This is a genomic window from Fluoribacter gormanii, from assembly GCF_900156395.1.
Taxonomy (GTDB): domain Bacteria; phylum Pseudomonadota; class Gammaproteobacteria; order Legionellales; family Legionellaceae; genus Legionella; species Legionella gormanii.
On sequence record NZ_FTNL01000015.1, the window covers coordinates 1 to 57,671 of the forward strand.

Sequence of the window (57,671 nt, forward strand, 5' to 3'; positions counted from 1 at the left end):
GGAGATCCCTCACCCTCGCTGCGCTCGGGTTCGGGATGACGTGGGGAGTTACCTTTATTTTAAAAACTGTAATGATTGATATCGATTACCTCAAGCTAGGCTAATGTGAAAAATATTTTCATCTCACATTCAGGCTATAAAGAACAAGTTTAATCTAAATTCTAGATGGAATTGCATACATAGTTAAATCTTATTGAAATTCTATAGCGCTATCCACTGTAAAATAGACGTTGTCTTAATGTATAAAATTCAAACAACCCATTTATGGTCTATAATTAATCAAGCGTCACTTTTGATAAAGAAAAATACAAGGAGGTTATCATGTTACGTTGGGCCCTCATATTTTTCATTATTGCAATCATTGCAGCAGCTTTCGGATTTGGCGGCATTGCAGTAGCGGCAGCAGGAATTGCGAAAATATTATTCTTTTTATTTCTGGTTGTCTTTGTCGTATTTCTAGTGATGGGGTTACTTGCTCGACGACCACCTCCCCCATTATAAAATCATTTAGCCCGGGGCGAAACGAACTGGAACCCGGGAATTCTCAATGTGAATAAAACGGATTAATCTGGATTACTTATTCATTCAATTAATCAAAAAGTTTAATTTGAATTTCTCGCGATGAACTTTTCCAAGCTCTTTTCATGATTTCCGTATTAAAAGAAATGCCAAAATCACCCATTTGATTAAGAGCAATGATACCCATTTCTCCATTTAACTTTTTATTGCGTTCATGAATTACATAATCACAAGCCTCTTGTAGCGGCATATCAAACTCCATCATCATGGATATAGTATGGCCAACCACCCCTCTGATTAAATATTCACCTTCACCAGTTCCAGATACTGCGCAGGTAGCATTATTAGCATAACATCCCGCACCAATCACACAACTGTCACCGATTCGCCCAGGAAGACAATTGCTGATTCCACCTGTTGATGTTCCCGCAGCAAGATTTCCTTGTAAATCTAAAGCCACTGCACCTACTGTTCCTTTCATTTTCTTTTTCTGAATTTCTTCCATCGTTTCTATTTTATTAAGCTTTTGATATACCTCATACTGATACGGAGTTATAAAATAAGATTCAGCTTCAATTTCCATACCATATTTCTTTGCTAACTCTAAAGCACCATATCCAGAAAGAAAGACATGTCGTGTTTTCTCCATAACTAATCGAGCAAGACGAATTGGATTTTTTACCGTACGAACCATAGACACTGCACCAGCTTGCAGATCCTTACCATCCATAAGCGAAGCATCCATTTCCACTTCACCTCGAGAATTTAAAGCCGATCCTCTTCCCGCGTTAAATAAAGGATTATCTTCAAGAATTCCAACCGCTTCTTCTACTGCATCTAAAGCAGAACCACCTTTATCAAGCACTTCATAACCCATTTCCGTAGCTTTAGCTAAACCCAGCGCAAATTCTTGTTGATGTTCTCGCAAAAAAGAATAATTTTCACTAGCACCACCATGTACTGCAATTGCAATTTTATTCATAAGGTTTATTCCATCACTTAGATTGTTTGCTTACAGGGATTGCAGGATTTGCCAGAGTACGATCTGCAATTGAAAATTGACACCCCTTTACCAAAAGATGGACGATCAAATTTTCAACAAATACGGGCTCCCCTTCTTCAACTTCAGTAATGTTCGTTTGATCAATAGTTCTTCCATCAATGATAACCACCATACCTGAGCCATAACATTCTGCATCCGATCCATTTCGAATCACCAAAGCAGTATCTTCCCCTAAACCAATACCCAATTGTTCCGGGTTCATAATAATTGCATGCGCAAGACGACTAAATCGCCCTCGTTTGATGAAATGTGTATCAATAATACAGGACTGTAAGATTCCTAAACCTGAAGAAGTTAATAAATTTCGATATCTTAAGGCCTCTGATAAACCTCCACCAGTAATCATAACCGTGCCCATAACCATAGCCCCGGCGCTGGTTCCAGCTATAATAAACTCACTATCTTCCTGATATCTTTCTTTAATAATATCAACAATAGGAGTGCCACCTAGTATGGTTGATAAGCGAAACTGATCCCCTCCGGTAAAAAAAATAGCTCCAGCATCTTCTGCTCTTTTTAAATATTCGTCCTGACGTGCCTCACTTCTATTTTTTATGGGAAGAAATCCTATATTGGAATAACCCATGTTTTGAAAAACTCTTTGATATATTTTTTTTACTTCATCCTGAATTTCAGAACCGGTAGTAATAATTTCTATTTTCTTATTTGATGGAGGCAATAATTCATTGAGAATCTCATAACGTGTAAATTCCTTTTTTTGATCCAAAATATCCAGAGGTTCATTATCGCCCTTATCTTCAGCACCTCCAATAATCAATAACTTAGCTTTGGGTGTCATTGTAAACCTCATTCACCAGCATCAATTGTTTTTCCTTTTTCTTGAGAAAATTAGTTGTTTCAAATACATCTTCAACGGCGCAAAAGATAAAAGTATTTGGATCGGCTATTTCCATCATATGTTCAATAGCCTCAAGCTCATCTGAAATGATATTTAAAGACGGTTTAAAATCAGAGCGAAGTATTCCTGCAACAAAAAGACGATTTATTTCATGATGTGTGCGCCCTCTTCGGTCTTTATCATGACGAATGACGATCTCATCAAACATAGAAGCAACGTGATAGCCTAATTTTTCGATATCCTCATCACGCCGATCGCCAACTACTCCAATAATTCCTATTTTTTTAGCACAATGAATCGAATCAAGATAATTTTTTAATTCACAAAATGCACCTTCGTTATGTGCATAATCGATCATAACTTGGCAATGAGGGAATTTAAACAGATTCATTCTACCTGGAAGATTCTCAACAGTAGGCAGGAAGATTTCGAGGGCTTCTTTTATTTTCTCCATAGAAAAATGACTGATCACGCCCGCTAATGTGGCCGCCAGGATATTCATAATCATAGCAGTAGCAGCGCCCTGAAAACTTAGCGGTATTGATTTTATATCTGCCAAAACCGTTCGTTCCGAGCCTCTTTGGATTACGATACTGCCTTGAGCAATATACGCGGCCAACCCACCTAAACTGCAATGTCGCCTAATCCTGAGACTTTCAAACATACTAAATAAAGCAATATTACACGTTAAATCATTTCTTAAATCATAGGTTAAATCGTCATCAGCATTTAAAATAGCATAGCCTGTTTCTTTCGTACTCCGCGCCACAACGGATTTAACCTGCGCTAATTCTTCAAGAGTATGAATATCATTTAATCCCAAGTGATCTCCTGTAATATTAGTAATTACACTAATATCCGATTCATCAAAACCTAATCCCGAGCGTAAAATTCCGCCCCGAGCACATTCTAGGACCGCATAATCGACTTCAGGATCATACAAAACTACTTGAGCACTGGCAGGACCACTGCAATCTCCGCTATAGATCAATTTGTTATTTATATAAATTCCTTCGGTTGTGGTATAGCCTGTGTAATGATTTGCAAAACGTGCTAGATGAGCAATTAAGCGGACAACCGATGTTTTGCCGTTAGTGCCTGTAACTGCAACTACCGGAATCCTTGATGTTAAATTAGAGGGATAAAGCATATTTAAAATAGGCTCTGCTACATTCCGTGGCGTACCTTCATTGGGGGATAAATGCATTCTTAATCCTGGTCCTGCATTTACCTCAATAATGGCGCCATTATTTTCATTGAGAGGAGAAGCGATATCTTTTGCAATTACATCAATTCCACAAATATCCAAATTCACAAGTCGTGCTGCACGCTCTGCAAGAAAAATATTAAATGGATGAACCGCTTCGGTAACATCTTTGGCTGTACCACCTGAGCTCAAATTTGCAGTTTCTTTTAAATATAAAATGTGATCTTTTGGCAAAATACTTTCCAGAGTAAGGTTATTTTGTCTTAAAATCGACAAAGTTGACTCATCAATCTTGATTGTTGTCAGCATATTCTCATGAGAATCACCCCGATTTGGATCCGCATTCGCATGCTCAATTAATTGACTAATTGTAAGTCTTCCATCACCTCTAACTTGAGCGGGGGTACGCTTTGCTACAGCAACTACTTTATAATTTATCACTAAAAATCGATAATCATCTCCGACAATAAAACGCTCAATTATCAATTCATTAGAATTTTTTTTCGCCAACTCATAACCAAAAATTGCTTTATTGATATCCGTAATATTAGTCGTCACCCCTTTTCCATGATTTCCATTGTGTGGCTTTATTACCAAAGGAAATCCTAATTGCTGTATTGCATCCTTTAATTCTTCTTCGGATGTAATAACAAACCCTTGTGGTGTTGGAATAAGATTGGCGTTTAGAATCTGTTTGGTAAGTTCTTTATCAGAAGCAATATCCACACCAACAGAACTCGTTTTCGAGGATACGGATGCCCAAATCTTTTTTTGATTTCGACCGTATCCAAATGTAATTAAAGAAGTATTTTCATAACGTTTCCAAGGTATTTTTCTTTTTTTCGCTTCATCAACAAGTGCCTGTGTACTTGGTCCCAACCCCTGTTGTTTAAAAATTGCTTTTAAGTGATTGATTGCCTCATCAAGAGGATATTCTTTACCCTCTGCTATGGATTTGATGAAATTGACTGCGACCTGTCCGGCATACAAGCCAGCTTCCTCAATTTGGTATGCATATATCACTTGATAAACGCCATACTCATTAGTTCCATAAGTTCTGCCAAAACCACACTCCATTCCTGCAAGACACTGCAACTCCAAAGCAACGTGTTCGATCACATGTCCCAGCCAGGTTCCCTCTTCTATTCTTTTTAAAAATCCACCTTCAATCCCCAAAGAACAACGATGCTTGTCTAAACTAGGTAGATTTTTGATCAATCGCTCCTTAAACCCAACCAACAGATTCGTGGGAAACTCCTCATATATCCCTAAATCAAGTTTGATAACAATGAGTTCTCTTCTGTAGTTCGACCAATAATTCGGGCCTTTCAAGACTTGGGTTTTTAAAATGTTCATTAGCATTCCTTTGGCTTATAATGAATTACTGAAAACTCTTTTTAGCATAGGAAGAATTATTTAATTCTTCAAATCCATTTAAAAAATAATTGATTTGTGGATCAAGGTGAACTAAGGAAAATACTTAATTCTTTGAAAGAAAATAATTTTTATGAAAATTTACCTGCATTCCCAATAAAGAAATGCAGGTAAAATAGATTTTTTTAAATATTGCACGTGATCTGAGTACAGTCTCGACGGTGCTTTTCTGCAAAAGCAAATGATGTGTCAGCAGAGATTGCATGTTCTGACATGTAATTATGTGATTACCAAGGATATGCGATATGATTTTTAGGGTTTACATGACAAGTTCCATTACGGTAACAGGATGTCCTTTGAAACTATCCGTATCTATAATGTTCCATCCTAATGATTGGTAATAATTCGGAATTGTTCGATCAAAAGCAAAAAGATAAAGCACTTTATATCCCATTTTTTTGGCTTGCTCTTTAGTTACCTCAATAAGACGTTGACCAAGTCCTTGTCTTTGATATTCAGGTTTTACCGATAAAGAGCCCAGCCATGGCATTAAATCAGGGCGGATACCATCATTTTCACGTAAACTACACATGCCTACTGGTTTTTCTTCATCGAATGCCACAAAGGTCATTGGCAGCTTTTCATTATTCGCATGGTCAAGAAAACGCTGTTCAACATCGGCAAGCGGTACATCAGGTAGCCAAATTTTTCCAAGTCCTTCTCGCCAAATCAGAGCAAGCTCAGGAATCGCATCAAGATTATTTTGCAGAAGTTCAATTCTTATCATTTTTAATACCCATTAATTTTTTACATTACCTAGTTAATCAAACTGATCAGGATACATCGTGTATTTCTCTTTTACCACTGGTACTCCCAACAGTTAATATGAAGCAGATATACAGTTAAATTGGTGATTTGCCATATCTATTTAAAGTATAAAGTCCCATGTTTCTTGCTATTTCACCCTCCGCAAAAAACACTTTTCCCTTTATTTCTTTTTGTAGTAATGTAGCTTCTTCTTCATTATGGGTACGGATCACAACTTCTATATCTGGATTAAGTTGGGTTGCATATTGAATCATCTTTCTTACATGAACCGTATCTGATATTACAAGAATAAGCATACTGGCATGAGCAATATGACTTTGAATAAGCACCGATGGCTTAGATGCATCTCCATAAACTGCTGGGATACCAGAAATTCGTAAATCTTCTATTAGCTCTCGATTATCATCTACCACAACATAAGGAACTGCATTTTCAGAAAGTAGCTGAGCAACGCGCTTTCCCACTCGCCCATATCCTACCAAAACAACTTGCCCTGCAAGGTACTCCTCTGTAGTTGTCATTGGTAATTCAGTTAATGGATCTTTTGAACGCTCAAATATCTCAATTAGTTTAGGGTGAGATTTTGCCCAGGAATGTATGGGATTTATTAATCTAAATATAAGCGGATTAATTGCTATTGAGATCAATGCACCAGCCAAAATAAAACTTTGCCCTTCTACTGGAAGAAGACCTAGGCGAGTCCCAATCTCAGCAAGAATAAAAGAAAACTCACCAATTTGTGCCAAACTTGCTGATACGATTAATGCTGATTGTAACGGATAGCGAAAAGCAAGAACTATTATAAACGCTGCAATCGATTTTCCAATAACAATGATACCTACAACAGTCAGAACCTGCAGTGGTTGTTTCACCAAGACAGCAGGATTAAATAACATACCTACAGAAACAAAAAACAACACTGCAAATGCATCTCGCAATGGCAAAGATTCTTCGGCAGCACGATGACTAAAAGCGGACTCCCTCATAATCATCCCAGCAAAAAAAGCGCCTAAAGCAAAAGACACTCCAAACAATTGAGCCGCCACATAGGCAATACTAATTGCGGCAGTAACAACACATAAAGTAAATAATTCATGTGACCCTGTACGGGCAACATGCCAAAGCAATTTTGGAAAAAACCGACGCCCAACCAGAAACATCAATGCAATAAAAGTTGAAACCTTTATCAATGTAAGACCAAGTACAAACCATAATGGTTTATGAATACTTTCTGATGCATTAGTACCTAACCATTGAGATAATGGCGGAAGCAATACAAGCACAACAACCATGGCTAGATCTTCTACCAAGAGCCAGCCCACTGCGATATGACCATTAATTGTTTCTAAGGTTCCCCTCTCCTCAAGTGCTCTTAATAAAACAATTGTACTTGCAACCGATAATGAAAGCCCAAAAATTAATGCATAACCATAATTCCAACCCCACATGAGGGCAGTACAACCGCCCAATAGTGTTGCTACAATCATTTGCACAAGCGCGCCAGGAATTGCGACCTTGCGAACGTGCATCAAATCGGATAATGAGAAATGCAAACCCACGCCAAACATAAGTAGCATAACGCCAATTTCTGCAAGTTCTTGAGCAATTTCAACATTGGCCATTAGCCCGGGAGTAAATGGTCCTATAGCAACACCGGCTAATAAATAGCCTACCAAAGCTGGAATTTTGAATCGTACCGCAATGAACCCCATGATCAATGCCAAAGCAAATCCCATTGCAACGGTAGTAATCAATGGAAGTGCGTGATTCATCCTAAACTATCCTTATCTAATCTATTCTTTAGAAATCGTTATTCACATGCGTATCTATTAATTAAATTGAATTTTACTTCACTATGAAATGACCTATCTGAGATAAAAATAATTCACTCGGTCCCTATTCATTTAATATAGTAAGTTTCCCTTAGATATCAACCACATAATAATAAGCCTGTATACATAAATAATATTCTGTAGTCGATGAACTGTTTGTATCGTTCAATCAATTGCTACTGAAGCTCTAAATATAACGATCAAAAATGAAATTTTGATTAAATTGGCTTTGCGAATAAATTGTATTTTTTAACCAATTATATAAAGATTATTATTTTATATATTGTTAAAATATTTTCTTTCAGAACAATTAGTTAGCTCTGCGGCAGTACTCATTTTTTTGAACTCATAATAATAAAATCGGGGACTTATAATTATGATAAGATGGTTAAATAGTTTTCTCATCCCTCGTCCACGATTGAATCAGTATCAATTAGCGGGATGGACCCCTAATCGTATCGCTGATTCTGGACTTGGTTGCAAACTGCTCGCCGATGTAATGATTCCCATGCAAGATGGAGTTCATCTGTCAGCAGATGTCTATACCCCAGCAAAATCTGGAAAATATCCTGTTATTTTACAGTTTTCTGCCTATAATCGTGACTTGCATACCACAGGTCTCCCCAGTGGAAATAATGAAATAGGTTCCCCTCCGGTAATTACTGATAGAGGGTACGTGCAAGTTATTGTCACTGCGAGATCCATCGGACGTTCTGAAGGTACTTTTCAACCCTGGCAAAATGAACAAGAAACCCAAGATCATGCTCATTGTATTGAATGGGCAGCACAACAACCTTGGTCAAATGGTGACGTCTGTTTATTTGGAACATCTTATTATGGCATGAATCAAGCCAGCGTTGCTGCACTTAACCCTCCATCTTTGCGCGCTTTTTTCGCTAATGAAATTTGTACTGACTTCTACCGACATCTTTTCCACTACGGCGGTGTATTTAATGCTGATTTTTTAAATTTATGGGTAGGAGCTAACTTTAATCCGGCAACAGTACATCGCTATATAGCCCCTTGGAAAAGAGCATTACTCAGCCATCTTATCAGTTATCCTTGGTTATGGAATAAATTGATTAAGCCAAACTTAACTAAAATTATTGCAAGATTCAAAAAAAATCATGTAATTCCTGAAGCACTTCGCTGGTACATCCATCTTATGGTGGATAGCAACTCAAGAGAAGAAACTCAAATTACACAAGGGCCATTTCAAAAATTAAATCAGATCCATGTTCCTTTTGTTACCGTTCAAAATTTAGGTAATATTGCATTACATCAATTTGGATGTTACGACCTATTTGAACACGCAAGCACCCCACAAGATAAAAAATGGATGATTCTGGGTCCTGCTGAATACGAGTTACCGGTATATTCCTGGCAATTGGAAGCTCTTGCTTTTTTTGATCATATTGTTAAGGGAGTTGATAACGGATACTCTGGCCTGCCGCCGGTACGTTATTGGGTAGAAGGAAAAAAACAATTTGAGTCTGCTGCAAACTTCCCCATTCCAGAAATGCAGTCCCATACGCTTTACCTTCAAAGAACATCAATTAATCTGGAACGTCGAACATTGCAGCATCAAATACCCGATGAAGACCAAGATTCCTGGATTTCTATTCCTCCAGGCGCAGAAGTCTTACCTGGGATAGAGCAATTCGAAACACAAAAGTTGGCGTATGAATTACTTTTTGAGCAAGAAACAACAATAGCAGGACCTATCACGTTACAACTTAAATACAGCTGTAATGAAATTGATTCCTATGTAATTGCTCGATTAGGAAAAATAGATTGTGAAGGGAATTATCGTCTTTTATCTATGGGGCATCTGCGTCCGGCGACACGAACCCTCGATTCCAGTAGTACCCGTTGCGAATTGGCCATTAATACATCGATGCTAACCCCTCTTCAACCTAATATACCTGTTTTATTGCGTTTTAGTATGACACCAATTGCCTCGTTCTTTAAAAAAAGTGAACGTTTGCTTTTAGAAATTGCCAGTCGCTGTGACCAACTATATGTCAGTATGAATGAAGGATTTATTGTTCCTTATACAACTGTTCCACCATATTATTGTCGTAACAAAATCTACTATGGAAGTGAATCTTATATAGAACTTCCCTTTAAACAGGAAGCTCATTAACAGACATCATTTGGAGGTAATGCAAGATATAACCTAATGACTTTGGACCAGGCCAAAGGTGCCTCACCAAAGTTACAACTGCTGAATCCTAATCTATACTAAAAATAGTTTGTGGCATAGAGCAAAGGAATAATAATGAATACTCATTCTGGTAGTGGCCGCGGCGACATTCATACTCTGTACCGAGGTCAATCTGTAGATAATCTTATCATTGAATATATGGAAGAAAATAACATTCCTGGAATGTCTTTGGCAATTGTGCAGGCGCCTTATATTACACGGGTAGTTGGTTATGGATTCGCAGATACAGAAAAAAAACGTCTAGTCTCTACTCGCACCCTTTTTCATGTGGGACAATTAACGCATGCATTTACTGCGGTAGCTATAATGCAACTAATCGAAGAAGGAAAACTACAATTAGATGACTCGATTTCCGCCTCCTTATCGTACTTACCTCAAGCATGGCAAGATGTTACCATTAGACAATTATTAACTCACAGTTCAGGAATACCCGATTATTCAGAGTGCGAAGGTTTTTATTTTCATAAAGATTATAAACCCGAGGAGATTTTTAGTTTAATCCAAGATCCCAATTTATTATTTACTTCAGGCACCAAAATGCAACCCAGTGCCTCAAATTATTACTTACTTGGAATTATTATTGAAAACATCAGCGGCATGAGTTATGAAGCTTATGTTACCAAAAATCAAATTGAACGCGTAGGGTTGAAACGTACCTTCTTTATCAAAAATACCTCCTCCATTGATAATGAAGTGCATAATGGCACTAACCCTTTCAAGCACAGTGAGTTTTTACATAATCCCTCTTATATCGACCCAGTAGAGGTCGCTGTTGGTTATAAAACGGATAATAAAGCGGCTCCAGAGCTTACTTGGACAACCACTTTTGCCCACATTGGCATAGTTGCCTCCGCAGAAGATATTAGCCTATGGGATATCAGTCTGGCGGGAACTATTTTAGTCAGAGAAACCGAAAATAGAGATTTTCTATATCATTGCATTACTTTAAATAATAAAACAGTCATCCCTGGAAATGCCGGCTGGCTATTCCCTGGCCATCCTGGCTTAATGGAGATAAAAGGTAACATTCCTGGTTTTTCAGCTTTTTTAAGCCGTTTTACCGCACCTAATGAGCTTTTATGTGTCACTCTTTTAGCCAATAAAGAGAATTTATTTGATTTGGATATTTTAGGCCGTAAAATTGCAGCCGCATTTGATATTAAGCTGGCGGCTCCAGCAGGACCAGGCTCACAAACACTACAAAGTCCATATTCCGTCTCCCAAACAATAGAACGAATCACCAACATGATTGCCCAAAAGGGAGGGAAAATATTTGCTCATATTGATCACAGTAGTGAAGCCAAAAAGGTGAATCAATCACTGCTACCTACAGAGGTACTTATCATAGGCAACCCTGAAAAAGGAACACCATTAATGCAAGAGAATGCGGCGGTTGCACTTGATTTACCCTTACGGATAATGGCTACGGAAGATCAAAGTGGGCAGGTATGGTTAAGTTTCACCGATCCAATTGAATTAGGTAAAGAATACCATTTACATGATAATCAATTAAAACAAATCGCTACTGCATTACGCATACTTTGTGAAAAAGCCGTCTCAGCACAAAGTATCATTTGAGATAACTTATCGCCTGGGTGAGGAGCAAGCCCTAACCCAGGAAAAGCTAGCCAGGAAAAAACTTGCGGTCGCTACACAGGAGATATCGTCCCCATCTAGAAACAACTTGCCCCTTAATGACTCGAAAAATGGTACAAAAAAGATGACCATACCTCAAGTTCACTACACCCAAGGTAACCCTGCATTCATATTTTTTCTTCTATTTCATAGTTTTGGATGAGCGCGGGATTTTCTGGGGATAATGTGAAGCTGACTTTAAGATTTGCTTTTTCTCCGCGAATAATAAAATACCCTCGTAATTGATTTTCTGGAATCACAGCACCCACATTAAGAATTTTACCTGCCTTGGCAAAAAGACTCTGGGTTTTCTTTTGCAATGAAGCAATTGATGAATCCAGGAAGAAATTCACTGCGAACAGTCCGCTTGTTTTTGCACTCTTCCATTCAGGTAATAATTTTATCAATGCTTTTTGCCTTTCATTCAAAAGGTGTGAAGGAGGTAACTGTCGAGGTTCTAGCTGAGTTTTTTTAATAAGTTCATTGACCACTTTAACATTAATTTCATCAGCAGCCGCATAGGTTACATTAGTGAGTAAAACAACACCTATCCCATATTCAGGCAATATGAACCAATTACTACCGAAACCGGGTAACCCACCGCTATGTCCTACTGATACTTTGTCGTTACAATCTTTAGCCCATCTTAATCCATAACCATATGCATTAATTGTTGGACATTCTTTACCATTTACTTTACTTGTTGAATTCACCGCATAAAGTCGCCAAGGTTGATGCATTTCACGAATGGAACTTCTTTTAATTATCCCGGTTTCTGCATCATCTCGAGGCGGCCACGCAAATTGATGTAATGCAGCATAATGACTAAATGATTCAATCGAGGTAATCATGCCACCCATGGAAGCATAACTACCATCGTGCAATAAGGCTTCCTCGATCCAGTGTCCATTCTCCCATCGATAACCATGAGCTAATTGATTTGCCGGAACTTGAGCATATTCCCATGCCGCATGTTTCATTTCTAAAGGTTGCCAAATATGTGCCGCAATATATTTCTGATAGGAAATTCCTGATACTTTTTTAACAATCAAACCTAGGAGAGCAAACCCCAGATTGCTGTACTCAAATGATATTCCGGAGGCATTAGATAAAGAGATCCCTTGTTTTACCAATGCAACCAATTCTTCATCGGTCTTATTCAGATTTCTATCTCCCCATGGATTATCTTCAGGAAAGCCAGCGCTGTGAGTTAATAAATCACGAATGGTAATCTCAGGTGCATCTTGAGTTAATTTCTGATTTTTCAGTTCAGGAATATAAAGAGATGCGGGGTCATCCAATCTTAGTTTACCCTCATCTCTGAGTTTTAAAATAGCCATGGCCGTAAAACTTTTGGTCATCGATGCAATGCGAAACATGGATTGAGGCGTAGCAGGAATTTTTTTCGCAATATCAATATAACCACCACTCCCGGTATGTATTAGTTTCCCATCTAAAATAATCCCATAAGCATAACCAGGAACATGATTTTTTTCTGCATATTGCTGATACATTTTATCAATAGCCGGGTATTCCAGCTGAACTTTTACAAGCCGATTATTTTCAGTGAAGACGGGCGGAAGATAGGAAGCATTATTTTGACCATTGGCGACGAGAGGAACTAATGCAGTAAGCACACATATTTTTTTTATGAAAAAACGCCCCATAAAATGAACCTTTGATAAATCGATTTATGAAGGCGAAGTATATAATATTTATTGACTGAAATTGACTTAAAATGAAGAATAGAGATTCTGTAAACAGTTACTAATTTTACTGGAATAATCGAATGAAATTTTCGACACTATTAAGAATGATGCGATTTTGGCCACCTTTTTGGGGTGCTGGAATCAGTGTAAAAAGTTTTCATTCTGATGGTACTCAGATTGTCGTCCAGATGAAGATGCGTTTTTGGAATAAAAATTATGTCGGAACGCATTATGGTGGCTCCATGTACTCGATGACTGATCCGTTTTATATGTTGATGTTAATGAATTTATTAGGAAAGGGATATGTTGTCTGGGATAAATCAGCTTCCATTCGTTATAAAATACCCGCTAAAGGTACCCTTTATGCACAATTTAAATTATCGCCAGAACAGGTTGAAAACATTAGACTTAAAGTCAATGAGGCAAAAAAAATTGACTCAGAATTTATTGTGCCTATAACTGATGAGGAAGGAAAAGTGGTTGCCGAAGTGAAAAAGATTCTTTCTATTATCAAAAAATAATAGAGCAACAAGTTTGAACATCACACTCATCTATTTAACAAAGGGGTATACTAAGAGCAGCCTCCCATCTTGAGTCGCTATAACAAGACTCAAACTCAAGAATCAAATTTCATGGCTATTATGTAAGTACAATTCGGGCTGGCCATTCTTACAAGTAAGCCTGATTTGGCTTAATGAGACACTGGATTCAGTAAAAATATCAACTTCCAAAAGTAAAAGTATATAGTTTAACTCCAGGCTCAAGTGTAATAATTTGTAAATATCCATTGGTGAATTTTTTTTGTGAAATCAACTCATAAATGGCATATTTATCGACTACGATCGTACGTTCTTGTAATTTTTCTCCCGATTGTTGGTCAGATAGGATTACCTTAACCGTGATAGGGGTTGCTGTATTATTTCCCATAACAGCATAAACTTTGCGTGCATTAAAGTGAATTTTTAGAGCAGCATTTGCTTCTGCGGATACAATGTTCTCTGCGTTGACCTGCCATAATCCATCCAAACTCCATGCATTTGACGATAATTTATCGGAACAATGATATTGGGTGGTTTTATCTTTGATAAGCTCCGGACTGTAATCAGAGTCAGCTTTTGCATAGCCCAAATAAGTTTCTGGCGTTTGGGTGAGATTGAATGAAATACCTTTTAAAGGTTTTAAAGTGCTTAAATCATTGACCCCTAATAAATAGCGAATGTTATTTTCCATAACATCATATTCGCCTTCACCAAAATGTCTGTAAACCACAAAGCCCTTTTTGTTAATTAAATAATGTGCAGGCCAATAATGATTTTGATAATTTCTCCAGGTTACAAATTGATTATCGAGGGCTACAGGATAAGCAATTCCATATTGCTTCACTGCCGTTTTGACATTATCTAAGTTTTTTTCAAAATCAAACTCTGGTGTGTGGATACCAATAATCACCAAACCTTTATCATGATAACGTCGATACCAATCTTTGATGTAAGGGATGGTACGCAAACAATTGATGCATGAATATGTCCAGAAATCGATTAAAACTACTTTTCCATGCAAATCAACTAAACGTAAAGGAGGCGAATTAATCCATGCCTCGATACCTTGTATTGGTGGGGCTGGATAAGTAAACCATAAGCCATTGATGAGTGAATTTGAGGTTTTAATTCCTGTTTGAGGGGTCACTGAAGATGAGACTACCTCTCCTTCAAAGTAAATCATGTACACCACACTCGCAATAATTATCCCTCCTAAAAATTTACGAAAGAGAGTGGCTCTTGTTTTAAAAAAAGTGAACGTATTAATTATTTTTTTCCCATATAGGGAAATAATAAACATAGGAATTGCAGCGCCAAGAGCAAATGCAAGCAACGTCAAGAAAGTAATTATTGTTGTTTCCTGTAATGCTGTTTGCACAATAATTGCAGCCAGAATTGGACCTGCACAAGGCGTCCAAATAAGTGCAATGATCCCTCCTAAAAAAAGTCCATTCCAAAAACCTCCTTCTGGTTTATGGGCAGTTGAAAAAAAACCACCTATTCGGGTAAATCCTTGTGTTATTTTGCCAAATTGTTCTGTTAAATAATTTGAGATCATGATGAGGCCTAAAAGAAGCAAAATGGCATAACCGAATTCTCGAATCAAATTAAAATCAACATTTAAATAACGCACTAATTGATGAGAAAAAAACACAAATAAGGAAAAAAACAAAGTAAAACCAACAATAATCCCCATTGGTCGTTTTTTGGATCCTGAGAGTGAACCGGCCAAAAAAATAGGTAGAATAGGTAAAATACAAGGAGAAATAATTAAACAAAATCCTTCTATAAACCCCAAAATAATATTAATAAAATTCGCTTCCATTTTATTTCCGGAAATCGCAATTCATTTTCAGTCAATATATTGTGCAGTCATTATTTGATTTTTATTGTGATTGCAGATATCCATTGCTGCAAATGCAAAAAATAAATTGGCGCGAAAAAAATCAAATACAAATTATGACTCGTTACAAACGCACATGAGCCCCACTTTCTTGTAGTCGCTTGGCAACAACTAACTGAATATTGTCTCGTGCTCGCGCAGGAAAATATTGATAAACTGCCAAAAAATCCCTTGCGGTAATCGTAAGAAACTGACACGCAGTTATGGTGCTAATACGCGCCGTCCTACGAATATTACGTAATATGGCAATTTCCCCGAACACATCGCCTGGACCCAAAGTATTAATCCGCTTCCACCCCATAGATTGGGTTTTTATAGAAACTTGAACAGTACCTCGAATAATAATATATAGTTTATCCCCTATTTCACCTTGCTCTATGACAATCTCTTCAGGTCTGTAGTTCGCAATAACACATTTATCAGCAAGCATTTTTTGCTCAATCAGTCCAATACCTGTAAAAATGGTCGCTCGAGAAAGGATGGGTATAATTTCCGCTTGAGATAAACTATTACTAGGTTCCATATACTTTCTCCCTATTCAAAATGATATCCTGGCAACGAGGCACCTACTAATCATAGTATAGTTGTATTTTTTAAAAATTTTTAAAATCAGAATAGTCACGTAATTGGTCACAAAACAATTGTCCCAATAATAATAAAACACTGATTAAATCTGCTACTCCCCCTGGACTAATTCCTATCTCAGAAAAGTGCTCATGTAATTCCAATGCTTTTTGTTGGCGAGTTTGCACACAGCGAATTGCTAATAGTTCGGCAGCTTTACATTTTGCATAATCTAAACCTGACTTACCCTTCCTATGAAGAATATTGGTATCATCCATATGCAGTAAAAGCTCTGAGTAAGCAAATAAACAGACCGTATCCAGTGATTGGGTTTCAATAAAAAGGGAAATGAAGGCAGGAAGTAACTTAAAAATCAATTCATAACCCTGCATCGCCATTTGCCTGGCATCAATAACCTTATATTTTCGACGTACTAATGCGCCGTGGCTTTCCGGATTTTCACGGTGGTCCGCCAAATATTTTGGCCAATCCTTCAATATTTGCCGATGAACATCCATAGGAGTGAATTGCTTCTTTTCATGAGCCAACCTCATCACTGATATACAGATTATACCCAAAGCAAAAATAGCTCCACGATGAGTGTTTATTCCCCCAGTTTTTTCCAGCATTCGCTGTTCCGCCTCAATAGCTACTTGTTTTAATTCCTCAAAAGAGTTATTGATGAATCCCATTTTGGTAATTTGATAAAAATAGTGGCGTAAAGTAAATAGGCTACGGTAAAATATTTCACCATTCATATCATGATGCGCGCCAGCATCCACAAAACTGACCAAACCTGGTTTTGGATACGCTTTGACTTCAAAATAAAGCGCTCTAACCGCCATTTTGGCAAGCGTTCTTTCACAGCAGAGGATAGTGTTCATAAAGTTCAATTCGTGATAACAACGTAACCTTGTCCTGACTCTTACATAACAGTTTTTTTGCAGCTGAGCTGAGTAACTCTTTGAGAGAAATATCGCCAAAACCAGGAAATCGCACTTCACCATCAATCGTTCGGTTAAATCTTTCTGTTAATACCCCAACTAATTCTCGAAGAGCAATCAAAGAATGTCCTTGATAACTGAGGAGTAAATCAAGATCTGAATCAGGCTCAACAAAAGAATCCCCTGATAAATAGTGAAATAAAAATGATCCATACACCGCAATATCAGAAATCAGATACAATTCAAGAATACGATTTAACTCCTTTATCCCATAATAATGGGAAAAGAAATCCTGCATCTCAACAAGTTGAGGAAGCGGCTTTTGTTTTTGCACTAACGATGGTGCAACGCGTAAACCAACTCGATGTTTTTTATTGGCAAACAAAAGAGTTAATCCAAGACTTATTGTCTCTTGAGGAACTAATTGTTTGGCATAAATGCAAGGCAAGCCTTTTGCAAGCCAAAGTGTCACCTGTTCTTCAATCACATGCTTCTCTTCATGAAATGAAGTAATAGCAAAATCAGCGTTCGGTTGAAGATAAATTAGATGATGTCGTTGTGGACTCATAAATGATTGGCTACTTTATTGATAATCGAGTAAGCGAGTTTTCTTCCTTCGCGTTCACTGCCAAGGAGTGCTCGCTCATCTTTAGTATTGTTCTTTTGAATTGCCAATTCAATTTTTGCAGCAAGTTCAGATGGACTTACAATCTCATGCAATCCGCCAAGTTCATAAAAATTTTGTACCCCAGGTGCAAAAACTGGAAATGTCTTGCTAAGCTCTTGAAGTGTACTCAATTCTATTTTAGTCACCTTTGCAATACCTTCCAGCCACATCACAGCCAAACTTGCATCAGGCAACGCTAAAATTGTATCTGCCATTAAGCCATAGGCAATAAATGCGCCACCTAATGCTTGATTGTACACAAGCGATATCAAAGCATTTCCTTGTTGGCGTAAACACTCCAAACATTCAAGCAAATGGCCAAAATATTGTTGCATCCCCAACCATTCGTCACGCATTGTTAACTCTTGCCCCGCAACATCGACTAAAAGCAAAACAGGATCTTTTGATTGACTCTCAAGAATATCGATGATGTGCTGAGCCATAATGAGTGCTTGTTCTACGCCAAGGAATGTTGATTCCTTTACTCCAAGAAGATGAATCGGTTGATTATTCAAAGTTGCTTGTCCATAAACAACAGATTGGTTCTCTGCCAACCTGATTTCCTGAGAAAATATCTGCTTGAGAAGATCCTTTAAGGCAACCATTTCTTATTCCTTTGTATTATCGCAGCTAAATGCTTTGTAGCCAGGTTAAAAATTAATTACAATTCTTTTCTTTTTTTATATTTTTTGCTGCGTTTAAAAATTCCTGTTCACTCATATCAAAAAGAGTTGCAGCATAATTTGGAGCAACTTTATTAAGATAAGCCCCCTCTTCCTGATATCCGTGAGTTTCCTGAAAACGTTTTTTTAACAAAGAATGCTTTTGTTTTATGGAATTAAGATTCAATGGAACGCTTTGATCAAGAGCAGCAATCAGTTTAGTGCGTATTACTGCCACATCAGAGCCAACATAGCTTTGAGCAATATCCTGTAAATAGCGTGTTTTACCTCCATATACACGCCATACCAAAGCCCTATCCTGTGAATTAAATGCATGAATTCCCGCTACTGCCTGAATCACCTCAGGCCCCGACACACCAATACGCCCTACTTCATTAATTACAAGATAATCCAAACAAGCAGAAATAATTCCCATACCACCAAAAGCACCATTTTTACCACAAACAACACCGATAGTGGTTATTCCATGATGACGTGCTTCGAAAATAGCACGAATTATTTCTGAAATTGCTATTTCTCCTGCATTTGCCTCATGTAAACGCACACCACCGCTATCAATAAGAAGGATCACTGCTTTAGCTTGGGTTCTTATTGCTGCTTTGAATAAACCAGTAAGTTTTGCCCCGTGAATTTCACCTACAGCCCCCCCCATGAAATCCTTTTGCTGAGCGGCAACAAGGACTTTATTTTTTTGTAACAATGCAGAACCGATGACGATTCCGTCATCTGCTTCACCAGGCAAATTTAAAGCAGCTAAATAAGGGCTATACAGCTTTTCATCGGTGAGCCACTCAATGAACGAATCCGCATCAAAAACAACCTGAATTCGTTCACGTGCATCAAGCTCTTCATAATTAGTCCCTTTTTTGCAATTACCCTGAAACTCATCCAATGCTTGGCTTAAACGTAATAAAACAACTGCAGGTGTTGCTCCATTATCATTGAGCGTAAATTGCAAACCAATGGGTTGATGTTGGCTGACAAAATCCCCAATAACCATTTTCCAAACTGGCTTATAATGTTCAATTGCAGTCTGGATCGTGAAAATCGTTTCAGAATTCGTATTTTCCTCAATAATGACTTCCAGATTTCCGGAACCAACAACCCCACAAACCGTTTTTTTACCTCGCAACCGCTCTCCAGAAAGTGCAAAGCGAAACTCAATCATTTCCATATTCTTTGTCCTACCAATTTCTAAATTTTACAGGCGGTTCATATAGACCCTGAGAACAATCAACAAGATCACGAATTGACTTGGCGGCCAATAAATCTCGAGTTGCATCGGAAGTTTTAATTCCTAAATCTTCAGGACGTTTAATCACTCCTCGCTGACGCAACTCCTCAACTTTTTTCCTGTCACGCATTATTCCGATCTCAGTATATCCTGCGATGCCACGAATCGCTTGCTCACGCTCTTCAAGATTGCGACACATCAAGAGATTAGCAATACCCTCTTCAGTTACTACATGACTAACATCGTCTCCATAAATCATCACTGCGGGTAAATCAGCATTCATTGATTTTTGCAATGCCCAGGCATCTAGTTTTTCCACAAATGTAGGTTTTGTTGGACTCTGGAATGTTTCTACCATTTGAATCACCAATTTTCTTCCTCGCGGCATTTTTGTCGCCAGGGCATCACTTCGTTCTTGTCCTGCTTTCAACCAAGCATATGAAGAATGACGTCGTCCAGGCGCATCACAGCCCATATTGGGAGCTCCACCAAAACCCGCGATACGGTCTTCAACAGCTGTAGAGCTATTTCCCTCAAGGTCCATCTGCAACGTCGCTCCGATGAACACATCACAGGCATAATGCCCAGCCAACTGGCCTAACATCCGATTCGAACGCAAACATCCTTCCTTACCTGTAAAAAAGATATCTGGACGAGCTGCCGCATACCGATTCATACCCACTTCGCCCCCAAATGGATAAATTGTTTTCACAAATCCGGCTTCAATCGCAGGTATTAAAGTAGGCAAAGGATTAACAACCCAATGCTGGCATATTTTTCCCTTTAAACCTAATGATGCAGCATAGGTAGGCAACAGGAGTTCAATGGCACAGGTATTAAAACCTACGCCATGATTTAATCTATTCACTTGATAAGGGGCGTATATCCCTTTGATCACCATCATGGCCATTAATATCTTCACTTCATCTATTTGTGCGGGATCACGGGTAAAGAGTGGTTCGATATAAGATGTTTCTGGACCTTGGACAATAACATCAACCCAATCCCCAGGAATATCAACTCGCGGTAACTGTTCTACCACTTCATTGACTTGTACAATGACTATGCCATTTTTAAAGTTTGTCGCTTCGATAAGAGCAGGCGTTTCTTCTGTATTTGCTCCGGTAAATAAATTACCCTGTTTATCTGCTTTATCCGCCATCAACAAACAAACATTAGGTGTCAAATCAGCAACCAATCGACCAAATAATTCATTATACGTATGAATATTTCCTATCTCGATTTTTTTATTCTTTACCATATCTGCCAGACGAATTGATTGTGGGCCTGAATAGGCAAAATCAATCCGGTTCGCTATTCCTTTTTCAAAAATATCGAGATGTTCGGACAAGGCAATAGCGGATTGAATCATATGTAAATGATTTACCTTGGCAGGATTTAACTGAGCCAATGCTGCAGCCAAAAAATTGGCTTGCTTTTGGTTATCTCCTTCGATGCATACTCGGTCACCTGAGTGAATGAGCAAAGAAAGTACGGCAACTATGTCAGATGCCTCAACAAATGTGTTGTTTTTAAGAAAAGGTTTTATTTTGGACAGACGCTTTAAATATTCTTTTTTATTCTGGTCCCACATTGTGCTTCCTGCGTTATTATTTTTGAATATATATCCAAGAGACTCCTAAAACCTTGCATTTCGGAGTTTCTTAGGTATAGCTAGTGCAATTTAAGCCGCGGTTTTACTCTGCGGCTTAACACATTCGACAGAGTAAGCAAAAAAACACGCCACCCGCCATATAATGCCATTTGATGTTGTTTATATAAAGATAAGTAGAATAAGCGTGCCAACTTACCTTCTATCATGAATCGCTTAGTAATTTTACCCATTAAATTACCAATCACATGATGACTTAAAGTAACTAAAGAACCATGATCATGATAATGATATACAGGTAAAGGCTTACCATCCAAATATTTATCCAAATTTTTATATAAAAAACTTGCTTGCTGGTGTGCTGCTTGTGCACGTGGTGGAACCGTTTTATCTGAGTTGGTTTGTGGACAACTGGCACAATCACCTAGAGCAAAAATAGAATCATCCAGAGTTGTTTGTAAGGTTTGCTTCACTAACAATTGATTGATGTGATTCACCTCCAAACCATCCAGCTGCCTCAAAAAGTCCGGGGCTTTAATACCAGCAGTCCAGACAACAAGATCGGCAGGAATAAATTGTGTCGATTTTGTATGTAAACCACGTTCTGAGACTTTATCAACTTGTTCATTGACACAGATTGTTACTCCCATGCGAGTTAATTCCGCAGATACTTTTTCAGATAATTCTTCTGGAAGCGCAGTCAATAATCGGCTTGCGGCTTCAATCAGGGTAAACGAAATGATTTCAGGTTGAATACCAATACCATAATTTATAATTTCATGAATTGTGTTATTTAATTCTGCGATTAATTCAATCCCTGTTGCACCACCGCCCACCACTACGAGATTAAATTGACCTTGCCGTGACTGCTGGGAAAGACGCATAAACCGGTTTAATAATTCGCGATGAAAATAGGCCGCTTGCTGTATGTTATCTAAAAACAAACAATGTTCACGTACCCCAGGAATACCGAAATCATTAGCGACACTTCCCACCGCAATAATTAAAATATCGTATGAAACAGCTCGTTTTGGCAGAACCTCTTGTTCGTGACTGTAAAATGGGGACAAATAAATTTCTTTTTTACTTCGATTTAAACCTTCAAGAGCTCCTAAAACAAAATGAAAATGATGTGTTGCTGCATAAGCAAGATAGTCAATCTCATTTTCATTGGTAAACAAGCTACCTGCAGCCACCTCATGTAATAAGGGTTTCCAAATATGAGTCGGGGAACAATCCACTAAAGTAATGGCTGCTTTACCTTCTTTCCCATATTTATTTCCAAACAGTGCAGCCAGCTCCATTCCCCCTGCACCACCGCCGACAATAACTATGTTGGGTACATGAATTTTATTTGGCATAAAAATTCTTCCGCAGAATAAATTGTTATTATAGTAGGTTCTGCTGATAATTTATTTTATACATCCCATAGCGCAAGGACCCTAAGACAAATTGTTTAAAATCCTACTATATAGTTTCATACTAATGAGTTGCTTATGATAAGTAAACATGCTGCTCCCCCATTCATCACCAATAATAATTTTTTAAATCCATTCATATTAAAGACAGAAGTGGAAAACTTCAGGACTAATCACTACTGACAAAAACTGTCAACGCTATCATTTAAACTCAAATCTCTGTTCAATTTAGGAGAGTTTTTTATGAACTTTGATCCAAATTTAATAATCTTTTATGTTGATAATCCTCTGGTTAGTGCGCCTTTTTATGAGCGTTTACTCAAGAGTCAACCTATTAAATCATCGTCTACGTTTGTTATGTTTTTATTAAAATCAGGCGTGCGCCTGGGCTTATGGTCAAAGCACTCTGTTGAGCCCCCCGCAACAGTACTTGGTGGTGCTAATGAACTTTCACTACAAGTGCAAGATGACCATATAGTTGACGAACTTCACTCACTTTGGCAACACGAGGGAATCCAGATTGCCCAACCCCCTACGATGATGGATTTTGGCTATACCTTTGTCGCACTTGATCCCGACAATCACCGCCTTCGAATTTTCTCATTGAAGCTCAAAAACAGTGCCTTATAATTCGAGCCTTAAGATAATTAGTTTTTTACTTACTCCAGGGCTTTATTCAAAATTAGAGCTCCCTTCGCCAAAGGGAGACCTAAAAGAGGTCTGCAATAAAGTCATAGGGTCAATTTATTATGAGACGCCAAGGATATTATTGGTTACATGCATTCAGGCAGAAGTAAAAAAATTATTCGAACCTCAGCTCTTGGCATTGAGCCCTCGATGAGCTTCCGCTACTAGTGTGAGTGTTGCTTTTTATCTGCTGACCAACAAGCCTTCAGGATTTTAATTCATATCCATATTTAGCACTGGTTATTATTTAGATCATCTCTTCATATAACTCTGAGTAGTATGCTCATTTATAAAATCGATCATTTTTTCATTTTTATTATGTTCAGCCCAATCCATAGGGGTTTGATTTAAACCATCGCTAAGTTTTAAATCGGCTCCTTTTCCGACTAAATACTCTAATATTTCCAGATCATTACGCTTGGCAGCAAGCAAGGCAGGAGTCATCCCATATTTATTTTGGGCATTCACATTTCCATCATACTCATTTAAAATTATCTGAACCTGTTCCAAATCTCCATCTAAAACAGCCTCGCACAAACTTTCATCCATCAAATTAAATTTAGTTCGCATGAATTAATCTCCTGTACTATTAAGTCTGATCTGGTCTTTGTTCCTGAGTCTATTGAAACCCTTTCTTGGGGCTATTGTAAGATACCATACCATATTGTTCGTCCCAAGCCTCCTGAGCAGTCTTAGACTCGTTCTTAATCCCTTCCAAGTTTTCTTTAGACAGCGTTTTGAAAAAACCCAATGCCTGTTGACGTTCCCTCTTAGGTAAACTATCTACTGATTGTGCAATGAGTTTCAAGGTTTCCTTGGTCATCAAGTGTTCAAATGGTCTGGGAGAAGGAAAAAATGAAAAGGCAGTCACTCCTGTCAAATTAGGCGCTATTTCTTGCAGAAAACCAGGTAATACCTCAACTTTAAGTTTTCTCTGATATCTCTCTTCCGGTTCAATCGGTAACAAGGCATTACGTACAGGATTTTCATGCAATTCTTTGACGATGCAACCAAACAATTCAGCACACAATCTATTACCCGCGTCTGTATCAGGAATCAGCTTTGACAATGCTTTCAATGCGCGTTTTCCCGTTATTAAATGTCCTGCCTCATACTCTTGTTTCACGGCATTGTAATAACGAGCAAAAATCTCCATGCATAATGGAGTATCTTGTTTACTTACGAATATATTCCGGGCATGTTCCGCCATCTTAACAAAATCTTGTGTTTGGTGTACATATTTGTATCTTTCTTCTTCCGCATGCCAGCTCGGTATGTTTGTATATACCCTGATTAAACTTTTAAAATGATAATATCCATATTTAACACCATTGATTTCAACCTCCATGGCTGGCTTTTTCTCACCATCAGATTTAGTTAGCCCACCAGTTAACTCAAGAACCTCCGGCTTAGGTGGAGGCATCCCCACACGCCAACTTTCTCGTTGACAAGCAATAACAAGTGGCATCAATTTATATCGATAATCCTCTAAAATTGCTGGATAGAAATCAAAAGTTTTATCATTTTTATACTTATCATCTATTCTCACTCTATAGGTGAGGCCATGCTGGCTCATACCCTCACAAAAAGCAATATCGTATACTCCATTACACCGTTCGTCTTTATGCCATGGATCAGAATCGTATTCAGTGCAGTAATCTACTAAAGTTTTTGCTAAAATTCCTGGTAACTTACTCTCAGAACCGGTGAATACTAATTTATTATGCGCAGAAACATAAACTTCAGAGCACCTACTGCTATTAAAGGCATCGGTATCGGAGTGAAAAGTTAACTCATACAGTTTATCAAAATTATTATTTGCCCATGTGACATTCGAGTCAGTCTGTAAGCAAGGCCTGCCCTGGTTGTCTATAATCGTACGTGTTTTAACAATATCAGCAACACTTCCCATCGCCTTACAATTTCTTAAAAATTTAAGCTCCGCATCACTGACGTTAGATCTGAGAAAATCCTTTATCAAGATGTCATTTCCATAAAATTTTTGGGCATCCTGAATCATTTTCTCTTTTGCGGCTATATAGTTTGGTGAATTATAATCTTCTTTCTTATCCCAATCAGGAATAAGAAACAGTGTGATTTCAAACTTGGGTGGTATTTCTCCCCTTTTTTTTGCAGCGCTTTCAAGACCTTCTTTTAAACGAACTACGTCTTGTCTATTTCCCGCGCTTAAAATACCCGTGTTATATCCTGGTGGTGAATCTGTTCGCTTTGAGTAAAAAGTAATTGCGACGACTGGTGATTCTTTTTTGGCTACAATCTGTACACTTGATTGATCAGTTTTATTAAGCATATCTCATTCCTAAAATGAAGGTGCTCATGTGTAATAAGTATAGCCAAAAAAGATTAAAATTTACTCATTTTGCAATTTAAAATTTCATTCCAAGAAAATTAAAAGTGCGAAACAAATCTTTAACTGCTTTTTTTAATGAATTGATTCCAGAATATTTAGATGTATGAACGGAACAAGTGATTAAAAATCATCATCGCTAAGTATCGAACACGTTGCAACATGTTTTGCATGATAAAAGCAGTATGATGTAATTGGATTAAAAATTGAAAATTGTATAGAAACCGATCAAACCAATAACTAAAATGTATTTGGACCCACTTTTCAACTGGATGGAGCGAAACCCAGATCTTGTTTCTGGATCAACATTCCTGAGTTTCACTTTAGACCCCGGAGATCAATAAGTCTGAATTACTCCTCTACTGTAATATCAATTTTTTTCTCAACCGCCATATCCTTTTTAGGAATCGAAATTTCCAGTACACCGTGTCTGTATTTAGCGCTTATTTTTGTATCATCTACTGTTTGCGGCAAGCTAAAGCGACGATAAAATTGTCCTTGTGAACGCTCCATACGCGTGTACTCATTTTTGCTTTCAGTCTTCTCAAAGTGACGTACGCCACGAAGTGTTAAGATATTATGCTCCAAGGATATTTGTATGTCGTCCTTATTCACACCTGGAAGATCCGCAAGAACTAAAAAACGTTCCTTTTCTTCTTTAATATCGACAGGAGGTGTCCATGTACTCGTATCTACTATAGACGAGTCTGATTGTTGCCCTTTGAAAAAACCATCCAAAATCGAACCAATTTCATTGTATACAGGAAAATAATCACGTCTTACGATACTCATAACTCTCTCCTAATGTTGTTTGTATATCTGAGAAATAGAGGCGATTTTATAAAATTCAAGGGCCAGGAATATGATTATTTGTAATGAATCTTCGTGCGAAAAAGAATAAATTTTTTAAAAAAAGTATATGCGTTTTTAAGATTAAGCTATTATCAATGAAGGACGATTTCTAATTAAAAAACGGAGTATCCCCATGCAGCATCTAACAAAAATTCTGGCCTTAACTTTTGGTTTGACGTGCGCTTTCACAAGCTTTGCAAGTTCACCTGCCGCGGAAACGCCTATTTTAGGAAAAACATTAACCCAAGCAAAACAACAGAACATGACTCCCAAGCAAGCTCTGCAACGCTTGAAAGATGGAAACCAACGTTTTTTAAACAACACCCCTATACCCAGGGATTATTTAAAACAAGCACATCAATCTTCTTACGGACAATACCCATTTGCAGTGGTTCTTAACTGTATGGATTCGCGCAGTGTTCCCGAGTTATTTTTTGACCAAGGCTTAGCGGATTTATTTACCTTGCGTGTGGCAGGAAATGTACTCAATGATGATATTCTGGGAAGCATGGAATTTGCGACTAAAGTAGCAGGCTCTCGACTTATCGTCGTCTTGGCACATACTTCCTGCGGTGCTGTAAGTGGCGCATGTAGTGGCGTTCAGCTCGGACATTTGAGTGATATTATTGATAAAATAAAGCCCGTGGTGCAAATGAGTATGCAAGAGCAAGGAACAAAAAATTGCTCTGATGCCAAGCTAATTGATGCAATTGCCAAAGCCAATGCCTTAAAAATTGTCAAGGAAATACAAGAAAGAAGTCCTATAATTAAAGATTTAATCAATAAAAAACAAGTAGGAATTGTAGCAGGATTACATGATATAAAAACAGGAAAAGTACAGTTCTTTGAAGAAAAGCGTTCTATCCCCAATTAAAATTATCGAACCTTGCGCAGCAAAACTCGGGTTTACAGAATTACCGAGGTCGCTGCGCTTGCCCCGGACTATATTTCTATCCTTTAGGAAGTCTTTTTTAGCGTATCCATCAAAATAGTTTCAAGTTGCTCTTGATTTACTGTGGTACAGACACGTACGGCATTACCTCTTTTATCAACTATGGTGGTACCTGATTGATCTTCCGGACTTAATACAACACGCAATTTTTTATTTGTCGATTGAACGATTGAATTATCATGAGCTACTACTGCTGAAAGAACATCCCAAAAATACCACTTATGATCGAATATCTCGGCCTCATTGCGATGGAAAAGCTCATAGAAAAATTTATTGCCCAGACTATTTTGATTTTGCTTTAATTTCAGATAAAAATCTTTTGTCACTGGAACCTGATTGGTCACATCCAGACCAATCATAGTAATAGGGATTCCTGAACGAAATACTTTGTCTGCAGCATGAGGGTCAACATAAATATTCCACTCTGCAGTGCTATTTCGAATTGAGTTATCCAGCTCTATCAAATTCCCGGTACTATCTACTGCCCCACCCATAACGTAAATCATTTTAATTTTATTCTTTATCTTTGGCATTTGGGTCACCAGCTCGCCAAGATTTGTCAATGGGCCAATAGCTAAAATCTCAACAGGTTCATTTGCATTCTTTAATGTGGTCTCCAGTAATTGAACTGCAGTCTGTGAGGTGGATACGTCAACTTTGGGTAACAAATTTGCAGCACCAGCTAAATCATCTGCTTGTTTGCGTAACCAATCAGGAAATTGGTGTATCCCAGTCATCGGCGTATCGCGTCCACAGGCTAATGGAATTTTTTCATGGTGCGTCAACGCTAATAATCCAGCAACATTTCTCAATCCAGCAGGGCAATGCGACTCTCCAGTGCCTACTACAGTAATCGCCTTAATGTCGATATCTTTTTGTGCTAACAAATAGAACATCGCTAACTCGTCGTCGATTCCAACATCCGTATCAATAATAAAAGGTCTATTCGCATTCGCTAGAGAACACAATAAAGAGAGAATAAAAAAAACCACTGCTTGTTTTGCAAAATTCATAATCAATCTCCCGACTCTACATATAATTTTTTAATGGTTAATAGTGCTATGAAACAAAAAATTGCACTCAGTGTCAGATAAAAACTGGGAGCAAGATTGTTATTTAAGGATTGAATTAAATAAGTTGTAATAAACGGGGTTAAACCTCCAAAAAAAGCGAATGCCAGATTATAGGAAATGGCAATGCCGGTATAACGAATCGATACTGGAAATAACTCAACCAGTACGCTGGGATATACCATAATGGAACTACTTAAAATGGCAAAAATAGATAAGCTCACCATGAGTAACAAAGTAGTTTGTTTGGATAAGGTAATGAATAAAATATAACTTAACAAAATAAAACCAATCGATCCGGATAATAGGACCAATTTACGTCCGAATCGATCACCACACCAGCAAAAAAATACAAGTAGCAAGGAATAAAAACCCAAATTAATCGTATTGAACAAGGTTGCTTGTTGTTTCGGATAAGCAAGGATCGTTGAGAGGTAGGTGGGCATATATAGGAATAGTAAATTAATCATTACCGAACCCAGGCACGTTAAACCAATACCTTGTAAAATTTTTCGCCAGTATATAGTGATTGCCTCAACAAAAGGCATTCGTGTATCTTCTGTTGAATTTCTAAATGCCAGAAATAAAGGACTTTCAGCCAATTGCTTGCGAATGTAGAAACTGAACACGCCAAGCAAGCCACCAAATACAAATGGGATGCGCCAACCAAAGCTTAATAATTGAGCGCTTGAGAGCTGGTTCGTTAGAATTAAGCTAATCACCGCTCCCAGAAAAATGCCTAAATTTAGAAAGGAAAAAATAATACCGCAAGCAAGTGCCCTGGAACGTGGATTCACATGTTCACACGTGAAGGTTAATGCCCCGGGAATTTCGCCACCAATTGATAATCCTTGCAATAAGCGCAGAAAAATTAAAAAGAAACTGGAAACAATCCCTACCTGCTGATAGGTGGGTAAAAATCCAATAAGAACCGTTGGAACCGCCATTAAGAGAACTGAAAATATGAATGTCTTTTTGCGGCCGTATTTATCTCCAAAATGACTAAAAATGAGACCACCTAATGGACGAATCAAATAGCCAATGGCAAGAACAGCATAAACACTCATTAGTGAAGCGAATGTGTCTGTTTCTGGAAAAAAAATCTGACTGATTATGGGGGCGAAAATAACGTAAATAACAAAATCATAAAACTCCAACGCACCTCCCAATGAAGCAAGAAAAATAATTTTTCGCTCATTAGAACTTAATTTCAACTCATGCAATTGCAAATCCTTGTCTCATAAAACCCTGTAAAATATCATAACTCTTCATTGCACACATGAGTTTTTAAAATAGTTTCTAATAAGGTATGAATTTCTGGAAGGTGCGAAATGAGAATGCGTATCGCATCAGTAGGTATCAGCTACTGCAAACCCCATTATAGAAAGTCTTAAATAAAACATTAATTCTTTTATTTGTGCTCCTTGCCTTTAGAATAAGAACGAACATCTAATTTTTACAATAAAAATTCTGTTTTTTTTCTTAAAAATAAGCAATACTTCTTTCTGAATAAATCGTGGTAAAACCTATGGTTAAAATAAGGCCTTTTCTTAAATGGGCAGGGAGTAAATACAATTGTTTGGAAAAAATTATTCCCTTTCTTCCTCCAGGTAAACGCTTAATTGAGCCTTTTGCCGGCTCAGGCGTCGTTTTTATGAATACAAATTATTCTTCCTATTTGTTGGCTGAAAGTAATTTTGATTTAATTTATCTCTTTATTACGTTGCAACAACAAGGAGATGCATTTATTGAACACTGCGAAACTTATTTTAGTCCGGAGTTCAACCAGAAAGAAAAATATTATCAAATAAGATCTGATTTTAATGCGTCCCTCCATTCACCGGAAAAATCTGCGCTTTTTCTTTACTTAAACCGACACGGTTATAATGGATTATGTCGATATAATTCTAAAGGAATCTATAATGTTCCTTTTGGTCTGTACAGCAAACCTTATTTTCCACGCAAGGAAATGCAGCTTTTTCACTCCAAAAGCCAACAAACAGAGTTCATCCATAATGATTTCAGAAAAACTTTTGAGTATGCAGAACGTGGGGATGTAATTTATTGTGATCCCCCTTATGTACTTCTTTCAGAAAAATCACATCATTTACCTTATAATAAAAAACTGTTTACAACTGAAGATCAAATCGAATTAACGGAATTGGCTAAGGAAACTGCTGCTCGAGGAATCCCGGTTATTCTGTCTAATCATGACACTGAATTTACTCGCTACCATTATAGAAAGGCAGAAATTAGAAGCTTCCCTGTATCACGTTTTATCAATTGCCGCGGATCGCTACGTCGTCCAGTAAACGAGTTAATCGCAATATTTGATTAGTTTTGGGAACATTGTAGCCCGGGTGGAGCGAAGCGAAACCCGGGCTACAATTTTAATTAATTGGATGATCTTTATGATCTTTAATAAAGAATGCGAGAATGGTAACGAGTAATAATGAAAGTGGTAATATAGATAAAGCAACCTGATAATCCACCATTGTGTAGATATGCTCCCCCTCTACAATTCCACTATCACCAAAAGTATCCAGCAATTTACCAACTAATGGTTGGAAAATAACGCCACCAAGAGTAACTATCATGTTTGTTGCTGCAAATACCGTACCTGATAATTGAGCGCCACTGCATTCTTTAGCCATAATAAATACAATAATTTCTGTGGCACTAAATACACCATACAAAAATAGTAAAACATTCAAGCTAAAGTATGATAGCCCAGGGCAATACAATACAAGGCTGATACAAATCAAAGCCAAAATTGCACCTAAAACCAAAGGTAATAAACGTCTTCCAGTACGATCTGATAAATAACCTGCTATAGGAGCACCAACAGCCCAACCTAAAAATACAGCAGAGACTGTCTTGGCGGCCTCAACTTTAGTTAAGTGGTGCGCTTGTTCCAGATACGTTTTTCCCCACAACTCACCAAATACAGATAAAGAAGTATACAAACAGGCTCCGACAAAACCAATAACCCAAACTTCTGGAGCCATCAATACTTTAAGAACATCTCGGAAGAATTGAGGTAAAGGATGCTTATTAGGTTGATGTCCTTCGGGGCCATCACGAACAACGACGAACATCAATACACTCAATCCTGAGCCTACAATGGCAATAAAGAACAACACCTGTTCCCAACCAATGCTCTGAGACCACTCGGTGATCTTCACTTCACCATAAACAAGGCCTAACATTCCTAAGGTAGTCATCAAGCCCGCAACTAAAGAAAAATAGCGTCTGGGCAACCAATGTAATGCCAGAGATAAAACTCCCACAAATGCAAAAGAAGAACCAAACCCCACCAGGAAGCGCCCTGCTCCTACCAAAAACATGGATGAGGTTAGGGTAAACATCCAGGAACCCACGGTACAACAAATGCAGGCAAAAGTTAAAAGCCGTCTGGGACCAAATCGATCCATGAGCATTCCGACAGGCATTTGCATGGGCGAGTATGCAAAATAATATAAGGCAGATATTTGACCAAAAGTAGTCGCTGAAATATGCCCCAACGCAATACTCAGTTCAGTCTGCAAAACACCTGGAATAATGCGTAAGATAAACTCATAGCAATAAAAAATAGCCCCAACAAAGCAGATAAACATGCCAAAGAGCATTTGTTTTCTTGAAACAATATTATTTAGGTGCATGTGCGTGAGTTTCCCTTAAAAAGAAAGTTAATAAAGCTGCAATAAACATGCTTAGAGGTATGAATGCCAGCGCGATGCGATAATCAGTCACGTTATAAAGCTTATTAACGTTTTCAACAACCAGCGCCGAAGAAAGCGAGGCACCACTACGCAAGGAATAACTGAAATCCAGTAAATGCCCTACCAGAGGTTGTAATAACATACCGCCAAGCATAACGATCATATTGGTAAATGCCATAGCTGTACCAGCTGCCTCTCCCGGACTCAACTCTCTTCCGACGGCAAATACAATTGCTTGCGCGCTATAAAATAAACCCAGGAAAAACATGAGTATTTGTACATTAGTTTCATTTAAACCTGGGAAATACAGAATAACCAGCATGAGAACGGTAGCCATACTAGCACCTAAAAGCATAGGTAACTTTCTGCGTGCGATGCGGTCAGAAAAATAACCCATAAGAGGGGCACCGACAGTAAAGCCCAGGAAAAGCAATGAGTTTGCTAAACCAGCGGCATGTGCTGACAAGCCGTGCGCATGTTTTAAATAGGGAATGCCCCATAATTCAGCAAAAACAGTCGTAGGCAGATAAACCATACAACCGTACAGTCCATTAATCCATATCTGTCTATTACTGAGTATTATATTTAAGTCAATTAAGCCGATTTTAAAATTAGAAACGGTACCACTTTGTCTATATCGACCTTTTTTATCGTGGATACCTAACCATAAAACAAAGGTTAATACCATCCCAAAAAATGCAGTCATGTTTAAGGTTTTAATCCAACCTAATTTAGTGACGAATAGTTCTAAAAAATTATCACCTAGCATGGCACCCACTGTTCCTAATGCCGAGGTGATACCGGAGACCATAGCAAGTTTATTCTCAGGCAACCAGATTGTAGCAAGCTTTAAGACTCCCACAAATGCAAATGCAGAGCCTAACCCAACTAAAAATCGTCCAGAGGCTGCAATCCAAAAAGATGTAGTACTTGTGAATAAGAACGTTCCTAGGACACAAATAAAACACGCTACAGTTAACAATCTTCGAGGACCATACCGATCCATCATTATCCCTACAGGTAATTGCATAGGGACATATGCATAATAATAAATAGATGAAATGTGTCCAAAACCTGTTGCGGACAAATTAAAATGTTCGCGTAGAGCAGTTTCCATGACACTAGGCGCTATTCGAAGCAAATATTCGTAACTGTAAAATACAGCTCCAAGACCACAAATAAGCCATCCAATTAATGCGTAATTTCTCCGGTTTTCAGAAAGCAAAGTAATCTCCTTAACTATTTGTTAGGCAAGAATGTACACTGTCTTAAAATTCAACAGTGAAAAATTCGTACCTACAATTAACCTACTATTATCCCGAGCGCAAAAAGGAACATCTCATATGGTATACTGCTACACCTTGAGATCCCTTATTACTTTCGGGATGCTACTTTTATTCTAAATTACAACTTACTTGATTCGCGCCGCTTGCTATTGCAGCCTGAGCCACAGCAGCAGGGACTCGTTCTCTTAAACGAGGGTCTATAGGCTTGGGAATAATGTAGTTAGGGCCAAAATCCCAATGCGTAACACCTGGGTAATTATCCTTCACTACCTGTGGAACGGGCTCGTGCACCAGTTGACGAATGGCTTCAACTGCCGCAATTTGCATCGATTGATTAATACACTTGGCACGGACATCCAACGCGCCACGAAAAATATATGGAAAACACAACACATTATTGACTTGATTAGGATAGTCACTACGTCCAGTAGCAATAACTAAATCGTCACGTACTTGAAAAGCTAATTCAGGTCTAATTTCAGGATCAGGGTTAGATAAAGCAAAAATAACAGGTCTCGGTGCCATTAATTTCAATAAATCAGCATCTAATAAATTCGGTTTGGCAACCCCAATAAATACATCAGCATCAACAAGTGCATCAGCTAAAGTACGGCGTTCAGTAGTACGTGCAAAGGCAAATTTATAAGCATTTAGATCTGCGCGCCCCGAATGTATAACTCCTTTGGTATCCAAAAGTAACATATTCTCTTTATTCGCACCTAACGCAACAAGTAATCGCATAGAAGCAATTCCAGCAGCTCCTGCACCAATACACACAATTTTTGCATCAGATAATTTTTTTTGCTGTAAATCAAGAGCATTAAGCAAACCAGCCGCAACAACAATGGCAGTACCATGCTGGTCATCATGAAATACTGGAATATTCAATTGTTCAATTAAAGCTTGCTCAATTTCAAAACATTCTGGAGCTTTAAGATCTTCCAGGTTAATCCCCCCGAAAGTAGGAGCAATACGTTTTGCTGTAGAAATAAAAGCTTGTGAATCATGAGCATCGATTTCTATATCAAATACATCAATTCCAGCAAAACGCTTAAATAAAACGGCCTTACCTTCCATCACTGGTTTACTGGCAAGAGGTCCAAGATCCCCCAACCCTAGTACCGCGGTGCCATTAGTCATTACAGCGACTAAATTTCCTTTATTCGTGTAACGATAAGCATCTTCGGGGTTTTCTGCTATTGCAATCACCGGGGCAGCAACACCAGGTGTATAGGCCAGAGACAAATCACTCTGAGAGTCGGTTGATTTGGTAATATGAACACCGAGTTTTCCGGGGGTTGGAAACTCATGATAATCCAATGCGCACTGCTTTAAAACTTCATTATCCAAAGTACTCACTCTCTTACATTGAAATAAAACTTAAGTAAGGTCTAAAAATCCTACCAACCATTATCAATTCATTGTTCATCCAAAGTGCTATAGGCACACAAACATCAGACTATGAGCTCTTAATAAAATGTAAGAGAAACAGCCAAAGGATGATGGGATGGAGACAATAATTGGACGTCAAGAACCTGCGACACTGAAATTAGCATTGCAGGAACAATCTGTCAATAAGATATACTTCGAATGAAGTATATACAAATAAGGCGCAAAATAACGCGCCTTATTTCTTTTCTTCTTTGGAAGCTTGTGTAGAACGCTGGCTATAACGATCGCGGAACTTCTGAACACGACCTCCAGTATCCACCAATTTTTGCTTACCAGTATAAAAAGGATGACATTGTGAGCATACTTCAATGTTCAAATCTTTACATAACGTTGAACGAGTTTCAAATTCCTCGCCGCAACTGCATATTACCTTAACTGTTTTATATTCTGGATGAATTGATGCCTTCATAATACTACTCTCTATAGTTTAAATGAGTATCGCCACCTGAACCCAACGCCAGGCACCATACTCGGTACAAATGACGCAAAACAATAGCAGAAAAACTTCTGTAAAGCAATTTTTATCAAACCGAAACCAAGGTTATATCCCTGTTTGTTATATTAAATGAAAGAATCATACGTAATGAAAATCGATAATTAATGCGTTCAAACCCAACAAAAATTGCAGAATTTATTCTTGAAAAGCCTCTTAATTATGTATTTTGTGATAGCGCAGAATTAACGGATATATTGATAAGCTATTATTTAAAAAATATTCTATTTCTGGATGAATCCTCTATACATCATAACTCATGCAGTTTGGTATTGACCAAACTTGATACATATTTTTCCTACAAAGCTCCAACATCTATAGTGGCGAGCCCAAATGAAACACTAAATTTAGTTCAAAGTAATCCGCGAAACGCAGGGTAATTAGACGCAGAAAAAGAAGAGCCATTAGTTAATCTTACATATGGATAAACCTTTTGCTGATTTATTTTTATTCAGACCGTCATTAAAGTAACAATATTGATTAGCCTATGAAACAAAATAGCCACAATTGGTCTACGCTTATAAAAACAATTTAATTTAACAGGAGTTAAAATGAAAAAGCTGGAACTGTATAAACTTGAGACACCCAATGATCTCGATATAAGAGATCGTCGTAAAATTGCTGAAGCGGTTAATCCACTCTTGGCCGATACTTTTGCTTTATTTGTTAAAACCAAAAACTTTCATTGGCATATGACAGGACCTCATTATCGTGATTATCATCTTTTATTAGATGAACAAAGCGAACAAATTTTTGCCATGATTGATGCTTTAGCAGAGCGTGTGCGCAAATTAGGAGAAAGAACGATACATTCTATTGGCGAGATCAAACAATTGCAGACGCTTCGAGATACCAATGAAACCCTTTCTGCAGATGATATGCTGCAAAATCTACTCGAAGACAATAAATGTTTCTTAAAAAGCTTGAGAAAAGTTCATGAAGTGTGTAGCAAAAGAAACGATTTCGCTACCACGAGTATCTTGGAAGTTTATATTGATGAAACAGAACGGCGAATTTGGTTTTTATTTGAAACGTTGCAAAATCAGTGATGGGAACAGAATTACAACAGTAGGCTTAATTTTAGCCTGATTGAAGGCGAAGCCATAACCCGGGTTCTGAATGGTGATTATTTCCATACCCGGGTTTTACTTCATCAGACTACATCTAACTCACATTAAGATCCAGTTCAACCCATACAGGCGCATGATCAGAGGGTCTTTCTGATTTGCGCGGCTCTTTATCAATAACTGATTGCCGGCACAATGCATTGAGGCTTTTACTCAATAAAATATGATCAATACGCAGGCCTCGATTACGCCTGAACGCAGCAGCACGATAATCCCACCAACTGAATATCTGCTCATCCTGTATAAAATTTCTAAAACTGTCGTATAATCCGAGTTGTAACAGTTGCATAAAAGCTTCTCGTTCAGCGGGACTAACTAACACAGAGCCCGCCCATTCAGCGGGATCATGAACATCACGATCTTCTGGAGCTATATTAAAATCACCCACCACAGCTAAATTGGGAAAAATACTCATTTGCTGTTGAATAAAAGTCGTAACTTTTTGCAACCAATTTAATTTGTATTGATATTTATCCGAAGTTAACTCCGACCCATTGGGGACATACAAATTGATCAAACGAATACCAGCAACAGTAACTACCAAAATGCGCCGTTGCGGATCATTGAAATCGGGGATATCCGTTAGAACATCAGATAAAGGATATCGGCTTATTACAGCAACACCGTTGTAAGTCTTCTGTCCTGAAAATACTACATGATAGCCCTTCTCAATAAACGCGTTCATAGGAAAATTTTCATCAAGTAATTTGGTTTCCTGCATGGCAAGAACATCCACGCGCTCAGAATCAAACCACTCCAAAACTTGATCCAATCGTATCTTTAAGGAATTCACATTCCAACTTGCTAATTTAAGCACACCAATCTCCTTTATATTCAATTAGCAAAGGAGCGTGATCAGACAAGCGTGCTTCTCGAAAAATGCAACTGTCAACTACATGCTCTGTGAGTCCAGGGGTAATTACTTGATAATCAATTCTCCATCCTACATTCTTTTCCCATGCACGCCCTCTAAAAGACCACCAGGTATATTGTTCTTCTTCCTGATTATGTACACGAAACGCATCAACAAACCCCATAGTTCCAAACAACTCATCCATCCAGGCGCGTTCTTCAGGTAAAAATCCTGAGTTTTTTTGATTGCCACGCCAATTTTTTAAATCAATTTTTTTATGAGCAATATTATAATCACCACACACAATTAATTCTCGTCCTTCATTTTTTAATCGTATTAAATGCTTGGCAAATTGTTCGAGAAAATCGTACTTCACCATCTGACGCTCATCACCACTTGTACCTGAAGGTAAATACAGCGAAATGATACTGAATTTGGGATAGTCAAATTGAATATATCTTCCTTCATGATCACAATAATCAAAGCCCATTCCTTTAACTATGCGATTCGGTTTGTGACGAGCATAAATTGCCACGCCGCTGTATCCTTTCTTTTGAGCTGAATAATAATCACAAAAATAATCGCGTGGATAATACAATTCTTCCGGAATTAATTGTTCAGGCTGAGCCTTAGTTTCTTGAATGCAAACAAAATCAGCATTTTGCATTTCAAGCCACTCATAAAATCCATTACGCGCCGCGGAACGAATACCATTGGCATTAAAACTAATTACTTTCATTTTTTATTCACTTAATTTAAGAGCAGCTCGAGCCAAACGCTCGCCTAAGTGCTTGGCTATATTAATTTCATCCTGACTCAGAGGCCGATCATTTGCCACACCAGAAACATGAGTTACACCATAAGGTGTTCCTCCACTGACCGTTTCATTTAAAGAAGGCTCAGAGTAAGGTACCCCTAATAAGATCATGCCGTGGTGCAATAGAGGCAACATCATACTCAATAAAGTGGTTTCCTGGCCACCATGCATACTTGCAGAAGAAGAAAAAACACAAGCAGGTTTATCTATTAAATCACCTGCCAGCCATAACGATGAAGTACTATCCAGAAAGTATTTCAAAGGGGCCGCCATATTTCCAAAACGGGTTGGGCTACCTAAAGCAAGTCCATGACAATGGCGTAAATCATCCAGGGTTACATAAGGCGCGCCATTCTCAGGAATTGCTTTATCAACTGCTTCACATGTTGCAGAAACAGGCGGAACCGTTCTTAAACGCGCTTCAATTCCCACAACACGTTCTACACCACGTGCAATATATTGTGCTAATTGCGCTACAGAACCGGTTCGCGAGTAATATAAAACCAAAATATAAGGATTAGACATCAAACAACTCCATTACTTTAAATCTAAAAATACAGTTGAGTCCAAGCGAATAATACTGAAACTGCCAGTTTTTTCCTTGTTCGCAACAACCCAACTGCGTTCCGGATTAAAATTTAAAATCATACTTTAGCTGGGCTTCCAATTTCATTTCAATAAATTTAATTAGCTGATACAAAGCCCCTCCTTTTTTAGGTTTTAATGTTTTCAAGTCAGAAACAATGTCATCAGCTGAATCATAATAATTATTAACCGACATATTCGCGATAATTTTACTTACTGCACTAACATGATGTCTATTCCAATATCCTGAAATCATACGTCCGATAAATGAACCAAATAAACAATCTTCTTGAGTGTAATCTATAAGCAAAGCCTTGATTCTTCTGTGATTTGAGTCTCCCCTGCATTTATTCCAAATCTTGGCTTGAGCAGGGAAATCAAAAGTCAATTTTGGATTATTAAAAAATGAATACGTTTTTATACCAATACACGAAAAAGAAGAGTGGGGCTCATCATTTTCGGAAGCATCATCTGTTCCCTCTTCTAAAAACTCAAAATCTTCACCTTTTATTGTAGCAATAGAACTCAGTTGATGTGACATTTTATTCTCCTCCGTGAGAACAACCATTTTTTAGAACTTGCAGTTTCTTTTAATCACATACCAAAATTACAATTGATTCAAGTCCTCCGTAAATTAAACAAGAGTGCCCGAGTTGTCATAATAATTTTCCTTAATTTATTTGACTTACTGATTATAACAAGCAAATAAAAAATAAACCTCGGATTTTGGAAATAAAGGTTATCGCGTTGAATTACTGAAGATTTGTTACCCAAGTTTAGTGCCGCAGAATCCGGGATTAAGTAATTCATTTATTTTCATAAATCCCGGATTCACTTAGTGCTCAGGCCAATTTAGTTTAAAGAATATAACGAGCTAAATCCTCGTCAGCGACGAGCTGTCCTAGGTTTTTTTCAACATATTCTTTATCAACATGAACAGATTCGCCTGATTTATCTGTGGCTTCAAAGGAAACGACTTCTAATAACCGCTCCATCACGGTATAGAGCCTACGCGCCCCAATATTTTCTGTACGCTCATTCACTTGCCAGGCTACTTCGGCAATACGTCTAATCCCTGACTCATCAAAAGTCAATGTCAGTCCTTCAGTAGCCATTAAAGCACTGTATTGCAATGTTAATGATGCAGTAGGCTCTGTAAGAATACGTACGAAATCATCAACAGAAAGAGCAGATAATTCCACACGTATAGGTAATCTACCTTGCAATTCTGCAATCAAATCGGATGGCTTAGCTACATGGAATGCCCCAGATGCAATAAATAAAATATGATCCGAACGAATCATACCGTATTTAGTAGTAACTGATGTTCCTTCAACTAGAGGTAATAGATCTCTTTGTACGCCTTCACGAGAAACATCCCCACCGCCCGCATTTTCAGTACGACGTGCTACTTTGTCCAATTCATCAATAAAGACAATTCCATTTTGCTCCACATTTTCTATGGCACGAATTTTAATATCATCTTCATTAATCAGCTTAGCAGCTTCTTCTTCTCGTAAAATCTGCATTGCCTTGGCTATAGTCATTTTGCGTGTTTTTGTTCGATGAGTACCTACTTGTTGAAACATTGATTGTAATTGACTTGTCATTTCTTCCATGCCTGGAGGCGCCATAATTTCAATGCCTATTGGTGTTGCTGAAACCTCTATTTCAATTTCGTTTTCATCAAGAATTCCTTCACGCAATTGCTTACGAAAGACTTGTCTGGCTGTGCTGTCTTTTTCACTCGGAGTTAAGCTACCGCGTGCAGGCGGAAGCAGTACATCAAGAACTCGTTCTTCAGCTGCATCTTCAGCCAAATGCTCCACTTTTTTCATCGCAAATTCACGTTCTTGTTTTACCGCAATATCCGCCAAATCGCGCAGAATGGAATCTACATCGCGTCCAACGTATCCTACCTCGGTAAATTTTGTTGCTTCTACTTTGATGAAGGGGGCACGAGCTAATTTAGCTAAACGTCGCGCAATTTCTGTCTTACCAACACCAGTTGGTCCAATCATTAGAATATTTTTAGGCATGATTTCATTGCGCAAAGCAGGATCTTTAATATTCATGCGCCGCCAGCGATTACGTAATGCGATTGCAACCGCTCTTTTCGCATCATCCTGGCCAATAATATATTTATCCAATTCCTGGACAATTTCACGAGGAGTCATCACTTCTCGGACAATCTCACGAGGAGTCGTCTTCTTGCTGTTATTTGTTGCCATTATTTAATTCTTCTATAGTTAAATTGTTATTGGTATAAATACAAATATCTCCAGCAATACTTAATGCTTTACGTACTATTTCTACAGCAGATAATTTTGTATTTTCCATCAATGCTCGTGCAGCTGCTTGGGCAAAAGGACCGCCTGAACCAATAGCAATCAAGCTATGCTCAGGTTCGATTACATCGCCATTACCTGTAATAATTAAGGAAGATTTGACGTCTGCAACCGCAAGAACTGCTTCTAATCGGCGCAACATTCTGTCTGTTCGCCAATCTTTAGCAAGCTCAACAGCAGCACGGACCAAATGGCCTTGATGCATTTCCAACTTGCTCTCAAAACGTTCAAAAAGTGTGAATGCATCCGCAGTACCACCAGCAAAGCCAGCAATTACTTGATCTTTGTAGAGGCGTCGCACCTTACGCGCATTACCCTTCATCACGGTGTTACCTAAAGTTACCTGGCCATCTCCACCGATAACCACTTGATTTCCGCGTCGTACTGAAAGTATGGTTGTCCCACGAAACTGTTCCAAAATAAAATCCTCAAATCAAACCGGAACCACATACATGGGGATGATAAGCAAAAAAACAAGGGGGGACAAAGTGAATAAATTGCAACTAAGACATCAGAACGTAACATGGGTGAAGTATAGGGTAACACAGATTTTTCAATCGTGAATTCCTGCCTACGACTTGCCCTCTGGACAATGATTTTAAGTTGGCGCAAGTACGTAAACAGTTAAAATAAAAACCTACGGACTCAGATTAAAAAAGATATTCCATGAGATAAATTCTCTAATCCAAGATGTTGTGCAATACTTTGGCCTACATCAGCAAAGGTATCGCGACGTCCAATAAAGCGACTTTTAAGACTTGGACCATAAGCTAATACAGGAATATGCTCTCTTGTATGATCTGAACCAGGAAAAGTAGGATCACAACCATGATCCGCTGCAATAACAACCAGATCATTCGGCTTTAATAAAGCATCAAGCTCTGGAAGACGTGCATCAAACTCTTCAAGCGCATGTGCATAACCCGTTACATCACGCCGATGGCCAAATGAGGAATCAAAGTCTACAAAATTTGTGAAAACCAAACTCCCTTCAGGAGCAGTCTTCATTGCGCTCAACGTAGCATCAAATAAGCCCATATTATCATCAGCCTTAATCACTTGCGTTACTCCCTGATGAGCATAAATATCAGCAATTTTCCCTAGCGCAATCACCTCACGGCCTGCTTCTTTCATGTAATCAAGCAGTGTTTTTGCGGGCGGTAACGTTGCGTAATCCTTGCGATGAGCAGTTCGTTTGAAGGCTCCTGGTTGACCAATAAAAGGTCGAGCGATCACCCGTCCGATCTGATACTCATCTACTAAAGTACGCGCGATTTCACAAATATCATACAAACGTTGCAAACCAAAATATTCTTCATGGGCTGCAATTTGAAATACACTGTCTGCAGAAGTATAAACTATTGGTTTTCCACTTCGTATGTGCTCTTCACCTAATTCTTCAAGAATTGTAGTTCCCGAGGCATGCTTCTCACCAAGAACTCCTGGTAAGCCGGCACGTTGAATAAACGTATCAATTAATTTTTGCGGAAAACAAAACGGTTGCTCAGGAAAATACCCCCATTCAAACGTCACAGGAACTCCTGCTAACTCCCAATGACCGCTAGGAGTATCCTTGCCTAAGCTCTGTTCTACTGCATAACCATAATAGCCAACAGGTTCAGGAAATGTAGACAATTCAACAAAACGCAAGCCACAACTGGCTAGGGTTGCATGATAAAGTCCTAATTTGGCGAGATTTGGCAAAGTTAATGGGCCTAGGCGCACTCCTTCTCGATTGCATTCACCACGCTCACATGCCTGATGGATATGAACAAAAGTATTGGCTCCAGCATCACCATAGCGAGCGGCATCCAAACTAGCACCAATGCCAAAAGAATCCATCAGTAATATACAAACTCTCCCTGTCATCTTAATCCTCGATATGTTGGCAGTGCGTTTCTTTTAAACCTACAAGCATGAAAAAAGCAATTAATAAACCTACAGGCAAAATAATTGCAGCATATTGATATGCATCGAGTAGATAAACAGGAGTTCCGTTAACCATTTGCATGCCGCCATGATTCGTTAATAAGTAACTGAACATATTTTGATACACAATATAACCGCCTTGGGTCAATATCGAAATGACGCTTACAGCTGTTGCGGTCATTGCAGGTGAACTACTTTCAGCCACCAATGCGTAACTTATCACTTGCGCCGAAGTAAAGAAACCAAGCAAGAAAAACAAAAATGCCATCATACTATAAGAAACAGGAAGATAAAGCACTGCAAGCAACGTCAATAAGGAAGCAATTACGCCTATTCTCATAGGCATAATCCGTAAACCCATTTTATCAGATATCCAACCGACCAAAGGTGAGCCAATAATCGCCCCCAAAAATAACATGCCATTTACCACAGACGCTTGTGAAGAACTAATATCCAGGCGTTGTACCAGATATAAAGTACCCATCATGGCACCGAATACGGCAATAGCCATATTCATTAAACTGGCATAAAAGGCTGCCCGCAAATATTGGGTATTTAAATAAGCCTTTTTAGCTGCTGAGACTACATTGATTGGTTTAACAACTTGCTTTATTGCTGTTTGCGGTCTTTCTTTTATCCAAAAAAACATAACGATGAGCATGGCAAAACCAAGAATTCCCACATCTTGTACTGCCTGGCGCCATCCAACCAAAATAACTAACTTGGTTAAAGGATATTGCGCCAACATGCCTCCTGCCATTGCCATAGTCACTATAGCGCCAGTGACCAAGGCCATACGCTTTGGAGGAAACCAATGAGACGCTAAACGCACAGGCCCCAAGAAACAGAAAGCACTGCCAATGCCTGTTATAAACCGACAAAATAAGGCCATATAAAATGAATGGGAATAAGCCAAAAGAAAAGTACTGGCCACACATAAAAACATTGCAATTAACAATGTATTCTTAATCGAGAAGCGGTCAAGAACCATCCCCGCAACAAAAAGAAACAATACATTAGAAAGATAGTAAATGCTTGATAACCAGGCCATTTTATCAGCTTGTATCTGATAATCCTGCATGATATTTGCAGCAATGGACGCAAACATATTCCCCTGAATAAACTCATAAAAAAAGAATAAGGTCGCAGCAAAACACACCATCCAGGGTAATAATGACGATTTAATCTCATTATATCCTTGAAACTCATCCACCACTTGCATTTTTACTCCTCAGCTTTATCGCTTGCAATATGTTTCACGGGTTATTAATACGGCAATTAAAGCCGCAACCGTTGTTATTGGGAACATCCACATGGCGTATTGAAAATCAGCCACAGAATAAGTTGTCACTGTCGACCCAGCATGATGGGTTATTAACCAACCATAGAGAACTTGTCCTACACCACCACCGCCCATGATAATTACAGAGGCAATACCTGTTGCAGCACCGGTATTTTCAGCAGAATTACTTTCAGCCACTAAAGGATAGGAAATTACTTGTGTGCTGGTAAAAAAGCCTAAAGCAAAAAAGATAATACTCAGCGCAAATTGCGATAAAACGATATCCAGGAATAAAGGAATTACGGTGATAAGGGTTGCAATAGCTCCCCCGATCATTAAAGGCTTACGACGCCCCTGGGAGTCAGACAACCATCCTGCTAATGGGCAACCAATTACACTTCCCATAAAAATCAAACTGACAACATTGCTGGCTACCATTTCGGGTAAATGATGAACCACTTGCAAGTAACTCGCGCCCCATAAAGCGCATAAGACCATAATAGGTAAATTAAGAAAAGAGGTGTAAAAACCTGCCAACCAATTTTGTGAATTAGATAATGCTTTGATAAATCCCGAAATGACTTGCCCCTGATTGGTACGAATTTTCATTGGTGACTCTGCAGGTTTATCGCTTACCATATAGTAAATCCACAGCAGCAATACAGCACCAACGGCGCCATCAATTAACAAAGCCTTACGCCATCCAAACAGTTCATAAAGATAAGCAAAAGGAGTATGGGCCATCATCCCACCAACGAATGCCATAGTAACCAAAGAGCCAATAACAAGAGCTTGCCTTCTTGGTGGAAACCAATGCGATACTAAAACGACGCAGGATAAAAAGCAAAATGCATTACCTATCCCAGAAAGAAAATGACATAACGAAGCCAAAATAAACGAGTGGGTTAATGCAAAACCTATCGTGCCAAGAACACAAATGAACATCGCACTTAAAATAACAGTGCGTGTAGAAAAACGATCCAGAATAATTCCCGCAGGGAGAAGAAATAAAATATCTGCCCACAAATAAGCACTGGACATCCAACTTAATTGAGTTGCATCAATATGAAAATCATCGCGTAAAGGCTGATTAATCACATCAAAAATGTTGAGTTGAAAAAATTCATATAAGAAAAAGAGTCCTGCTGACAGGCACACAACCCAGGCCATGAAATCACCACGGGGCACAAAGCTTCTCGAATCCACTGCAACAGATTGCGACACAGTTACTCCTTATGGCTTAAAAATTGCGCCCGATTATACCAAAACTCTAAATAAATTGGTATCTTTATTGAACAAACTTAAGTGAGTACGTGTCGTAAAAGATCTCCCTGCTCAAGGTAATAATATTTGGAGTTTCCCGCTTTTGCTGTTTTTATGTTTTCACAAGTTTGTTTTGCCGAAACCGGAATACGCATCAATAAAAACCGTTTATCACCGGAATAAACACGTTGAATTAGGACCATTTTGGAAAACAGTTCAGGTGAGATATCGGTGGTATTATATGGCTTAATTACCAAATAATTTTCTAGTCCATTGTCGAGCAAGCGGCAAAGCTCTTTATTACTCACAGCAGGTTTCACCCGACCTCCTGAGTAAAATTGAGCTGAAAATTCTGTTTTGTAACTCCAATAAATCAGATAGCTTCCAGCAGCAGGATGTTGCTTTAACCAAGCAGCAACTACAAATTTTTCTGTTTTGGATATTGCTTCTGGTATTGCATTAAAAGCAAGAGTTGCCCCAAGAAAAAGCACACCTACAAGTATAGAGAGCTTTGTAATAAGTTGTTTTACTCTTAGGATGGCACCAACGCGCTCCCAGTACGCCACAAAAAACACTGAAAAAGCAGGAATGCTGGGAAAAACATAGGTATAAATAATGTTGCTGGAAAAGGTAAAAAAGCAGAGTGGAACTATAGTGCACAGAAAAAAATAGCTCAACCACCCATCATTGTCGACAAATACTTTGCGTACATTATGCCTGCATTTAATAAACCAAGCAGCGCCTAGTAGACACCAAGGCAAGGTTCCAATTACAGCATATACCCAAATCATTCCCCAGGATTGCTGATGCGCATAACCATATTTATCACCTGCCCATCCAGGTTTTAAAAATCGATTAAAATTCTCGCCAATAATAAAATAATTCAAAAAACCCGGCGTTCTTATTTCCGCCCAAATATACCAGGGAAGAGCTATAGCAAGCATTAGCATTATGCCCTTTATCCAAGGCAATCGCTCCCATAAATTACGCCATTGCTTCCGTAATAAAACCCAAAAAAATATTGGCATTCCCGATAAAACAACGGCAACAGGGCCTTTTGCTAACAAACCTAACCCCAGGCCTATAAAAAAAACATAAGACCAAAGTTTACTTCCATCAACCAACGCACGCCAAAATGCAACCTCAACCAAAGTAATGCAAAGGACTAAAGAGGGGTCGGTCATTACAGTTCCTGCATCAAGGAAAAAATACAATGTTCCTGCAAGAATTAAGGTGGTGATCATAGCAATCACATCGCCGCCATGTCTTTTAACCAAATACCAAATAAGCCATATCGTAACCAAAGACAGAAACAAGCCGGGTAACCGAACCGCAAATTCATTCACGCCAAAAAGTTTCATTGAAAAAGCAGACAACCAGGTAGACAGAGGCGGCTTCGCCCAAAAAGGAATACCATAATCATGAAGTGGCGTCACCCAATTTCCGGTTTCTAACATCTTGCGAGCAATTTCTGCATAACGTGCTTCGGAAACATCATTCAATGGTATAAAACATATGGAAATAATTCGACACACGAGAAGAAAGACTAATGCAAAGTGTGCATTATAAAAAAATTGTTGCTGCAACTGTTTTTCGTTTTCAATATTCAAAACAGACCCTCGTTAAAAATTTTCTCTCTTGCAAGTAAGTAAAATCTATGAATCTTAGGTTTCAACTCGCTTTATAAAGCTACATTGATTAAGCACTCAATAAAAAATTGTCAGGAATATTACCCTTTATTTTAATTAATACAATTTTTTTTATGTTTATTGATAAAAAACATACCAATTTCCATGCTGAATGTTCTGGCTAACATAATGAATTTTATTACTTTTTACTAAAAGACTGAAATTGTATAATGAAAATACATGACGAGCGGATTACTTTAGTTTACACTGAGCCCTTGTAAGAAGATCTTACATATCTATCCATTGGACATTTGGAGACTAACATGACGTTTGTATTAAAGGAACTAAGTGAATTAAGAAGACATTTTGATGATACCGTTCAAATTATATTAAAACGTGAACATAAAGGAAAAATTGAAGATCTTACTAACCCTCAAAGAAAATTTGAACTTCAATTCCTCTCTTCAATACTTATTCAAGTAGAAGACCAAGCAAAAGAAAAAGAAAAAAACCATGCGGCAGTTGTCAATTTAACAAATGCTTTTTATGGCGCAATGTTAACAGTAATCCAAGATATCGAAAATAACCGAGGTATGATAGAGTCATCTGGTTTACTCAGCGCTCGCCTGAAAGATGCAATAGGAATTAGCGATGACGTCAAAGCAGAAGACAAGCCTGACTTATATCAAGTTTCCAAATTCTATACTGCAATAAACGCTTTGCTAAACCAAGTTTTTATAGGAAATGATTCCCGTAATGGATTTGCAAAAAACCATATGTTAACTGCTGTCCCAACAGATAGCCTGGACAAGTTAATTCAAACCTCCTATAAACTTGAAAAAGACGCCCAGAAGGCAATTGTTGCTTCTTTCACTAATGATGGACAAACACCTGTTGAACTCAATAAATTCAAATCAAACAGAAAATCCCCTGCCTCTGCAACCGATCGATTTGGTGGATGGGATAAACTCAATGCGGCGCTTGATGAATTAATTAAAGATGAGCTTGCTGATAAAAATGTTTCCAAGATTGAAAAGTTAAAATCACCAGAGCGTATTGCCCAGCTGCATTTTCTAAACGCAATAAGAGATGCACTGAAAATTTCAGAAGTCGATGAAGCTGAAAAAGTTGCCATTCTCGCTGGATCCATGCATCTGGTTCGTAAACAAATCGATAATGAGTATGCCTCTTCATACCTATCAAGATCAGAAAAATCTGTTATTTTCAAGGGATTAAATAAGATTCTTGCTGTAGATGAAGTAAACCCGCAAGATGTTGAATCTTTGGTTACATCAACAACTCAATTTATGCAATTTATGACAGTAGCTCCGAAAAATAATGGCAAAAAAGCAATACGAGATAACCATATTTTCTCAGCAATTGCAGACTTTAATTTAAAAGGTTCCTTTAATTTACTTATTGACATGATCTATGATTGCCGCATCGCATCGTTAAAAGGTGTTGTCGATGAATTCAAAAAAGAAACCAAAAAAGAAACCAAAAAGTCTGACAAAGAGTCTAAAGGTTACTTAGGCAGCTTCTCTTCCGCACTCAATAAAACCTTCTTTGGAAGCAAGGTCGAAGATGAAGAAGAAGAGGATGATGAAGAAGAACTGGAACATACATCGCCTGCGATTGGCAAAAAAGGCTAGTTTTAATCATCAACTCTTTTTACTCTGACCCTAAAGATAAGGCGGCTAAATTATTCACATTTTGCCACCTTATCTTCTTAATATTTTTGTAACCACCTCATCTAAGATAAGCCATTTAGGCTAATTTTTTGTTACAATGTCATTTTTCCCTATTTGTTTGTACCTAGCACTAATGAAAATTAAATTAATTATTAAAAAGATATCGTTTATTCTCATGCTTTTAATAGCAAGTCAAAGCATCGGTTTTGCATTTGGACACCGCATTTCTAAAGACACCGCTTACAACGTTAGTAGTATTTTAGATTCCGAGAATGAATCTCAAGAGCCTTCCGAGATAAAAAAAGAGTCCGCAAAAAAATCATTTACCCACAAAAAAACAGTATCCATCACCATTGATGATTTACCTTTTGTAGGCGAGTATCGAAACTTTCATTTGAATATGATGATTGATACCATGACCAAGGAACAAGTTCCTGCTACTGGATTTATTATTGCCAGTGAAGTACGCAAGAATAACTGGGAAATTCTGCATAAATTTCGTGATGCTGGTTTTGGATTAGGTAACCACACCCTTACCCATGCAAATTTAAATAAAATGGATACTAAAGAATACATTCAGGAAATTCGAGGTGCAGACAACATTTTACACCCTGTTTTAACGAAACCTAAATATTTTCGTTATCCTTATTTGGCAATGAGCTCTGGACAAAAAAAAGAAGATATACTCTGTTATCTTGCGCGAAAAAATTATCATGTTGCCCCTATTACAATAGACTCTAAAGATTTTGTCTTTAATCAACGTTTGCTATCGGTTCCTGAAATAAACAGACGCAGCTATCTTGACGAATTGAAACCTTTTTATCTTGATTTTATTTGGCAACAGACCCTACGGGCTGAGGAACACAATGAATTTCATCAAAATACCGAGCAATCACAAATTTTACTAATTCATGCTAATCTACTTAATGCTTATGTTTTGCCTGATATCATCAATTTGTATAAAAAGAATGGTTATGAATTTGTCAATTTAGAAGATGCACTAAAATCATTTAAAAATCGAATTCAATGTAATAGGCCTCATATTCTTGCGCAGAACAAAAAACAACCTCAGCAATACAAAATTGCAAGCAATGATATTGAGAAATTTATCGAATGGGATTAGAAAAATGACTAAAGGGCACTCACTGAAAAATACATACTACCCACAGCAGTGCCCACTTGGTGCAAAACAATCGAGTATTTCTGGTGTCAACACGGATGCAAAAAAAGAATCAAATACGAAGAAAAGGATTCACCTTAATTGAATTGATGATTGCCATATTTATTATGGCAATACTGGCCGCAATAGCCTATCCATGCTACGTTCATTTCTTGCTAAAAGTGCGTCGCTCCGATGCTATCGCGACATTAGCACAAACTCAATTCAACCTGGAACGATGTTATGCTCAAAATTTTTCTTATAATGCACCCTGTAAGGCATTATCCTCATTTCCGCAAACATCAACTCAAGGTTTTTACAGTATTAGCTTGGCTCATTTAGGAACCGCTACTTATACACTAAAAGCCACCCCGATAGGTAGTCAAACAAAAGATGCAACTTGTGCCAGTATGACTATTGATCAATCGAATGCAAAAACAGCTATAGACTCATTAGGAGTCGCACAAACTATTTGTTGGAATTCAAGATAAATTGGAATGTACATTTATCTGGATCAGATCGTTATCCCTCCACATCCAAGCAATCACAGTAAAAAAATTTGCTTTACAAACCAAAACCTATTCTCTACTATGCCACTTAACGGATAGTCCAACTTAAAAATGAAATGGAAATTTTTTGCTTTTTCACAGGCATACTCTATCTCTATACGTTCAATCGTTCTTTACCTCTAATTTGCTTACTCGTCTTTTTTCTCAGTCCAAAGTATTCCCTGATTCTATTTTTTATTTTAGGTGCTTTACTGGCATACCTGCATCAATCATTTGTTTTACCCAAAGCAATACCCAATAATGCCGTAATCCCAAAAGTAACAATTCAAGGAACAATTGCATCGATTCCTACCCATGATTTTTCCAAAACACAATTCTTACTTGCCCTGGAACAATACGATACTCATCCAGCCCAAGGATTAATCCAATTAGCTTGGTATAACAATGCCCCCGAATTACATGCAGGACAACGATGGCAGTTCACAGTCAAATTAAAAAAACCACGAAATTATCTTAATCCGGGAAGCGCCGATTATGAGGGTACACTCAATACAAGGCATATTCATTGGACTGGTTACATTCTCTCTCAAAACAATCAATCACGATTAGAATCTCATTCACATTTTAGTTGGCTTCAAGTTCGTGAGCGTCTGGGCAATAAACTCAGCCAATTAGCACCCGATCAATTCACGGCAGGAGTTGTTGAAGCACTAACTTTAAATTTGACCAACCATATTAGCCAACAAAATTGGGATTTATTTAGACGCACGGGCACTACCCATCTCTTTGGAATCTCAGGCGAACATATTGCATTGATATCAGGAATGATTTATTGGCTGATTCGTTGGTTATGGTCTAAAAGCGCTCTATGCTGTTTGTATATTCCAGCACCTTATGTTGCTAGTGTCAGTGGACTTTTGGCCGCTTTATTTTATGCCTTTTTAGCAGGATTTGCTCCACCAGTACAAAGAGCGTTAATCGGTTGTTTTTTTTATACGTTCTATCGTCTGGGAAAACAACGCTTTTCCGCTTGGCAAATATGGCGATACGCCCTTTTTGGCGTTTTGTGTATTGAACCACACGCAGTATTCATGCAAGGTTTTTATTTCTCTTTTCTAGCAGTAGCGTGTTTACTTTTAACCCAACAACGTTGGAGACTAAAAGGATACAAAGGAAGTTTAGCCTTACAATTAAGCTGCTTAATTGGACTCATGCCTTTAACCCTATACTGGTATTCTTATGGTTCAATTAATGGATTTATTGCGAATTTATTTGCTATTCCTCTGGTTGGCATTTTGATCGTTCCTATGGCTTTAGTAACGATGACACTCTGTTCATGGGGTATTGCCAGCCTCTTAATGAAGCCCTTAGCGTTGCTAATTGCCCTGTTATTTAAAGGATTAAGCCTCCTTGAACATTTAGAAATCATTAATATCAATTGGTCTATTCATAGTATTGAACTGGTGATTATCTTAATGGGTGCTTTACTGATGTGGGTTTTATTGCCAATTAAACCCTTTCAATGGATTGCACTACTCTGGATACTGCTTCCATTTTTTCCATCCAGGATTGTACTGGCACCAGGAGAAGCAGTAATTGATATTTTGGATGTTGGACAAGGTTTGGCAGTTGCGATAAGAAGTCAACATCATGTCATGATCTATGATACCGGAGATCGATTTTTCCAGGGAAATGATCTGGGAAACATGGTGATTTTGCCTTATCTAAAAACCTTGGGAATAAAAAAAATTGATGCCGTCGTCATTAGTCATCCTGATAAAGATCACCGAGGTGGGCTCAACTCTCTTGAGAAAGGGATGCAGGTGGAACAACTATTAGTCAATGAGCCTCGTTATTATAATCATGGTGTATCATGTCACGATTATCCGCAGTGGAATTGGGATGGCGTACATTTTCGTTTCTTGCCCATCACCATTCATTTTAAAAATAAAAACAATAACTCCTGTATTCTGCAAGTAAGCACTAAATCCGGAACAGTTTTATTAACCGGTGATATTGAAAAAATAGCCGAAGATTATTTAATAAGAACCTATGGAGAAAAACTTGCATCCGATGTTTTAATAGTCCCTCATCATGGCAGTAAAACTTCCTCTTCTTATCGATTCTTGCTGGAAGTTGCACCACGCTACGCTATAGCGTCTTTAGGCTTTGACAATCGTTTTCATTTTCCTCATTCTAAAACTTTGGCAAGCATGAACGCATTGGATATTCTCTTTTATAGAACAGATCGCTGCGGCATGGTACGAATCAATTTACCGGCTCAGGGAAATATAGAGAAGCCTATTTGTTTTAGCGGCCTCAATAATACCTAGTCCTGTATCAAGAGACACCGGGAGACGTTACACTGTACCAGGCTACAAATTGTTCTTAAATTCGATGCCTGAATTTCGGTCGCACTTTTTTAAAAAAAAGCTATAGTAACTAGTGAACAACTGATTTGAGCAATTCATGTTAACTGATACATCAAAAAATGAATATTACCAGGCATTACTTGCTAAAGACTCCAAATATGAAGGCCTATTCTATGTTGGAGTAAAATCGACCGGAATATTTTGTCGACCTACTTGTCCAGCAAAAAAACCAAAATTTGAAAACTGTGAATTTTTTCAAACAGTTCAAGAGGCACTCCTTGCTTCATATAGACCGTGTATGCGCTGCCAGCCATTGTCGTATCCCAACCAGGCTTCTAATTTAATTCAAAAATTGGTTGCGGCTGTGGAAGCCAATCCTGAGAAGAGATGGAAAGACAGGGATTTCGCTGCATTAGGAGTGGATACATCAACGGCACGCAGGCAATTTAAAAAACGCTTTGGCATGACTTTTGTTGCTTATGCACGCGCAAGAAGAATGGGTATAGCAATGAAACAAATTCGTGAGGGTACAATAGTGACTGAAACACAACACAATGTAGGATATGAATCCAGTAGCGGTTTTCGCGATGCTTTTTCTAAAATAATGGGAGCAGCTCCTTCACAGTTAGCAAAACATCCTACTGTTTTAAAAGCCTCCTGGTTCGACTCGCCTCTTGGACCAATGCTTGCAGTAGCTGATGAACACGCTTTATACCTTTTGGAATTCATCGATCGAAGAGGTTTGGAGCGCGAGGTAGAACGGCTAAGAAATAAAATGAAAGCAGCCATTATTCCAGGCGACTCTTCCCCAATTCGTTCAATTAATAAAGAGCTCAAAGCGTATTTTGCAGGAACTTTAAAAAAATTTAATACTCCGATACAGATGCTAGGCACCCCTTTTCAAAAAATGGCTTGGCATGCTTTGACACTTATTCCCTATGGGGAAACTAGAAGTTATGCCGAACAAGCTCAAGCGCTAGGCAAACCTAGCGCATACAGAGCAGTTGCCAACGCTAATGGCGCAAACTCGCTTTCGATTATTGTTCCCTGCCACCGAATCATTAACTCGAGTGGAAACCTAGGAGGTTATGGTGGAGGGATTTCACGTAAGAAATGGCTCATTGAGCATGAGCAGAAAAATAAACGATTAGTTCAAGAGTGATAGCGCCTGGGTGGAGAGGAACAAAATCCGGGTTAATATCTCCTCTCGAATTCCTTGTTTTTTTACATTTCACCCATAGCAGAGTTGTGCACACAAACTATCCTGCGGCATTGCAAATACCGCAGGAATTTTTTCGACTAATGTTTCTCTTCATCCAACGCAATTTTTGAACTGGATGCTTTTAAATCAGGCAAATTTCCTGTTAATCACTTTAATATGATAAAAAGAATTTAGAATAAGAATACCATTTCTACCTTTAAACGCTTGTAACTATTATTTACACTTTCTTAACCATTTGCTTAGTCGTCTAGAGACACTACGGACTCCACTGAACCATGATTAAGAGCACATAATGAACTTCTTTTTATTTCAAAAATCCGATATAAATTCAGCGGTAATAATAACGAGTGCAGAATAAAAATCGGGTAAAGAGTACTACCAAGCGCGTACATTATAAATGCTACATTAGAGCAAATAGCGATAAGACGTAATGTCAAAATCCTTTTAACATAGAAAGTCGCTAAAACAAGACAACAGGCAACATAGCCAATAATTTCGATCGTTGATTCCATTTCAACTCCCAACTTACAATCCATTCTTATTCAACATACACCTAGTATGCATGACTCGCAAGTGGGCTTGATTTTGTAATTTAGAGAGCACGAAGCGAAATCTGTTTAGAAAACAATCAAAAATTAATGATCTGGATTTGCTTCGTCTTTCCTTCAGGCTATAGAGGTAATGGAGTTATAGACGAGGGGAGCGTCGGAATATAAATTCGTTCATTAACAAAAGTAATTGCTTCACGTTCAAATGTTATTTTAATTGCAGAAAGCACTTCATCGCGTACCGTAGCCAGATCGCTTTTTGACCAATATAGTACTTTAAGCTCAACACCCCCCCTATCAATCATCTGTGATAATAAAATTTGAGGTTTAGGTGTTGGTAAAATATGGCTGCACTCCTCACAAATCTTATAAAGTAAAGATTTAATATTATTTACATCATGTACCGCATCAATTCTAAGTATTATCTCATCACGTTTTTGGGGATAAATACTTAAATTGGTAATTTCTGATTTAATTAAACCTTCGTTAGGAATGCGAATCAAACGATTATCACTGGTTTTGATTTTGGTTGATAACCAGTCAATTGTTTCTACCGTTCCTTTGATATCTTTTATGGAAATCACATCCCCCACTTTAAAAGGACGCTCAAATAAAAGAAATACCCCACTAATGAGATTGGATGCAGCCGTTTGCGAAGCAAAACTTAAAGCTACAGTAAATAGACCCGCTGTACCTAGTAACAAGGTTAATTTAAACCCCATCTCATGCAATGCTGAAATCGAAAACAGTAGAAACAAGCCGTAATAAATGACACGGCTGGATAATATAGCAAGGTGTTTTGAAAATCGATTTTCAATTAATTTTTCGACCCAATGGCTGATTTTTTTTGCCAAAAAATAACCGAGAAAGAGCAGAAGAAGTGCAAAAGCAATATGTTCCCAATTTATATGCTTCAGATATTCAAATGTGTTGTTCATAAAAGACTCATGTCAAATGCAGAAAACAATCAAAAATGGTATCAATTTTCACCAATAGATACTATAGGCTTTTTATCAATCCGAGTAATATCTCAAGACACCCAAAGCCTGTGCATGATAGTATTTAAAATAAAAACCCACGCTGCGTATGTGTGGGTTGAAAAATGAAATAACTCTATATAGTTTTAATAACAAGACTCTTGTAACCAACAATGTCCATATCTATTACATACGCGAACAGTTTGACACGAGGGATAGTAATAGTCGTTATAGTAAGGAACTCCAATAACAACACCAGTACCCCAGCCACCATAACCACCCCACCCACCATAACCACCGTGCCAACCGCTATGATAGTAACCGCCGTGCCAGCCTCCACCGTGCCAACCACCGCCGCCATGCCAGCCGCCACCACCATGTGCGGAGCACACTCCAGCAGCAAATAGGCCTAGAGCAAAAACTGCAATGTATATGATTTTACTCATAATATTTCTGCTCATGATCATTCCTCGATTCGATTTCCATAAGTTTAATTATAGCTCAAGCACGCTTTAATAATAGTATCTCTGTCAATTTTTTGTTACTTTAAAATTGCATTTGAAGTACATCTAATAAAAAGAAATAATAAGCGCCCATTTCCAATTTAGGGTGTTTAATGCAGTCGCAAGAAAATAATCAAATTTGGTACTAATTTAAAGTTGTATTTAAAATAAAACTTAAGTATCATTACCCTAATTTATATCAGCAGATAGTGACATGACTGAGCTGAATAAAACACATATCGAAAAGCTCGTGACCCATTTTTACCAAAAAGTGCAAAGAGATGAGGTCCTTGGTTCTATCTTTAATGATGTGGCACAAGTTGATTGGGATGAACACATCCCCCTTCTGTGTCAATTTTGGAATAGCATCATGTTGAAAACCAATGAATATCACGGTAATGCTTATCAAAAACATGTCCTATTAAAACAGTTCGTCCATATCGAAGAAGCACATTTTGTCCGTTGGCTGGATTTATTTCAGGAAGAGGCCGAATTCCATTTACCTGCGGGGATTTCAGAGGAAATCGTTCAAAAAGCCTCATTGATTGCAGAGTCTCTAAAATATGGAATGCTGAGTCAAGAAAAGAGAGTTAAAGAACATGCTTAAGCCACTTACTCGTGATATTCTAGTAACCTTAATTATTAAGTTTAGCTTGTTGATTTTATTATGGATAATCTGCTTTAAGGACGTGGAAAAACCACATCAGAGCAATGAGCAGTGGCTGTTAGGAACGATTCAAGCAAAAGAATATTTTCCTTCTAAAGAAAAATAAACAAGGGAAGTCCTTAGTATTTCTTAAGATAAACATAGAAATTTAAGGATTTTATCAATACAGTACATACATGAGAGGTGAGTAATGATTCCTGGTAGTGACCTGGTCGATCTTTCCCGTTTACAGTTTGCTCTAACAGCACTTTATCATTTCCTTTTTGTCCCACTCACGTTGGGTTTGTCGTTACTTTTAGCCGTTATGGAAACAATCTATGTAATGACTGGTCGTGATATTTGGCGACAAATGGTCAAATATTGGGGCGTACTCTTCGGTATTAATTTTGTTTTAGGTGTGGCTACCGGATTGACCATGGAGTTTCAGTTTGGTACTAACTGGGCCTATTATTCTCATTATGTTGGCGATGTTTTTGGTGCTCCACTGGCCAT

At 38.1% G+C, this 57,671-nt stretch carries 51 protein-coding genes (1 of these 51 running past the window's edge); 16 read left to right on the plus strand and 35 right to left on the minus strand.

All coding sequences use genetic code 11. The annotated features are described in order from the left end of the window. Window positions 1-321: 321 nt before the first annotated feature. Window positions 322-501 (plus strand): DUF1328 family protein, encoded by a 180-nt coding sequence (locus tag BW930_RS10215; protein WP_058467099.1) that lies wholly within the window; start codon window positions 322-324, stop codon window positions 499-501. A gap of 88 nt (window positions 502-589) precedes the next feature. Here the strand turns inward: BW930_RS10215 and BW930_RS10220 are convergent, their stop codons facing one another. The 5 genes from BW930_RS10220 to BW930_RS10240 all read right to left on the minus strand — a co-directional run bounded on the left by BW930_RS10220 (window position 590) and on the right by BW930_RS10240 (window position 7,622). Further along, entirely contained in the window at window positions 590-1,501 is a 912-nt protein-coding gene (locus BW930_RS10220; protein WP_058467100.1) for an isoaspartyl peptidase/L-asparaginase family protein, read from the minus strand. A gap of 13 nt (window positions 1,502-1,514) precedes the next feature. Beyond that, complete coding sequence (locus tag BW930_RS10225) at window positions 1,515-2,381, minus strand: cyanophycinase (RefSeq protein WP_058467101.1); 867 nt, start codon at window positions 2,379-2,381, stop codon at window positions 1,515-1,517. Next, window positions 2,365-5,004, minus strand: coding sequence for a cyanophycin synthetase (gene cphA, locus BW930_RS10230; RefSeq protein WP_058467102.1), 2,640 nt, complete (start codon window positions 5,002-5,004; stop codon window positions 2,365-2,367). The genes BW930_RS10225 and cphA overlap by 17 nt, the downstream gene beginning before the upstream one ends. A gap of 337 nt (window positions 5,005-5,341) precedes the next feature. Then, window positions 5,342-5,809, minus strand: coding sequence for a GNAT family N-acetyltransferase (locus BW930_RS10235; RefSeq protein ID WP_058467103.1), 468 nt, complete (start codon window positions 5,807-5,809; stop codon window positions 5,342-5,344). Between the two features lie 115 nt (window positions 5,810-5,924). Beyond that, window positions 5,925-7,622, minus strand: a complete 1,698-nt coding sequence (locus tag BW930_RS10240; protein ID WP_058467104.1) for a cation:proton antiporter — start codon at window positions 7,620-7,622, stop codon at window positions 5,925-5,927. 436 nt (window positions 7,623-8,058) lie between these two features. Between BW930_RS10240 and BW930_RS10245 the strand changes: the two genes are divergently transcribed. After that, complete coding sequence (locus tag BW930_RS10245; RefSeq protein WP_058467105.1) at window positions 8,059-9,828, plus strand: CocE/NonD family hydrolase; 1,770 nt, start codon at window positions 8,059-8,061, stop codon at window positions 9,826-9,828. A 135-nt stretch (window positions 9,829-9,963) separates the two neighbouring features. Continuing rightward, a complete protein-coding gene (locus BW930_RS10250) occupies window positions 9,964-11,487 on the plus strand; it encodes a serine hydrolase (protein ID WP_058467106.1) in 1,524 nt (507 codons plus the stop codon). A 185-nt stretch (window positions 11,488-11,672) separates the two neighbouring features. Here the strand turns inward: BW930_RS10250 and BW930_RS10255 are convergent, their stop codons facing one another. Further along, window positions 11,673-13,211, minus strand: coding sequence for a serine hydrolase domain-containing protein (locus BW930_RS10255; protein ID WP_058467107.1), 1,539 nt, complete (start codon window positions 13,209-13,211; stop codon window positions 11,673-11,675). 122 nt (window positions 13,212-13,333) lie between these two features. Here BW930_RS10255 and BW930_RS10260 point away from each other — a divergent pair, with 122 nt between their 5' ends. Then, window positions 13,334-13,774 (plus strand): DUF4442 domain-containing protein, encoded by a 441-nt coding sequence (locus BW930_RS10260; RefSeq protein WP_058467108.1) that lies wholly within the window; start codon window positions 13,334-13,336, stop codon window positions 13,772-13,774. Between the two features lie 199 nt (window positions 13,775-13,973). Here BW930_RS10260 and BW930_RS10265 read toward each other — a convergent pair whose 3' ends face one another. The 8 genes from BW930_RS10265 to BW930_RS10300 form a co-directional block, all read right to left on the minus strand. Further along, window positions 13,974-15,617: a cytochrome c biogenesis protein DipZ gene (locus BW930_RS10265; RefSeq protein WP_058467109.1), complete on the minus strand. Its 1,644-nt coding sequence runs from the start codon at window positions 15,615-15,617 to the stop codon at window positions 13,974-13,976. Between the two features lie 142 nt (window positions 15,618-15,759). Beyond that, entirely contained in the window at window positions 15,760-16,218 is a 459-nt protein-coding gene (locus BW930_RS10270; RefSeq protein WP_058467110.1) for a cyclic nucleotide-binding domain-containing protein, read from the minus strand. Window positions 16,219-16,288: 70 nt separating this feature from the next. Continuing rightward, on the minus strand, window positions 16,289-17,143 hold the full coding sequence (locus BW930_RS10275) for a triphosphoribosyl-dephospho-CoA synthase (RefSeq protein WP_058467111.1): 855 nt from the start codon (window positions 17,141-17,143) through the stop codon (window positions 16,289-16,291). After that, window positions 17,121-17,771 (minus strand): phosphoribosyl-dephospho-CoA transferase MdcG domain-containing protein, encoded by a 651-nt coding sequence (locus BW930_RS10280; protein ID WP_058467112.1) that lies wholly within the window; start codon window positions 17,769-17,771, stop codon window positions 17,121-17,123. The genes BW930_RS10275 and BW930_RS10280 overlap by 23 nt, the downstream gene beginning before the upstream one ends. Beyond that, entirely contained in the window at window positions 17,768-18,475 is a 708-nt protein-coding gene (locus tag BW930_RS10285) for a biotin-independent malonate decarboxylase subunit gamma (RefSeq protein WP_058467113.1), read from the minus strand. Before BW930_RS10285 ends, BW930_RS10280 begins: the two co-directional genes overlap by 4 nt. A 52-nt stretch (window positions 18,476-18,527) precedes the next feature. Then, complete coding sequence (locus BW930_RS10290) at window positions 18,528-19,727, minus strand: biotin-independent malonate decarboxylase subunit beta (protein ID WP_058467114.1); 1,200 nt, start codon at window positions 19,725-19,727, stop codon at window positions 18,528-18,530. Window positions 19,728-19,737: 10 nt separating this feature from the next. Beyond that, on the minus strand, window positions 19,738-21,381 hold the full coding sequence (gene mdcA, locus BW930_RS10295) for a malonate decarboxylase subunit alpha (RefSeq protein ID WP_058467115.1): 1,644 nt from the start codon (window positions 21,379-21,381) through the stop codon (window positions 19,738-19,740). An 80-nt stretch (window positions 21,382-21,461) separates the two neighbouring features. Then, complete coding sequence (locus BW930_RS10300) at window positions 21,462-22,760, minus strand: NAD(P)/FAD-dependent oxidoreductase (protein WP_058467116.1); 1,299 nt, start codon at window positions 22,758-22,760, stop codon at window positions 21,462-21,464. Between the two features lie 300 nt (window positions 22,761-23,060). Between BW930_RS10300 and BW930_RS10305 the strand changes: the two genes are divergently transcribed. Beyond that, window positions 23,061-23,447 (plus strand): VOC family protein, encoded by a 387-nt coding sequence (locus BW930_RS10305; RefSeq protein ID WP_058467117.1) that lies wholly within the window; start codon window positions 23,061-23,063, stop codon window positions 23,445-23,447. Between the two features lie 309 nt (window positions 23,448-23,756). Here BW930_RS10305 and BW930_RS10310 read toward each other — a convergent pair whose 3' ends face one another. From BW930_RS10310 to BW930_RS10320, 3 genes are all read right to left on the minus strand, one after another. After that, window positions 23,757-24,074 (minus strand): ankyrin repeat domain-containing protein, encoded by a 318-nt coding sequence (locus BW930_RS10310; RefSeq protein ID WP_058467118.1) that lies wholly within the window; start codon window positions 24,072-24,074, stop codon window positions 23,757-23,759. A 49-nt stretch (window positions 24,075-24,123) separates the two neighbouring features. Beyond that, window positions 24,124-25,815 (minus strand): hypothetical protein, encoded by a 1,692-nt coding sequence (locus tag BW930_RS10315; protein WP_058467119.1) that lies wholly within the window; start codon window positions 25,813-25,815, stop codon window positions 24,124-24,126. Window positions 25,816-26,223: 408 nt separating this feature from the next. Next, entirely contained in the window at window positions 26,224-26,664 is a 441-nt protein-coding gene (locus tag BW930_RS10320; RefSeq protein ID WP_058467120.1) for an Hsp20/alpha crystallin family protein, read from the minus strand. A gap of 193 nt (window positions 26,665-26,857) precedes the next feature. Between BW930_RS10320 and BW930_RS10325 the strand changes: the two genes are divergently transcribed. Further along, window positions 26,858-27,598 (plus strand): carbonic anhydrase family protein, encoded by a 741-nt coding sequence (locus BW930_RS10325; protein WP_058467121.1) that lies wholly within the window; start codon window positions 26,858-26,860, stop codon window positions 27,596-27,598. Window positions 27,599-27,681: 83 nt separating this feature from the next. Here the strand turns inward: BW930_RS10325 and BW930_RS10330 are convergent, their stop codons facing one another. Both BW930_RS10330 and BW930_RS10335 read right to left on the minus strand, forming a co-directional pair. After that, a complete protein-coding gene (locus BW930_RS10330; RefSeq protein WP_058467122.1) occupies window positions 27,682-28,689 on the minus strand; it encodes a nucleoside hydrolase in 1,008 nt (335 codons plus the stop codon). Window positions 28,690-28,691: 2 nt separating this feature from the next. After that, complete coding sequence (locus tag BW930_RS10335; protein WP_115266222.1) at window positions 28,692-29,969, minus strand: MFS transporter; 1,278 nt, start codon at window positions 29,967-29,969, stop codon at window positions 28,692-28,694. Window positions 29,970-30,274: 305 nt separating this feature from the next. On the opposite strand from BW930_RS10335, the gene BW930_RS10340 reads away from it, so the two are divergent. After that, window positions 30,275-31,084: a DNA adenine methylase gene (locus BW930_RS10340; RefSeq protein ID WP_058467123.1), complete on the plus strand. Its 810-nt coding sequence runs from the start codon at window positions 30,275-30,277 to the stop codon at window positions 31,082-31,084. A 52-nt stretch (window positions 31,085-31,136) separates the two neighbouring features. Here the strand turns inward: BW930_RS10340 and BW930_RS10345 are convergent, their stop codons facing one another. The 4 genes from BW930_RS10345 to rpmE all read right to left on the minus strand — a co-directional run bounded on the left by BW930_RS10345 (window position 31,137) and on the right by rpmE (window position 35,615). After that, the gene (locus BW930_RS10345) at window positions 31,137-32,408 is read right to left on the minus strand and encodes an MFS transporter (protein ID WP_058467124.1); all 1,272 of its coding nucleotides are present in this window, start codon (window positions 32,406-32,408) and stop codon (window positions 31,137-31,139) included. Continuing rightward, window positions 32,395-33,693, minus strand: coding sequence for an MFS transporter (locus BW930_RS10350; protein ID WP_058467125.1), 1,299 nt, complete (start codon window positions 33,691-33,693; stop codon window positions 32,395-32,397). The genes BW930_RS10345 and BW930_RS10350 overlap by 14 nt, the downstream gene beginning before the upstream one ends. Before the next feature lie 169 nt (window positions 33,694-33,862). After that, entirely contained in the window at window positions 33,863-35,104 is a 1,242-nt protein-coding gene (locus tag BW930_RS10355; protein WP_058467268.1) for a malic enzyme-like NAD(P)-binding protein, read from the minus strand. Window positions 35,105-35,381: 277 nt separating this feature from the next. Then, window positions 35,382-35,615 carry a 50S ribosomal protein L31 gene (rpmE, locus tag BW930_RS10360; RefSeq protein ID WP_058467126.1) on the minus strand — a complete coding sequence of 78 codons (234 nt, stop codon included), beginning with the start codon at window positions 35,613-35,615 and terminating at the stop codon, window positions 35,382-35,384. Between the two features lie 635 nt (window positions 35,616-36,250). On the opposite strand from rpmE, the gene BW930_RS10370 reads away from it, so the two are divergent. Beyond that, window positions 36,251-36,748 carry a Dps family protein gene (locus BW930_RS10370; protein ID WP_058467128.1) on the plus strand — a complete coding sequence of 166 codons (498 nt, stop codon included), beginning with the start codon at window positions 36,251-36,253 and terminating at the stop codon, window positions 36,746-36,748. 115 nt (window positions 36,749-36,863) lie between these two features. Here the strand turns inward: BW930_RS10370 and xth are convergent, their stop codons facing one another. The 10 genes from xth to BW930_RS10420 form a co-directional block, all read right to left on the minus strand. Continuing rightward, window positions 36,864-37,643, minus strand: a complete 780-nt coding sequence (xth, locus tag BW930_RS10375; protein ID WP_058467129.1) for an exodeoxyribonuclease III — start codon at window positions 37,641-37,643, stop codon at window positions 36,864-36,866. Further along, window positions 37,636-38,418 carry an exodeoxyribonuclease III gene (locus tag BW930_RS10380; RefSeq protein ID WP_058467130.1) on the minus strand — a complete coding sequence of 261 codons (783 nt, stop codon included), beginning with the start codon at window positions 38,416-38,418 and terminating at the stop codon, window positions 37,636-37,638. The genes xth and BW930_RS10380 overlap by 8 nt, the downstream gene beginning before the upstream one ends. Window positions 38,419-38,421: 3 nt before the next feature. Further along, complete coding sequence (gene wrbA, locus BW930_RS10385; RefSeq protein ID WP_058467131.1) at window positions 38,422-39,021, minus strand: NAD(P)H:quinone oxidoreductase; 600 nt, start codon at window positions 39,019-39,021, stop codon at window positions 38,422-38,424. Window positions 39,022-39,127: 106 nt separating this feature from the next. Then, a complete protein-coding gene (locus tag BW930_RS10390) occupies window positions 39,128-39,622 on the minus strand; it encodes a DUF5617 domain-containing protein (RefSeq protein ID WP_058467132.1) in 495 nt (164 codons plus the stop codon). A gap of 316 nt (window positions 39,623-39,938) precedes the next feature. Then, window positions 39,939-41,312 carry an ATP-dependent protease ATPase subunit HslU gene (gene hslU, locus BW930_RS10395; RefSeq protein WP_172461596.1) on the minus strand — a complete coding sequence of 458 codons (1,374 nt, stop codon included), beginning with the start codon at window positions 41,310-41,312 and terminating at the stop codon, window positions 39,939-39,941. After that, on the minus strand, window positions 41,299-41,847 hold the full coding sequence (gene hslV / locus BW930_RS10400; RefSeq protein ID WP_058467133.1) for an ATP-dependent protease subunit HslV: 549 nt from the start codon (window positions 41,845-41,847) through the stop codon (window positions 41,299-41,301). The genes hslU and hslV overlap by 14 nt, the downstream gene beginning before the upstream one ends. Window positions 41,848-42,074: 227 nt before the next feature. Beyond that, window positions 42,075-43,298, minus strand: coding sequence for a phosphopentomutase (locus tag BW930_RS10405; protein ID WP_058467134.1), 1,224 nt, complete (start codon window positions 43,296-43,298; stop codon window positions 42,075-42,077). 1 nt (window position 43,299) lies between these two features. Further along, window positions 43,300-44,580 carry an MFS transporter gene (locus tag BW930_RS10410; RefSeq protein ID WP_058467135.1) on the minus strand — a complete coding sequence of 427 codons (1,281 nt, stop codon included), beginning with the start codon at window positions 44,578-44,580 and terminating at the stop codon, window positions 43,300-43,302. 15 nt (window positions 44,581-44,595) lie between these two features. Continuing rightward, window positions 44,596-45,864, minus strand: coding sequence for an MFS transporter (locus tag BW930_RS10415; RefSeq protein WP_058467136.1), 1,269 nt, complete (start codon window positions 45,862-45,864; stop codon window positions 44,596-44,598). 77 nt (window positions 45,865-45,941) lie between these two features. Further along, window positions 45,942-47,513, minus strand: a complete 1,572-nt coding sequence (locus tag BW930_RS10420; RefSeq protein ID WP_082647063.1) for an ArnT family glycosyltransferase — start codon at window positions 47,511-47,513, stop codon at window positions 45,942-45,944. 341 nt (window positions 47,514-47,854) lie between these two features. On the opposite strand from BW930_RS10420, the gene BW930_RS10425 reads away from it, so the two are divergent. The 5 genes from BW930_RS10425 (at window position 47,855) to BW930_RS10445 (ending at window position 54,424) form a co-directional block, all read left to right on the plus strand. Then, entirely contained in the window at window positions 47,855-49,183 is a 1,329-nt protein-coding gene (locus BW930_RS10425; RefSeq protein ID WP_058467137.1) for a hypothetical protein, read from the plus strand. Window positions 49,184-49,355: 172 nt separating this feature from the next. Next, window positions 49,356-50,345, plus strand: a complete 990-nt coding sequence (locus BW930_RS10430; RefSeq protein ID WP_058467138.1) for a polysaccharide deacetylase family protein — start codon at window positions 49,356-49,358, stop codon at window positions 50,343-50,345. 95 nt (window positions 50,346-50,440) lie between these two features. Then, complete coding sequence (locus BW930_RS10435) at window positions 50,441-50,872, plus strand: type IV pilin protein (RefSeq protein WP_058467139.1); 432 nt, start codon at window positions 50,441-50,443, stop codon at window positions 50,870-50,872. 134 nt (window positions 50,873-51,006) lie between these two features. Beyond that, window positions 51,007-53,223 carry a DNA internalization-related competence protein ComEC/Rec2 gene (locus BW930_RS10440; protein WP_058467140.1) on the plus strand — a complete coding sequence of 739 codons (2,217 nt, stop codon included), beginning with the start codon at window positions 51,007-51,009 and terminating at the stop codon, window positions 53,221-53,223. 136 nt (window positions 53,224-53,359) lie between these two features. Continuing rightward, a complete protein-coding gene (locus BW930_RS10445) occupies window positions 53,360-54,424 on the plus strand; it encodes a bifunctional transcriptional activator/DNA repair enzyme AdaA (RefSeq protein WP_058467141.1) in 1,065 nt (354 codons plus the stop codon). A gap of 730 nt (window positions 54,425-55,154) precedes the next feature. On the opposite strand, the gene BW930_RS10455 is transcribed toward BW930_RS10445, so the two are convergent. Together BW930_RS10455 and BW930_RS10460 are read right to left on the minus strand one after the other, a co-directional pair. Then, complete coding sequence (locus BW930_RS10455) at window positions 55,155-55,970, minus strand: mechanosensitive ion channel family protein (protein WP_058467142.1); 816 nt, start codon at window positions 55,968-55,970, stop codon at window positions 55,155-55,157. Window positions 55,971-56,155: 185 nt separating this feature from the next. Beyond that, window positions 56,156-56,470: a hypothetical protein gene (locus BW930_RS10460; RefSeq protein ID WP_076547519.1), complete on the minus strand. Its 315-nt coding sequence runs from the start codon at window positions 56,468-56,470 to the stop codon at window positions 56,156-56,158. A 256-nt stretch (window positions 56,471-56,726) separates the two neighbouring features. On the opposite strand from BW930_RS10460, the gene BW930_RS10465 reads away from it, so the two are divergent. The 3 genes from BW930_RS10465 to BW930_RS10470 all read left to right on the plus strand — a co-directional run. Continuing rightward, window positions 56,727-57,119 carry a group III truncated hemoglobin gene (locus BW930_RS10465; RefSeq protein ID WP_058467144.1) on the plus strand — a complete coding sequence of 131 codons (393 nt, stop codon included), beginning with the start codon at window positions 56,727-56,729 and terminating at the stop codon, window positions 57,117-57,119. After that, complete coding sequence (gene cydP, locus BW930_RS17155) at window positions 57,112-57,285, plus strand: cytochrome oxidase putative small subunit CydP (protein ID WP_165481615.1); 174 nt, start codon at window positions 57,112-57,114, stop codon at window positions 57,283-57,285. The genes BW930_RS10465 and cydP overlap by 8 nt, the downstream gene beginning before the upstream one ends. Before the next feature lie 84 nt (window positions 57,286-57,369). Beyond that, window positions 57,370-57,671 carry the start of a cytochrome ubiquinol oxidase subunit I gene (locus BW930_RS10470; RefSeq protein ID WP_058467145.1) on the plus strand. It continues 1,228 nt past the right edge of the window, so the window shows 302 of its 1,530 coding nt (coding positions 1-302); its start codon is at window positions 57,370-57,372; its stop codon lies off the right edge, out of view.

Coding starts and splice junctions, on each gene's coding strand:
- BW930_RS10215 (WP_058467099.1), top strand. CDS start 322: ATGTTACGTTGGGCCCTCATATTTTTCATTATTGCAATCATTGCAGCA.
- BW930_RS10220 (WP_058467100.1), bottom strand. CDS start 1,501: ATGAATAAAATTGCAATTGCAGTACATGGTGGTGCTAGTGAAAATTAT.
- BW930_RS10225 (WP_058467101.1), bottom strand. CDS start 2,381: ATGACACCCAAAGCTAAGTTATTGATTATTGGAGGTGCTGAAGATAAG.
- cphA (WP_058467102.1), bottom strand. CDS start 5,004: ATGAACATTTTAAAAACCCAAGTCTTGAAAGGCCCGAATTATTGGTCG.
- BW930_RS10235 (WP_058467103.1), bottom strand. CDS start 5,809: ATGATAAGAATTGAACTTCTGCAAAATAATCTTGATGCGATTCCTGAG.
- BW930_RS10240 (WP_058467104.1), bottom strand. CDS start 7,622: ATGAATCACGCACTTCCATTGATTACTACCGTTGCAATGGGATTTGCT.
- BW930_RS10245 (WP_058467105.1), top strand. CDS start 8,059: ATGATAAGATGGTTAAATAGTTTTCTCATCCCTCGTCCACGATTGAAT.
- BW930_RS10250 (WP_058467106.1), top strand. CDS start 9,964: ATGAATACTCATTCTGGTAGTGGCCGCGGCGACATTCATACTCTGTAC.
- BW930_RS10255 (WP_058467107.1), bottom strand. CDS start 13,211: ATGGGGCGTTTTTTCATAAAAAAAATATGTGTGCTTACTGCATTAGTT.
- BW930_RS10260 (WP_058467108.1), top strand. CDS start 13,334: ATGAAATTTTCGACACTATTAAGAATGATGCGATTTTGGCCACCTTTT.
- BW930_RS10265 (WP_058467109.1), bottom strand. CDS start 15,617: ATGGAAGCGAATTTTATTAATATTATTTTGGGGTTTATAGAAGGATTT.
- BW930_RS10270 (WP_058467110.1), bottom strand. CDS start 16,218: ATGGAACCTAGTAATAGTTTATCTCAAGCGGAAATTATACCCATCCTT.
- BW930_RS10275 (WP_058467111.1), bottom strand. CDS start 17,143: ATGAACACTATCCTCTGCTGTGAAAGAACGCTTGCCAAAATGGCGGTT.
- BW930_RS10280 (WP_058467112.1), bottom strand. CDS start 17,771: ATGAGTCCACAACGACATCATCTAATTTATCTTCAACCGAACGCTGAT.
- BW930_RS10285 (WP_058467113.1), bottom strand. CDS start 18,475: ATGGTTGCCTTAAAGGATCTTCTCAAGCAGATATTTTCTCAGGAAATC.
- BW930_RS10290 (WP_058467114.1), bottom strand. CDS start 19,727: ATGGAAATGATTGAGTTTCGCTTTGCACTTTCTGGAGAGCGGTTGCGA.
- mdcA (WP_058467115.1), bottom strand. CDS start 21,381: ATGTGGGACCAGAATAAAAAAGAATATTTAAAGCGTCTGTCCAAAATA.
- BW930_RS10300 (WP_058467116.1), bottom strand. CDS start 22,760: ATGCCAAATAAAATTCATGTACCCAACATAGTTATTGTCGGCGGTGGT.
- BW930_RS10305 (WP_058467117.1), top strand. CDS start 23,061: ATGAACTTTGATCCAAATTTAATAATCTTTTATGTTGATAATCCTCTG.
- BW930_RS10310 (WP_058467118.1), bottom strand. CDS start 24,074: ATGCGAACTAAATTTAATTTGATGGATGAAAGTTTGTGCGAGGCTGTT.
- BW930_RS10315 (WP_058467119.1), bottom strand. CDS start 25,815: ATGCTTAATAAAACTGATCAATCAAGTGTACAGATTGTAGCCAAAAAA.
- BW930_RS10320 (WP_058467120.1), bottom strand. CDS start 26,664: ATGAGTATCGTAAGACGTGATTATTTTCCTGTATACAATGAAATTGGT.
- BW930_RS10325 (WP_058467121.1), top strand. CDS start 26,858: ATGCAGCATCTAACAAAAATTCTGGCCTTAACTTTTGGTTTGACGTGC.
- BW930_RS10330 (WP_058467122.1), bottom strand. CDS start 28,689: ATGAATTTTGCAAAACAAGCAGTGGTTTTTTTTATTCTCTCTTTATTG.
- BW930_RS10340 (WP_058467123.1), top strand. CDS start 30,275: ATGGTTAAAATAAGGCCTTTTCTTAAATGGGCAGGGAGTAAATACAAT.
- BW930_RS10345 (WP_058467124.1), bottom strand. CDS start 32,408: ATGCACCTAAATAATATTGTTTCAAGAAAACAAATGCTCTTTGGCATG.
- rpmE (WP_058467126.1), bottom strand. CDS start 35,615: ATGAAGGCATCAATTCATCCAGAATATAAAACAGTTAAGGTAATATGC.
- BW930_RS10370 (WP_058467128.1), top strand. CDS start 36,251: ATGAAAAAGCTGGAACTGTATAAACTTGAGACACCCAATGATCTCGAT.
- BW930_RS10380 (WP_058467130.1), bottom strand. CDS start 38,418: ATGAAAGTAATTAGTTTTAATGCCAATGGTATTCGTTCCGCGGCGCGT.
- wrbA (WP_058467131.1), bottom strand. CDS start 39,021: ATGTCTAATCCTTATATTTTGGTTTTATATTACTCGCGAACCGGTTCT.
- BW930_RS10390 (WP_058467132.1), bottom strand. CDS start 39,622: ATGTCACATCAACTGAGTTCTATTGCTACAATAAAAGGTGAAGATTTT.
- hslU (WP_172461596.1), bottom strand. CDS start 41,312: ATGGCAACAAATAACAGCAAGAAGACGACTCCTCGTGAGATTGTCCGA.
- BW930_RS10405 (WP_058467134.1), bottom strand. CDS start 43,298: ATGACAGGGAGAGTTTGTATATTACTGATGGATTCTTTTGGCATTGGT.
- BW930_RS10410 (WP_058467135.1), bottom strand. CDS start 44,580: ATGCAAGTGGTGGATGAGTTTCAAGGATATAATGAGATTAAATCGTCA.
- BW930_RS10425 (WP_058467137.1), top strand. CDS start 47,855: ATGACGTTTGTATTAAAGGAACTAAGTGAATTAAGAAGACATTTTGAT.
- BW930_RS10430 (WP_058467138.1), top strand. CDS start 49,356: ATGAAAATTAAATTAATTATTAAAAAGATATCGTTTATTCTCATGCTT.
- BW930_RS10435 (WP_058467139.1), top strand. CDS start 50,441: ATGCAAAAAAAGAATCAAATACGAAGAAAAGGATTCACCTTAATTGAA.
- BW930_RS10440 (WP_058467140.1), top strand. CDS start 51,007: ATGGAAATTTTTTGCTTTTTCACAGGCATACTCTATCTCTATACGTTC.
- BW930_RS10445 (WP_058467141.1), top strand. CDS start 53,360: ATGTTAACTGATACATCAAAAAATGAATATTACCAGGCATTACTTGCT.
- BW930_RS10455 (WP_058467142.1), bottom strand. CDS start 55,970: ATGAACAACACATTTGAATATCTGAAGCATATAAATTGGGAACATATT.
- BW930_RS10460 (WP_076547519.1), bottom strand. CDS start 56,470: ATGAGCAGAAATATTATGAGTAAAATCATATACATTGCAGTTTTTGCT.
- BW930_RS10465 (WP_058467144.1), top strand. CDS start 56,727: ATGACTGAGCTGAATAAAACACATATCGAAAAGCTCGTGACCCATTTT.
- cydP (WP_165481615.1), top strand. CDS start 57,112: ATGCTTAAGCCACTTACTCGTGATATTCTAGTAACCTTAATTATTAAG.